This is a genomic window from Pseudomonas eutrophicaquae, from assembly GCF_023544715.1.
Classification (GTDB): domain Bacteria; phylum Pseudomonadota; class Gammaproteobacteria; order Pseudomonadales; family Pseudomonadaceae; genus Geopseudomonas.
This window is the reverse complement of the sequence record NZ_JAMJEZ010000019.1, coordinates 1-43,559: the sequence shown is the minus strand read 5'-3', so window position 1 is coordinate 43,559 and position 43,559 is coordinate 1. Positions and strand designations below refer to the sequence as shown.

Below are 43,559 nucleotides of genomic sequence, written 5' to 3'. Positions count from 1 at the left end.
GGCTCCTGAAAATGATCGGGAGCACAGCATCGGCGGATGCGCCGGTTATTAGCAGATGGGGTTCATGGATCGGTTACCATGATCTTTAAACTCACCGCCAGAATAGCGGTTGTTCACGGATCAACATCACCATGCCTGATCTTCCTTCCCGTTCTGCATTTGGGCGCTTCCTGACATTAGCCGGTATGACTGCCCGTATTGCAGGTGGTGTGGCCGGGCAGCGTATCCTGAAAGGCCGTAGCGGTATTGACTGGCAGCCCATTGGCGATCTCTTAGGTGAAGTGCTGGGCAATATGAAAGGGCCCGTGCTCAAACTGGGTCAGATGAGCTCGCAGTGGCAGGGCATATTGCCAGAGCCAATCCTGCAAGCACTGCAGCGCTTACAGAATCAGGTACCTGCCTTACCCTTCGATCACCTGCAACAGCACTTACGCGCCTGCTATGGCTCAAACTTGAGCGATTATTTTCGTCATATCGACGAGGAGCCGTTCGCTGCCGCCTCATTGGCACAAGTGCATCGTGCCATCACCGTCGATGGTCAGCCGGTCATCCTCAAGGTGCAGTATCCCGGGATGGCGGCTATCTGTAAGGCCGATCTTCAGCAATTGCGCCGCCTACTGCCACTGGCACGCCTGCTTAAGGTGCCATCCGCTCAGCTTGAAGCGGTATATCAGGAGCTGGAGCGCAGCATCACTACAGAGCTGGATTACGTCCTCGAACTGCATCATCTGCAGCGTTTTCATCAGCATTTCGCGGACTGGCCAAACCTGCGCATGCCGATTCCCCGTGAGGATTTGTGCCGCCCGGGTATCCTGGTGTTGAGTGAGGTTCAGGGGCTGCCCATGGCTCAGGTGCATGAAGCCAGCGCCATCGTCCGTCAGCGTCTGGCGAATACACTGTTGAGCTGGCTGACAGAGCAAGCCTTTGAACTGAAGCTGCTACACGCCGACCCCCATGCAGGCAACTTTGCCTATACGCCCGAGGGGGCGTTGGTCATCTATGATTTTGGCTGCATCCAGCCACTCACGATGCAGACGCTCAGTGCGTATACCTCGACCTATCGAGCTTTGCAGCAAGGCCGGCCCGAGGCGCTGGAGCAGGCCTTTCAGCACATGGGATCAAGGCAACCGGCTTCAGCTCCTCCTTGGGAACTCTACCGACGCCTGATTACATTGCTGCAGCCTGTCTTGCAACCTGACGCGCAGTGGGATTTTGCCACCAGCCTTCTGCATCAAGAAGCCATTGCGCTATCGAGCCAGGTCACCAGCATGCTGAGCAGCCTACAGCCCTCGCCCAGTGTGCTGATGCTCAACCGCACCCTGGAAGGGCACTACTGGAACTTCCTGCGCCTGGGTGTGCCGATCCCCTTGGCGGATCGTTTGGAGCAGGCCTTGCTCGCCCAATCCGCATGAGTCGATAGTGCTCAGTTTTCCTGCAGGTAGACGCAGTTGCCGCCCAGTTGGCGGGCTTGTTCTAGTGCCTGTTCGGTACGCGCCAGCGAGTGCTCGAGATGTTCCCCTTGATCAACCATGCAGGCGCCGATGCTGAGGGTCAAAGGCAGCGACATTGACGACATGATGGCGTGGTGCAGGCGTTCAGCGATCTTGCCAAGGTCTGCATGCTCGCAAGCGGCGATTACGAGCAGGAACTCTCCCGCCGCCCAGTAACCCACCATATCGTAAGGGCGTACATTGCGCCGCAGTTGATGGGCCATCTCGATCTGCAACCGCGCGTGCCCCAATCCCGACTGCGGCAGTGCTTGAAAATCGTCGATAGCCAGCCAGAGCAGACCAAAGCGCGTGCCCTGTCGGTTACTCCGCGCATATTCCTCAACCATGCGTTCATGCAGGCCGATGCGGTTATGCAATTCGGTCAGCGGGTCGATACGTGCCAGTCGCTGCAGGGTCTCCGTACGCTGCTCAACCATGTTCTCCAGCTGGCGGGTATTGTCCTGTACGGCGTGCGCCATGTGTTCGAAGTGCTGGATCAGGCTGCCGATTTCATTCTGCCGGGCCGGCAGGCTTCCCGCCAAAGGCTCGCCATTACGCACACGATACATCGCCGCATCGAGGGTATGCAGCGGGTGGAAGATAAGGCGCTGCAACGTCTGCTGCATCAGCCACAGGGTCAACAGCAGCACGATGCCCAGTGCGAGCATCAATGGCCTAAAACTATCTGCCGGGATCAATTCCCCGGTATTGATCAGGGTGATTTCAAACCAGTCGATGCTGGGCAGGTAGGTGATCCCGGCCAAATGGCGCTGTTCGTCAAACTGTACGCGGGCACTGAGCACCTTGGTGGCATCACTCGAGGGCTTGACCAGGGTATTCATCATCTGCCGGATGCGCTGGCGATCGTCTGCATCGGTGAACAGCAAGTCCAGGGTATGCTGCATGCCTTCGTGGCGCACCACGCTCGCATAATCGATGATATCCGGATCGCGATGCAGCTGAATCGCACCCTCCCGGTTGACGAACAGCGTGGTGACCGCCGGATGATCCGTATCGACGATGTCGCGTAGCAGCTTTTGCAGCTCCAGTCCGGTTCCAACGACGCCGGCGATACCCTGTTCAGTGCGGACCAGTGCATTGATCCACAGCTTGGTTGTGCCCACGGTTTCATCAAAATTGACCCCGACCCGCAGTTCCTGCTGCTGCTGGATCTGCGAGTAGAACCAGGCATCGCGTTGCGTATCAGCAACCAGATGATAGCGCAGCGTTTCTTGGGCAGAGTCCGCGCTGTCGTAGTAGTACGCACCGTCGTCGAGACGGGCCACAAAGTAGCTGCCATCGCGGAAGTTGCGCCGATAGCGCTCCAGCTCCTCGAGCATCTGCGCTTCCAGCGCTTCGCGTTGTGTCGAGTTCATCCACTGCTGCATCAGTGGCGAGTCCGCTAGCTGACGGGCCAGTGCCATTTCACGCTCTACCAACTGCAGCAGGCGGGCACTGTCATGGCGTACCTGAAGCTCGGCCATGCGCTGCGCCCAGTTCTCTGCAATACGCCCGGTAATCTGTGGTAATACGGCCCAGCTGGCCAGTGAGGCGGTGGTCACGATGGCGGCAGCAATCAGCAGGAAGCGGGTCTTAAGGCTCATGCACGGTCTCGTGGGGGGGCGGGTACCGAGGGAATCAGCCGAACATGATGTGCAGCCACTCCTTACACATCCAGCCATTGATATCAGCTGGCCGGCATTTTGTGATGAACTTCACTGCCGATCAATCAAGGTTTATCCGTATTGCGACATGGGTCAGGCTCCCTGCATCGCGTACGCCCTGCAACCATACGCCACACAGCGCTGTGCGGGCGGTGTGGCATAGGGTTGTGGTGGGCGGATCAGGCGATGCTTTCGACGATGCCACCTTCAACGCGCAGCGCTGCACCGGCCCGCGTGGTGCGCAGCCCTGCCAGTGCGGCATCGACGTGTGCCTGCTGGCGACCGCTGATGATGACGGTCGCGCCGGCCTCGGCCAGCCCTCGGACAATGGCCAGTCCGATGCCGCTGGTGGATCCGGTCACAAGGGCCGTCTTGCCGGAAAGATCGATGATCATGCGTAAGCGCTCCTGAAGGGTCGACCAAAACGAAAGACTCACAGGGTGGGCTCCATCACCGCGGGCGGTCAAGAGGCACGCCGGCGTCCCTACTTGCTGCCCCTGATCCTGCCTTTTGTACACATCAATACCTTCTACAGCATTGCTGAGATCTGTGGACGCAACCACCGGTTTTGGATAATTTATTACGTTATAACAAGTTTTTAATGGGCTCGCGTGAGGTGCGCCGATGAACTATTTTGACTCACGGGGCGCTGGAGCCCGCGGCAAAGGGCATGGCCGCGGCATGTGCCGCCCCACCGGGTTGGCAAGCCGGGACAGATTGCTGGCAGAGGAGGGCGTTTGATGCGGGCTTTGAAACTCATGGCGCCACCGCGTCAGGTCTGCGGGGACTCGCCAGAGGTGCTCACTGAAGTGCTGCACGATGGCGTCAACCTAGCGGTCTGGCAGCGCACCCTCTCACAGGAGGTATCTGAATTTACCGCCGCGCTGGTGGCGTGTGGCCGGCCGCTGGCGGACTCCCTGAGCCTCGAGATCACCGATGCCGAGCCGGAACTCCATCACTTGGCGAGTGAGTTCTCGAATCTGCCGGGTTATGCCGCCTTTATCGCGGACGTGAGCTGGCTTCTACAGGCCTATGCCTGCCTGCTGGATGCGCGGCGCGTTGGCCTGCGCCTGCGTTTGCTTGACAAGGCCATGTGTCCGCGCTTCCATGTCGACCGCGTACCGCTACGTCTGGTGACCACCTACGTTGGGGCGGGCAGTCAGTGGTTGGCAGACACGCCCCTGGCACGCCTGCAGCTGAGTAATCTGGCTCTTGAAGTGGCTGAAGATATGATCCACTCGATGCGTACCGGGGATGTAGCCTTGCTCAAGGGGGAACGGTGGGAGGGCAACGAGCACGGCGCCATCATCCACCGCTCACCCCCCGTCAGTGACGACGAACGACGCTTGCTGCTGACGCTCGACTGGCTGGAGTGAGGCGACTTTTTTGCAACTGCTCGGTACATGACAGGGATGTTCCTGCGCCACCCACATCGCGCCCTGCTGGCCAGCCTGCTCTGTATGAGTGTGCTGCTGACGCTGTTGGCCTGCCCTCAGCACCGCCTGGCCATGCTGTTGAGTGACGTGCTGCTGGATGCCGCCTGGTGTGCCGGTGAGGACGGTCGCGTTGCCTCGCTCGGCACCCTGCCCGGTGATGATCCCTCGCTCAACCTGCTCGACTGTCCGGTCTGCAGTGCCCTGGTCCTGATACCGGGGCTGCTCCTGCTGGTCTGCTGGTGGCCACGTCGTCCAGTCCGGGCGCTACCCTGGCGTCAGCCCTGCAACAAATCACCCCCGCGCCGAAGCCGGCCCGCCCTCAATCCCCGCGCCCCATGAACCAGCGTGCCCGCTGCACGTTCGTTTGTTCGCCTGCCATCGCCCGTGGCAGGTGTCTTCGTTTCTGGTTCCTCTGGATGTTTGCGCATGGAAAAACTGGCTCGTCTGCCTGCTAAACGGCCGGCTATACAACCCTTCCCCGATTACCCCGGCAATGCTCATTCCTTTGTACAGCTCGACGCCCGGCTGATGCCCTACTGGCATGCCCTGTTCGATATCTGTCCCAGTCTGCTCAAGCTCGATGCCTGCGAGGGCATCGAGCTATTTCGCCATTTCATGCGCTGGGCCTATCGCCAGCGCGTCCCGCTGAACTGGACCTTTCACCTTCAGGCCTGCCGCTGGTTGCTGGCCTCGGAATACCGCGATCGCCTGACGGAGGAGCAGGTCGAAGCGCTGATGATTGCCTCTGCCGCCCGCTGGGCCGTCAGTGACGACACCCAGGCGCTGGGCGTTGTGCTGTCTTGTCGCGACAGCGGTGTCCGGGTCTTTGAATGGAAGGAGCATGTGGCATCCCGCCTGCCACTGGCGGTCGAACAGGAAGAGCTGCCCCCGACCCCCTGGGATATCGCCTGGTGCCCGCTGGCTTCGCGGGGTAGCACAGGATTTCGTCGCTGGTTGCCGCTCTGAGTCTGCGACAGGCTGCCACACCCTGACGCAGGCCTTGTGCCCCGGCGGTCTGTGGCAAGCTTGGGGCGGATTGTCGCAGTTGAGCGCAGGGCGCCGCCTGCGGAGACTGCGCCGGCCTCGAACCGGAGCTTAGGGGTTCCACAACGGGTTCGAGGTTCTCCGCTCGCTGCAGGGACTGCAGATTGGCACTGTCCCCCCTGGAAACAGGGGGGCTTTTTTTGCCGGCCCTCAGCGCATGCACCGTCCTTCGACCGGATAAGAACAGGAAAACTGCATGTCCTTCCGCCTGCAATGGCTCCACCTCCGGAGTCAGGCCCTGCGCACGCCCATCACATGGTTACTGGCGAGCACCGTCCCCTCACTGTACGCCGCAGAGCCGGTGCAGCTTGAGAGCCTGACCGTCACGGGCTCGACGATTTCGGATCGCTTTGCCGCCGACAGCCGAGTCGTCTCCAGCACAACGGTGATCGAGCATGAGGAAATCAGCGAGCGGCATGCCACGAACCTGATCGAGGTCCTGCGGGCTGTCCCGGGGGTGACTGCGGATCTGTCTGGCGAAGGTGACAGCATCAAGATCAAGCTGCGGGGGATCGAGAACCAGCGCTACATGGGCGAAAAGCCGGGCGTGGCCATCGTCATCGACGGCGTGCCGGTGTTCGAGCGGACCGGCAAGGTCAGCGTGGATCTCGACAATATCCAGTCGATTCGTGTCGTCAAGGGCGGGGCCTCGTACCTGTTTGGTGAGGACGCGCTGGCCGGCGCCGTCATCATCACCACCAAGCGCGGCGCCGGTCACGAGGGCGTGGCGATCGAGCACGATCGCGGCTCCTTTGGCTATCAGCGTGACAGCCTGCGCGGCGGCTTTGCCAGCGAACACTTGGCAGGACACCTGCAATGGGTCTCGCGTCGCAGCGATGGCTATTACGAGCTGTCGGAGCGCGACACTACCAGCCTCTCCGGCAACCTGCAGTATTTTCTCGATGATGTCAGCGATCTGACATTCGGTTTCGAGGTGAGCGAGCGCTTTCGGGATCGCGAGGGCTCGGTATCGGGCGCCACGATGGCGAAATACGACCCGCGCGGCGTGAGCGAGGGGCGTGGCTACACCCGCCAGTTCGATGTGGAGCTGTCTCGCTACAATCTCACCTACTCGCGGGATTTTTCCGCGACCGGCACGCTGCAGCTGCTGGGCTATCAATACACCGATGACACCCGCTACTGGTCGGCCCCCATCCGCTACGACGCCCAGGGGCGTCCGGTCAGCGATAATCAGGTCGATCAGTACCAGAACGACAATGACTATGCCCAGGTGCAGCAGGGGCTCAAATTCGAGATCCGGGAAACCTTCGGTCGCCTCGGGCTGATGGGCGGAGCCGAGGTGCGCCGTAATACCTTCGATGAGCAAGCCACCGCCAAAGAAAGCTACGCAACCACGATCCGCCCCCGCCTGATCGTCGTCGAGCAGGGCACGCTCAAGTCGGACTACCTGACCGAGGAGCGCACCCGAGCCCTCTACAGCGAGGCGCAGCTGTCGCTGGATAAGGGGCTGACGCTGGTGGCCAACTACCGTTTCGACAGTACCGATCTGGATGGTCTGGATCGCCTGGCCGGCGGGCTGCACACCGGTGACAGGTACCAGAACCACTCCTGGCGCCTGGGCTTCAACAAGGCGCTGAGTGCGGATCTGTCGCTGTACGGTGCGGTTTCCACCGGGTTCCGCAATCCCACCGTCAGTCAGTATGCCGATAACCCGGATCTGGACCCGGAGACCGCCTACACCTACGAAATCGGCCTGCACCAGGACAGCCAGTGGCTGGGCTGGCCGACCCGCCTCAACGCCTCGCTGTTCTACATTGACCGGCGCGATTTCATCACCAGCAACGTCGGTCAGTACGTCAATGACAAGGCGGCCAGTGCTGCAGCCGATATCGAGGAGCCGCGCCCGGAAAACATCGGCGGGGTGACCAGTCGTGGCTTTGAGCTGGCGCTGAGTACCGAGGTGCGCCACCGCCTGTCCTTCGATCTGGCCTACACCTTCCTGCAGAGCCGCTTCAAGGATTACGACAACTACTTCCTGGCCCTGGGCAACCCCTATGGCGCCCTGGTCAGTGATCCGGCCCAGTTCAGCAACCCGGCCAGTCAGGTGCTGTTCCTGCGCTATGACAACAGCGGCAACAGCGTGCCGCGCACACCGCGCCATCTGCTCAACCTGCGGGTGAACTGGTTCCCGGTCGAGCACTGGAAGCTGAGTGGCGAGATGGACTATCGGGGCACCAGCTATGCCGATGAGCTGAACCAGGAAACGCTGCCCTCGCGCACGTTGTTCAATCTGGCGCTGTCCCATCAGCGGCGTTTCATGGCGCCCGGTGACATCCCGCTGCAGTTCACCGCCTTCCTCAAAGTCGACAACCTGCTGGATGAGCGCTTCTATTCCAGCGCGCGCGGGTTCTACGACTCCGACGCCAATGGCGTCTACAACCGCGAAGATCTGTCGATTGTCGTGGATCCCGGCCGCGTCTGGCAGGCCGGTGTAGCGCTGCGGTTCTGAGGGAGAAGTGATGAAACGACTGTTGAGCATCCTGCTGATCGCCTGGTGCGGATCGGCCGGTCTGTTGCAGGCCGCGCCCAAGGTGGCGCTGCTGTCCACGGGGTTTGTGATGTCCCACAAGTTCACCCTGATGGAGGCGGCCGCCCGCGAGCAGGGGGTGGAGCTGGCCTGGGTGCAGGTTGATGCCGCACCTGCCGAGCAACTGCAGGCGGCATTGCAGGGGGCCGAGCGCATCCTGATCGATACGCCGCGCCCGGATGATCAGGCCAAGGTCGAGGCCGCGGCTGGCGCCTTTCTGCGTGAAACCCGCGTCCCGATCGTGCAGATCAACCGCATGACGCCGCAGGCCCGTCTGGTGGCCATCAACGCGCCGCAGGAAGTCGCGCAGCGGATTGCCGAGTATTACCTGAACGGCATGCCGGTCAACCGGCAGCGGCTGTTCACGTATCTGCGGGCATGGATGGAGGCGCGTGACCTCAACGCCGTGGCGGCCGCCCAGCCGCTGCCCGCCGGGGCGATTTACCACCCGGCGGCGCCACAGCAGCTGTTCACTGCGCTACCGGCTTATCTCGACTGGTGGCGCAGCCGTCAGGGCGTCGATCCGCTGCAGCAGCCGGTGGTGGCGATGGAAACCACCTCCAGCTACCTGGCCGACGGGCAGGAGCGGCATCTGGATGAGGTCATTCAGGCGCTGGAAACCGCCGGCGCGGTCCCCGTGGTGTTCTACCGCGAGGCGTCGCGTGAGCGGCGCGAGTGGGTCGCGCCTGCGGGTGCGCGGCCGGCAGCGGTTGAGCCTGCGGCGAGCAGTCCATTCCCCAATCCGCAGGCGGTGCAGCGCGCGGTGTCATCCGAGCCGCTGCTGACCCTGGAAGGGCGGCCGCTGGCGAATGTGCTGCTGGTCAACACCTTCCTCGGCGGGGATGTCGAGGGACGCAAGGCGCGTTATCAGGCCTTGGGGATTCCGGTGCTCAACGTGCTGCATTACACCCAGGGCGATGCCGCCGCCTATCGTGAGGATCTGGCCGGTGTGGATGCCTTCCGTTTGCCGTTCACCCTGACCAATGCGGAATACATCGGGATTCAGGACCCGGTGATCCTCACGGTCAATGCACAGGGCGAAAAGCGCAGCCTGCCCGAGCAGTTGGATCTGCTGGTTGGCAAGGCACTCGCCCTGGCCCGTCTGCAGCGCCTGCCCAATGCCCAGAAACGGGTGGCGCTGTTCTTCTGGAATTCGCCACCGGGCGAAAACAACCAGGGGGCGTCGAACATGAATGTGCCGCGCTCGCTGGCGCGCCTGACCCGTGATCTGCAGGCCGAAGGTTACGCGTTGAGTCCGGTCGCCGAGCAGCAGATGATCGATGCGGTGGCGCAGATGCTGCGCCCGGCCTACCGGCCCGAAGCGCTGAGTGAATTGATGCGCGGCGATCTCTGGGATTTTCTGCCGCTCAGCACCTATAAAGGCTGGCTGAAAACCCTGCCACCCGCCGTTGCCCAGGAGATGGACGCGCACTGGGGACGTGCCGAGGACAGTCCGCAACGGGTCACCCATAACGGCGTGGATGGCTTCGTGATTCCGCGCCTGGCGCTGGGCAATCTGGTCATCCTGCCGCAGCCGGCTCGGGGTGGCAGCAGTGCCGAGCAGGAGAAGGATCTGCTCCACGACACCAAGAAGGTCATGAATCACTACTACGCCGCGGTGTATCTCTGGGCGCGTGAGCAGTTTGCCAGTGATGCCATCATCCACTTCGGCACCCACGGCTCCCAGGAGTGGCATCCGGGCAAGGAGCGTGGCTTGTGGGCGTTCGATGCACCGAACCTGGCCGTCGGGAATGTGCCGGTACTGTATCCCTACATCGTCGACAACATCGGCGAGGCGCTGCACGTCAAGCGCCGGGGGCGCGGGGTGGTCATCAGCCATCAGACCCCGGCGTTCTCGCCGGCGGGATTGTCCGATGACTTCGTGGCCCTCAATGAGCAGATCCGCGAATACCACGCCCTGGATGAGGGGCTGGTGCGGGCCAACACCCGCCGCGCGATCCTCGAGCAGGTCACGGCGATGCAGGTGCTCAAGGATCTGGACCGCGAGACGCTGCCCACTGATGCCGAGTTCCCGGCCTTCCTGCGGGGGGTCGAGGATTACCTGGAGGATCTGGGGGCGGCCATGCAGCCCTTGGGGCTGCACACCTTCGGTGAGACGGCGCCGGATGAGCATCTGGCCCTGAATCTGATGCTGATCCTGGGGGATGAGTTGTTGCAGGTGCTGGGCAGTGACGCCGCCAACGATTTGCGGCGCGCCGACTATCGGCAGATCCGTGACAGTGAGCCCTATCGTTTCGTGCTGCGGCATCTGGTGCAGGGCACACCGCTCGACGCCCCCAGCGCGGCCCAGCAGGCGGTGCTGGAAAAGGGGCGGCGTCACCTGGAAAACCTCAAGGCTGCCCGTGAATCGCAGGCCCTGATCGATGGCCTCAGTGCGCGCTGGATTGATCCATCCTACGGCGGTGATCCGATCCGCAACCCCGACGCGCTGCCGACCGGGCGCAATATGTACGGCTTTGATCCGTCACGGGTACCCACTCGGGCCGCGCACGCTGCCGGCGTCGAGGCTCTCGAGGGCCTGCTGGAGAGCCATCGCGCCACACAGGGGCAGGCGCCGCGCAGGTTAGCCTTCAGCATGTGGAGCACGGAAACCCTGCGTCATCTGGGCATGCTCGAGGCGCAGATCTTCCATGCCCTGGGCGTGCAGCCACGCTGGGACAGCGGCGGGCGGGTGATTGGACTGGAGGTGATTCCGCTGGAGCGTCTGGGCCGTCCGCGGGTCGATGTGGTGATTTCCCTCACCGGCTTGTACCGCGATCAGTTCCCTAACGTCATGGAGCGCTTCAACGAGGCGATTGCGCTGGTGGCTGCGCTGGATGAGCCGCCTGAGCAGAACCCGGTGAGGGCCAATACGCTGCGTATCGAGCAGCAGTTGCTGGCAGACGGAATGCCTGCGCAGGACGCCCGCAACTTTGCGCTGACCCGGGTCTTTGGCACGGAAAGTGGTGATTACGGCACCCAGCTGCCGGATGCCACGCTGGCGTCGGATAAGTGGGACGAGAAGGACGGCAAACTGGCCGAGCTGTATCTGTCGCGGATGTCCTGGGCCTATGGACCGGACACGACGCAGTGGAGCCGCAAGCCTGCGGGGGCTAATGGTCGCGCCCTGAACGTCTATGCCGAGCAGCTTAAAGGCACGGATGCGGCGATGTTCTCGCGCTCCTCGAACCTGCGCGGGCTGCTCGATACCGACCATCCCTTTGAATACCTCGGGGGCATTTCCCTGGCCTTGCAGCATCTGGAGGGCAAGGCGCCGCAGCTGTACATCGCCAATTTGCGCAACCCCGACAAGGCGCGCCTGCAGAGCGCCGAGCGCTTCATGGCCACCGAGCTGCGTGCGGTCTACCAGCATCCCAACTGGATCAAGGAAATGCAGCAGGAGGGATATGCCGGCACGCTGGAGCTGCTCAGTGCGATCAACAATTTCTGGGGCTGGCAGGTGATGGATCGCAATGTGGTGCGCGATGACCAGTGGGAGGAATTTCATCAGGTCTATATGGCCGATAAATATGCGCTGGGGACGCGCGAGTGGTTCGAGCAGCACAACGCCGATGCCATGGGGCAGATTGCCGAGCGGATGCTGGAGGCGATCCGCAAGGGGTACTGGCAGGCCAGCGAAGAAACCCAGCGCCAGCTGGTACAGCTCTACCAGGAGCTGGCGGCCAAGCATGATCTGCACACGCGCAACGAGGCGTTCAAGCGCTATGTCGCCGAGCTTTCGGCCGGCTATGGCCTGACTGGCCCGGCGCCACAGCAGGCGGCGCTCTCTGCCGCGTCAAAGCCCGCCGCCATGCCGGAAACTCCCGCGGCCGAAGCCAGTCAGGACCTGCCAGTCGTGCAGGGACAACTGATGCAGGAGGTCCAGCCACCGGCACCACAGCCCCGTACCTGGTACTGGCTCGGCCTGCTGCTGCTCGGGCTGTGCGGCCTGCTCTATCAGGCCTGGTATACCCGGCGCACCCTTCATCCCTGAACGAGAGATCCTTATGAATGCACTGGAACAACTGATGTCCGAAGTGGCCGGCCTGTTTCTCAGCCCGGTCCTGCTGATGCTGGCGGCGATGTTCGTCTATGCGCTGTTCGAGTGGGGGCGCTTCATGCTGGAGCTGGTGCAGGGCGCGCGCCGTGCCCGGCCACTGGCGGCCTTTCACCGCCGCCATCCGCAGGCCGATGCGCAAGACATTGAGCTGCATCTGCTCAGGCGTCTGGAACCGCTTCGACTGGTCAGCCGGGTCGCGCCCATGCTCGGCCTGGTCGCCACCATGATTCCCATGGGGCCGGCGCTGATGTCGGTGGCCAATGGCGATTTTGCGGCGGTGGCCGACTCGCTGACCGTGGCGTTTGCTGCGGTGATCATTGCCCTGATGGCGGCCTCGATGGCGTTCTGGATGCTTTCGGTGCGCCGCCGCTGGCTGCTTGAGGAGCTCAAGCAGTTGCTGCATCAGGGGGCGGTGGCATGAAGCGCATCGGCCTGAACATCCTGGAAGACGAGGACGATGACCCGATCATCAGCGTGGTCAATCTGGTCGATCTGTTTCTGGTGATCATCGCGGTGCTGCTGATCATCGTGATGTCCAACCCCCTGAACCCGTTCACACAGGCCGAGGAGGTCATCGTGATCAAGAATCCGGGGCAGCCGAACATGGAGATGCTGGTACAGGAGGGCAAGGAGCTCAAGCAGTTCAAATCGACCGGCAGCATGGGCGAAGGGCAGGGCAGCAAGGCCGGGACGGCCTATCGCCTGGATGACGGCAGTATGATCTATGTACCGGAGGACGCCGCTCTGCAGTAATGTGCGTCCGCACAGTTGTGGATCAAGGATGTAGAGAAATGGGCACTCTGCAGCGCGTCACCCTCGAATACGTCGGTCTTGAAGATCGCATCCGTCTGACCGGCGAGCTGGCCAGCGGCGACACCGTGGTGCTGTGGCTCACCCAGCGGCTGGTGAATCGGTTGGTGCCACACCTCACCGCCTGGCTGGAGCGGCAGGTGGCGCCGGCCTCGAGCCGTCCCTCGATACAGGCCGCCCATCAGGAGCTGGTCCAGGGCTTTGCCCAGCAAGCGGCCCGTGCTCGGCTGGGGGCCGAGCCACCGGTGCGGGCCGCTGACTCAGACCCTGGATGGCGCGTGGACTCGATCGAGATCACCCCGCGCGAGGAGGGGGTAGTGCTCACCTTCAAGGGCGCCGCCGAGGCCCGTGTGACGCTACCCCTCGCTGCACAGCCGCTGCGCCAGTGGCTGGGGATCGTGTACGAGCAGTGCCTGCGTGGCGAATGGCCGACCAGCGTGTGGCCGGCATGGATGACACCCGCTGAGGCGGCACCGGAACCCCATCGTAGCCTGCTGCACTGAGTGGTGGGCACCCTCAGCGCCTGGTGCCCGGTACTACAGAGGCCCGCAGGGCGAGAACTGATCGGGTAGGTGGTGGCAAAATACGTCAAGCGCAACGCCCGCCCCGAGGAGCCCAAAGCAATGACTCACAAGACCCTGGACGATCTGGCCGCCACTTCATCCCACTTTGCTGTGGCACTGGAGTACCTGCGCGGTCAACGTGAACCCGACTATGACGCGCTGGAAATTCCACAGCCTGAACGCCCTGCGTTACTGACCCAGCAACGTGACTGGGCAGCCAACCGGCTGGTGGCCTGGGTCGACGCCCTCGAGTCGGTCGGGCACCTGGAAACCGATAACGCTGATGACCTGCAACATGAAATCGTGACGTTGTGGGAGGCGCGGTGATTGAGCCGCCCCAGGAACTCCGGAATTCCCGGAGTGGTTCACCGCTACCTTGGTAGCGTGTCAGACGCTACTTGAGCAGGATTGCCTGGTGCCACTCTGGCACGCAGGCTAGAGCGTGTTTCCAGCACACGGTGATCGGTATGGGCTGCGAGTTTCCCTCCCTGGCGCAGCGTACCTTGCACTTAGAAAACGGCGTGCAGGTTGCGCTGCTCCACGACCCGCAGACGACGCGCATCGCTTTAGCCGCCAGTCTGGCGGCGGGTAGTTTCCATGAGCCTGCGAGCTGGCCGGGCTTGGCGCATTTCATCGAGCATGCACTGTTTCTCGGCAGCCACGGATGTCCCGGGACGAGCGACTTCGCCGACTATGTGCATGCCCACGGTGGGCGCTACAACGCCCGCACGCTGGCCCTGCAGACCCTGTACTTGCTGGAAATGCCCGCCCGCCAGTGGCCGGCGGCGCTCGCTGCGCTGGATGATCTGCTGTTCCGTCCGCTGTTCTGCCGCGAACGCCTGCTGCGCGAGCGTGCGGTCCTGCACGCCGAGTATCTGGCGCGTTGCGTCGATGGCGCGCAGCAGGTGCAGGCTGCCATCGCTGAGCAGCTGCATCCCGGGCATCCGCTGTCGCGCTTTCATGCCGGCGCGCAGGACACTTTGCAGCCGCAGAGTACGCAGTTCATGATCGACCTGTGCGACTGGCATGCCCGTCACTATCGGGCGTCGAATCTGTGCCTGCTGATCAGCGGCCCCCAGCCGCTCGATGTATTGGAACGTCAAGTGCGCGAGCGTTTGAGCGCACTGTCGGCCGATCCGCCCGAGCCCATACCCGACTGGCCCGACTGTTGGCCGACCGAGCAGCCGGCGCGTGAACTGATCTTGCAGCAACCTGAAGCGGTTCGGCGCATGAGTCTGTGGTGGCCGATGGTGTTGGAGCCGGAGCTGCAAGAGTCCTTACAGACCCTGTTGGATCGTTCACTGCAACGTGCCGACGCTGGCAGCCTGGTAGGCGAGCTGCGCGCACGGGGCTGGGCACAGCGACTCGCGGTACAGGTGCAGCCAGCGGATGCCGGCAGCGTTCTTCTGATCCTGCATATCGACCTGCTGGATGCCGGCGCGAACCAGGAGCGGGCCATCGCCGCGCTCTGCTGCGACTGGCTCGAAAGCTGCGCCGCGAATCCTCGACTGCTGGCAGACGAGCCGGTCTGGCAGGCCATTTGCCGCGAGCAGGCTTGGCAGGAGTACGAACTGCCAGCCTTCGAGCGCGCCGCTCTGTGGGCCGAGCGCTGGCGCCGGCAGGGCGTTGGCGAATGGCGACCTTGGGCACCGGTGATGCTGAAAACCTTGGCGGCGTGTCTGGCTCGGCTAGAGCGGCGACGGATGATCGTGCAGTACGCCCGGCCCCATCTGCCCTGCGCAGTAACCACGCACTGGTTCCCCGTCCGTTGGCAGGCTCGCCCGCTGGCCGGCTTGCCGGCCCTTCAGTCGCTGAGTTGGCAGGCACCGCCGCCTAACCCCTTCCTGCCGTTCAGCCCCCCTCCAGCATCGGTGCTGCCGGGCAGCTCGTCCTCAATACGCCCGGGATATGCGGCGGTGCTGCTGTGCTGGCGTGGCGAAGATGCGCAGGGTGTGGTCCTGCCGGGTGCGCCGCTGGCGGAGGCGGCGCTGACGCAGCACTGGCGTGAGGCACTGGCGGATGCGCGACAGGCGGGTTGTGATTGGTGGTCGCTGGCGCATCCCAGCCAGCTGCGCTTCTGTCTGAGCGGTCCGGTGCAGTTGCTGGCGCCGGTCCTGTCGATGCTGCTGGCGGCACTGAACTGCCGCGACGGTGGGGCCTGGCGAGCGGCGTTGCGGCGTCAGGAGGCTGAGGATGCACAGCAGATGCTGTTGCGGCGGATGCTGAACCATCCGGCGGCACAATGTCGGCCAAGCGACGAGGCGTTGTCCGCTGCCGTACTGGCGCAGATTGATGACGAGGCTCTGCCAGCGTTACTGCGCGGCTTCCTGCGCGACTCGGCGCTGCATCGCCTGGATTTTGGTGCGGTGCCGGAGGAGGTCGGACAGGTGCTGCAGGGTTGGGGGAGGCTTGCGCCGGCGCCGCCGCCCGCATCCGCGCATCCCAAGCCTGGCGTGCACCGCCGCCATCTTGGCCTGGGTGGCGACGAGCAGGCGGTTCTGCTGCGACTGCTGGCACCGCGCATCGCGCCGCGCGAGGAAGCTGCCTGGCGCTTGCTGGCGGTATTGCGCCAGGGCGCGTTTTATCAGGCATTGCGGGTCGAGCAGGGGCTGGGGTACGCCTTGTTCAGCCGCTTCCAGGCGGGGGAGGCGGGGATCGAGCTGCAGTTCGGCGTGCAGTCTCCCCACGCCTCCGCCGAGCAACTGCAGGAGGCTATCCGCCGTTTTGTCGCAGTGGGCGCAGCGGCACTGGCGACGCTGCCCGAGGAGCGCCTGCAGCAAGCGCGTCAGGCCGTGCTTGACAGTCTGGCTGAGGCAGACGGGCAGCGCGCCCGCCGCCTGCGCGCTTGCCAGGCTTGGCTGAACGCTGAGCCTGCTGGCTGGACCGCTGCCGTACGTACGGCGCTGGCGGAACTATCGCAGGCCGAATTGTGCCAGGCAGCCACGGCGCTGCACGGGCCTGAGACGAGCTGGTACTGGCTGTTCGGCCACTGAGGCTCTACCCGGCTGCGGCGGCGGCTCATTCTCCCACTCGCTCATTCGCCCGGCGACCGTCTGCGCTGGGCGCAGCGGTGTACCTGAGTGTTCCATGGTGGCAGGGGATGAGCGCCTTTGGTATTGGGCCCTGTGGTCTTCCGAAAGTACGAGCGATCCGGGTCCTGCGCAGAATACGTAGCGTGCCGGCCGGCTCCCGATAATCGCTGCGACTGTTGGATCAGGCAGTCGTCCTGACGTAAGCGGAGACCAATATGAACAAGAACAAAGCCTGCTACTCCCTTCTGGCGGCTGCAACCGCCTTGGCATTCAGTTTGCCGGCTGCTGCCGAAATCGTTCTATACGACAAGGATGGCACCACTTTCTCTACCGATGGCTACTTTAATGCCTTCTATGTCAGCAGCGACGTGGATCGTGCCGGCGAGCAGTTCGATCGCAAGCAGTCGCGGGTCAAGATGGGCTTTTTGCCCAACTACATTGGCTTTAACTTCGGCAAGCAGGTCGATGATCTCAAGCTCGGCGGCCGCTCCTCGTTCTGGGTGACCATCAACGACAGCGAGCAGAACGGCACCGGTACCGCCATCGACGTGCGTCAGTTCTACGCCACCGCCAGCAACGACCAGTGGGGCGAGGTGCTGTTCGGCAAGGACTTCGGTTTGTTCGCCCGCTCCAACATCCTGCTCGACGAGCTGCTGGCCGGCTATGGCCAGGTCAGCGACACCCTGGGCCTGGTCGATGGCGGCGGCGTGTCCTTCGGCAACATCGGCAGCGGCTACCCGTACCCGTTCCCGACCTCGCAGATCACCTATCGCTCGCCGAACATGGGCGGCCTGCGCATCGCCGCCGGCATCATGGACCCGGTGGACACCAACGACAGCAGCGCGACCGGCAAGGCCTACCAGGAAAACCCGCGCTTCGAGACCGAGATCACCTACCAGTTCGACCTCGCCGGCGCGCAGATTTACTCTTGGATCAACGGAATGCAGCAGAACTCGGAGAACACCGACCGCAGCGTCGAGGACGTAACCTCCAAAGGTCTCGGCTACGGCGTGCAGGCCAAGATGGGCGGCCTGACCCTGACCGCCTCGGGCTTCCAGGCCGAGGGCATCAACCCGTTCTTCACCAACAACCTGACCGAGCCGACCCTGCGTGAAGTCGACAGCGACGGCTACCTGCTGCAGGGCTCCTACCGCTTCGGCAAGAACCGCGTGGCGCTGTCCTACGGCAAGACCAAGGATGACGGCAACGGCCTGGGCAGTGCGGCCGACTACGAAACCCGTGGTGTCGCCTACTTCCGCGATATCAACGACAACCTCAAGCTGGTCGCCGAGCTGAACCAGTTCGAGATCGACGGCAAGAATAACCCCGCCCTCGATGAGGACACCCGCACCTTCGCCGTGGGTGCGGTGCTGGCCTTCTGAGATCGTGCGCGGGCCGGAGCCCGACTCCGCCCGCGCCAGCCTGAACTCCCGTCGACTACCGAAGAGGAAAGCCGTAAGGCTTTCCTCTTCGTACGTGTGGGTGCGTGCTCGGCTGGCGGGGCGGGATCGCCGCGACCAAAGAAGGGGCGCGGCCAGTACCCAAGTAGCATTAGCCCGCCGTCTGCGCCTTTCTAGAATGCGCCTGTCTGTCTGTTCTACCGGCCCGGAGGCGACGTGGAAGAAGATCTGAACGACGTCGTCCGCATGGCCCTGTCCGAATCCAGCGATGCGGAAAGCGTGGCCCAGGACCTGGCCCGCCAGCTGATGCACCCGCACCTGGGCTGCGTGCTGTTCTTCTGCAGCGCCGAATACGACCTGCCGGCGCTGGCCGCCGCGCTGGAGCAGTACTTCGGTGGCGTGCGCCTGGTCGGCTGCACCACCGCCGGCGAGATCACCCCGCAGGGCTACGGGCGCGGCTGCGTCAGCGCGGTGGGCTTCGATCACCGCAGTTTCTCCATCGCCGCCGCGCGCATCGATGCGCTGGACAGCTTCAGCTTGCTCGACGCCCAACAGGTGGTCGCCCAGCTAACCGAGGAATGCCGCGGCAGCCGCCGCGAGCCGATCACCGGGCACAGCTTCGCGCTGACCCTGCTCGACGGCCTGTCCAGCCGCGAGGAGCTGGTGCTCTCCGCGCTGAACGCCGCCTTTGGCCGCATTCCGCACTTCGGCGGCTCGGCCGGCGACGACAACCATCTGACCCGCACCCACGTCTACCACGACGGCCGCTTCCACACCGGCGCCGCGGTGGTGGTGCTGGTGCACACCGCGCTGGACTTCGAGGTATTCACCACCCACCACATCCAGCCGCGCGAGGAGAAGCTGGTGGTCACCGCCGCCGACCCGGCCAGCCGCACGGTGTTCGAGTTGAACGCCGAGCCGGCGGCGCTGGAGTACGCGCGCCTGCTCGGCCTCGACCCGCAGCAGCTCGACCTCAAGACCTTCGCCCTGCACCCGCTGGCGGTGCGTCTCGGCGGGCAGTACTACATGCGCTCGATCCAGCGGGTCAACGCCGACCTGAGCCTGACCTTCTACTGCGCGGTGGAGAACGGCATCGTCCTCACCGCCATGCAGCCGGGGCCGCTGCTGCCCAACCTGCGCGGCCTGTTCGAGCGGCTCGAACGGCGCCTCGGTCCGCTGCTGCTGACCATCGGCTGCGACTGTTTCCTGCGCCGCATGGAGGTGGAAGCGCGCGGCCTGGTGGCCGACACCGCCGGCTTGCTGGTCGACCAGCGGGTGATCGGCTTCAACACCTACGGGGAGCAGTTCAATGGCATGCACATCAACCAGACCTTCACCGGCGTCGCCATCGGCCGATCCGGACGGGGCCTGTGCCGCTGAGCTGCGCGCGCGGCTCGCCGAACTGGAGGCGCGCAACGCCAAGCTGGAGCGGATCAACGCCGCGCTGATCGAACGGGTCGAGGCTGCCGGTCCCCAGGGGGCCGAGGCCTATGCGGCCTTCCAGCACTCGGCGGTGCTCGCCGAGCAGGTGCGCGAGCGCACCGATGCACTGAACCGGGCGATGACCGAGCTGCAGACCAGCAATGCGCTGCTGATCGAGGCACGCGGCCGCGCCGAGACCGCCCACCAGCACCTGATCGATGCCATCGAGAGCATCTCCGACGCCTTCGTGCTGTTCGACGCCGGGCAGCGCCTGCTGCTGTGCAACCGCCGCTTCCTCGCGCTGTGGGGCGATCTGCAGCATCGCGTGCGGCGTGGTATGCCGCTGGCCGAAGTGAAGCGGCTGGCGCGCAGTTCGCGGCTGCTGGTCGGGGAGCAGGGCGGCAGCGACCAGGAGCGTACTCTCTACCGCCTGCACGACGACCGCTGGGTGCAAGTCAGCGAGCGGCCGACCCGCGAGGGTGGGCTGGTGATCCTCTATACCGACATCACCGAGGTGAAGAATCACGAGATGGCGCGCCGCGAGCAGGCGGTGGCGCAGAAGTCGCGCCTGCTGCAGCGCACCATGGACAACCTGTCGCAGGGCGTGGCGGTGATCAATGCCGCCGGCGAGCTGGAGCTGTGGAACGGTCGCTTCCTCGAACTCACCGGGCTGGCGCCGATGGAGCCGCACCTGCCGTTCGCCGAGGTGATGGCGACCAGCGAGGTGGCCCTGCTCACCCCGACCAGCCGCGACGCCGGCGGCCGCCCGCTGCACGAGCGTGAGCAGCGCCTGGGCGACGGCCGGGTGCTGGAGATCCGCACCCACCCGATGCCCGCCGGCGGCTTCGTCAACACCTACAGCGACATCACCGAGCGCTACCGCTACGCCGAAACCCTGCGCGAGAGCGAGCGCTGGGTGCGGCTGATCACCGACCAGGTGCCTGCACTGATCGCCTACATCAGCCGCGAGCTGGCCTACGAGTTCACCAACAAGGTCTACGACGAGTGGTACGGCTGGCCACGCGGCGCCATGCTCGGGCGCAGCATCCAGGTGGTGCACAGCACGGAGCACTATCGCCTGCTCGAGCCCTATATCGAACGTGCCTTTGCCGGCGAGAGTGTCACCTTCGAGGTGGCCGAGCGCAGCCTCGGCGGCCAGGAGCGCTACATGCTGCGTTCCTATGTGCCGAATCGCGGGCCGGGCGGCGAGGTGCTGGGCATCTTCGTGCTGATCCGTGACATCACCGAGCGCCGGCGCACCGCCGAGGCGCTGCACCAGGCCTACCAGAATCTGGAAAAGCGCGTGCGCGAGCGCACTGCCGAGCTGACTGCGGTGAACAGCCAGCTGCGTGAGGAGATCGCCGAACGCGCCCGCGCTGAGGCGCGTCTGCGCGAGGCCAAGCGCGAGGCCGAGCAGGCCAACCTGTCGAAGACCAAGTTCCTCGCCGCGGTTAGCCACGATCTGCTGCAGCCGCTCAACGCCGCACGCCTGTTCACCAGTGCGCTGCTCGAACAGGCGGTGCCAGCCCCCGGCGCCAGCCTGATCCGCAACGTCAGCAACTCGCTGGAGGATGTGGAGAGCCTACTCGGCACCCTGGTCGATGTGTCCAAGCTCGACGCCGGGGTGATCAAGCCGGATGTCGGCGCCTTCGCGGTCGCCGACCTGCTCGACAACCTCGCCGCCGAGTACCGGCAGATCGCCGCCAGTGAGGGCCTGACTCTTGACTTCGTGCCCTGCTCGGCGCTGGTCAAGAGCGACACCCAATTGCTGGCGCGGGTGCTGCGCAACTTCCTCAGCAACGCGATCCGCTACACCGCCAGCGGCCGCGTGCTGCTCGGCTGCCGGCGGCGGCCGGGCGGGCTGTCCATCGAGGTGTGGGATACCGGCGCGGGGATCGCCGAAAGCCGCCGCGAGGAGATCTTCCAGGAGTTCAAGCGCGGCGCCCCGGTGCGCAGCACCCAGGATCGCGGCCTGGGTCTGGGGCTGGCCATCGTCGAGAAGATCGTGCGCATGCTCGGCCACCGCATCCGCGTGCACTCGCGCGAGGGCTTCGGCTCCTGCTTCGCCGTCGAGGTGCCCTACGCGCGCAGCGTGTCGCGGGTGCGCGAGCAGAGCGAGCTGCCGCCGCCGCCCGGCGAGCACCTGCGGGGTGCGCGGGTCTGGGTGGTCGACAATGACGCGGCGATCTGCGCCGGCATGCGCACCCTGCTCGAAGGCTGGGGCTGCAACGTGGTCACCGCGCTGTCCGGCGACGACCTGGCGCGCCAGGTCGACACCGTGCAGGGCGAGGCGGACATCCTGGTCGTCGACTACCACCTGGACAACGGCCACACCGGCGCCGAGCTGGTGCGCGAACTCAACGCCCGGCGCAGCGCGCCGCTGCCGGTGCTGATGATCACCGCCAACTACAGCAACGACCTCAAGCTGCAGATGCGTGAGCTGGGCCAGGTGCTGATGCATAAGCCGGTGCGGCCGATGAAGCTGAAGACGGCGATGAGCCATCTGCTGGAGCGCAGTCGCTGCTGAGGCGGCGGGCTGGATAAGCGCGCAGCCGCCTATTCACCCTGGCGTGGCGGCGCTGCGGCTCGACAGCAGGCATTTCCCGAGAGCGAGACGAGGAGTCGAGCGATGCAAGGCAAGGCAATCCATGTTCAGGTGGGCGGCGGTTACGAGCGGGTGCTGGTCGGCCAGTCGCAGGCCGCCGCGCCGCGGGCGGGCGAGATCAGCGTGCGGCTGCACGCCAGTTCGCTCAACTATCACGACTTCGCGGTGGTCAGCGGCATGTGGGGGCCGAGCGAGCCGCGCATCCCGATGGCCGACGGCGCCGGCGAGGTGATCGCGGTGGGCGAGGGCGTCGAGGAGTTCGCCGTCGGCGATGCGGTGGTCAGTACCTTCTTCCCCACCTGGCTGGCCGGCGAGCCGCCGGTCGAGGGCTTCGCCACGGTGCCGGGCGATGGCGTCGACGGTTATGCCCGCGAGTTCGTCACCGCGGCGGCGAGCGCCTTCACCCGTGCGCCGCGCGGCTGGAGCCATGCCGAGGCGGCGACCCTGACCACCGCAGGGCTTACCGCCTGGCGCGCGCTGATGGCTGACGGCGGCCTGAAGCCGGGCGACAGCGTGCTGGTGCAGGGCAGCGGTGGGGTCTCGGTGTTCGCCCTACAGTTCGCCCACCTGGCCGGTGCCACGGTGATCGCCACCTCGTCCTGCGACGCCAAGCTGGAGCGCCTGCGGGCGTTGGGTGCCAGCGCTACCATCAATTACCGCCGCACGCCGGAGTGGGGCGCGCGGGTGCGCGAGCTGAGCGGCGGGCGCGGCGTCGATCATGTCATCGAAGTTGGTGGGCCGGGCACCCTGGCGCAGTCGATGGAGGCGGTACGGGTCGGCGGGCACATTTCGCTGATCGGCATTCTCACCGGCCTGGGCGGCGAGCTGCCGATCATCCCGGCACTGCTCAAGCAGATCCGCCTGCAGGGTGTGCTGGTCGGCAGCCGTGTGCAGCAGCAGGACATGATTCGCGCCATCGAGGCCAGCGGTCTGCGTCCGCAGATCGACCGCCGCTTCGCGCTGGAAGAGATCGTCGCGGCTTTCCGCTATCAGGAAAGCAACCGCCACTTCGGCAAGATCTGCCTGGAGTTCTGAGGCGGTGCGGCCCGTTGCGACGGGTCGCACCGCACTGTGGACTCAGCGGCGCAGATAGGCGCTGAAGTCGATGTCGCCGGCGCTGAGGATTGCCTGCACACGGTTGTGCACGCCGAGCTTGCGCAGGATGGCGGAGACGTGGGCCTTGACCGTGGTCTCGGCGATGTTGAGGATATAGGCAATCTGCTTATTGGACTCGCCTTTGGTCATACGCTCCAATACCAGCAGCTGCTTGCGAGTCAGCGCCTGCAGCAGTTCCGGCGGGATGCCCGACTCGTCATGGCCGGTCCGTCGGGCGCTGGGCTTGCTGGAGCGGATAATCTCCGAGGGCAGGTAGACGTTGCCGTTGAGGATCTGCTCGATGGCCTCGGTCATCTGCGCGCGCGGCGAAGACTTGGTGATGAAACCGACCGCGCCGTAGGTAATGGCCTGCAGGACGATCTGCTTGTCTTCCTCGGCGGAGACGATCACCACCGGAATGGTCGGCGCCTCGTTGCGCAGGGTCATCAGACCGTTGAGACCGTGCATGCCGGGCATATTCAGATCGAGGAGGATCAGGTCGAGGTCGTCGTGCTCCTGGGTCAGAGCTAGCGCGCTGTCGAGGTCGGAGGTTTCCATCACCTCGCAGCCCTCGAAGCCGTCGCTGATGACGTTGTGGATGGCTTCGCGGAACAGCGGGTGGTCGTCGGCAATCAGGATCTTGTACATGGCCTTCACCAGATTCTTGTCGTTATCGATGGGGTGCGGCATTCAAGGCAGCGGTGCGGGGGTGGCGCCCTGCAGCGGCAGTCCGGCCTGCTGCCAGGCATCGACGCCGTCACGGTACCAGTACAGCCGGGTATAGCCCAGCGCGGCGGCGCGCTTGCTGGCGTTCCACGACAGCCAGCAGTCGGACTTGCAGTAGAACACCAGCGCGCGGCTACGGTCACCGCCGCTGGCCTGCTTGAGGTAGTGGACGAAGTAGTTCGACCAGCGAGATTCCAGACGGCCCTCGCCGACGTTGGCCAGCCACAGGCTGCCGGGGATGTTCTGGTGCGGCTCGTCGCTGGCGAACTGGCCGTGCAGCCAGGGGCGGCGGAACACGTCGATCAGCACCGGTTGTTCGGTGCCGTCCAATAGGCGCTGCAGGGTAGCGGTATCGACGGTCCGCGCACCGTCCACCGTGGCCGGGGTGGGGCTGCGGTAGCGGTCCAGGCGATAGCCGTCGGTGGAGAACAGCGCATCCTCTCCGGCCTGGGCGGAGAGCAGGCCGCACAGCAGCGGCAGGCAGAGCACGGCAGCGAGCAGTCGCGACATGGCAGGGGTTTCCCTTGTTGTTTGCGACTATTTATCGGCCAGGCGCAGTGCTTTGGGAATTCTACGATGGAGGCGAAAGGCGGCACCAAAGTAGTAATTTCGCGAAAAGTCCGTCATCCATGGCGCGCCCTAGGCATTGCGCCTGAGCGCGGCGTGCTGCGGGTTGAAGGTCAGCACGGCGAGCAGGCTGCACAGCGCGGTGACGCCCAGGCAGACCAGCAGGGCGGTGACGCTCAGGCGCTGGTAGAGGGCGAAGCGTACCAGCTCCACCGCGTGGCTGAACGGGTTGAGGGCGCACAGCCAGTACAGCCATTCGCTGGCCTCGCGCATCTTCCACAGCGGGTAGAGCGCCGAGGACAGGAAGAACAGCGGGAAGATCACGAAGTTCATCACCCCGGCGAAGTTCTCCAGCTGGCGGATGCCGTTGGACAGCAGCAGCCCCAGCGCCGCCAGCATCAGCGCGGCGAGCAGCAGCGCCGGCAACGCGCAGAGCAGGCCCCAGGCCGGCGGCTGCACGCCGTACAGCCAGGCGATGGCGAGGAAGGCGTAGACCTGCAGCAGCGACAGCAGGCTGGTGGCCAGCAGCTTGGCGGCGAGCAGGAACGGCCGCGGCAGCGGGCTCATCAACAGCACGCGCATGCTGCCCATCTCGCGGTCGTAGACCATCGACAGCGAGCCCTGCATGCCGTTAAACAGCAGGATCATGCAGGCCAGACCGGGGACGATGTAGGTCTCGTAGGTGATGTAGGTGTCGTAGGGCTCGATGATCGATATGCCCAGTGCGGCGCGGAAGCCGGCGGCGAACACCAGCAGCCACAGCAGCGGGCGCACCAGCGCGCTGAGAAAGCGCGAGCGCTGCTGGACGAAGCGCAGCCATTCGCGCAGCACGATGCCGCGCAGGCATTCCAGGTAGGCGGTCATGCGGCAACCTCCGTCAGGCGGGCGAAGCTGGCGGACAGGTCCTCGCCGCCTTCGGCGAGGCTGGCCGCCGTGCCGCGCGCGACCAGCCGGCCACGATGCAGGATCAGCAGCGGGTCGTCGGCCTGCACCTCGTCGAACAGGTGGGTGGTCCACAGCACGGTCAGGCCGTCCTCAGCGCACAGCTGGCGCACGTGCTTGTTGAGCGCCTGGCGGCTGGCCGGGTCTAGGCCGGCGCTGGCCTCGTCGAGCAGCAGCAGCTGCGGCCGGTGCAACAGGGCGCGGGCGATCTCCACCCGGCGGCGGTGGCCGCCGTTGAGCGCGCGTACTGGCTCGCGGCGGCGCTCGGCGAGCTGCTGGCGGCCCAGTTCCAGCTCGATACGCTCCTTGGCAAGAGCGCGCGGCAGGCCATGCAGGGCGGCGTGGTAGCGCAGGTTCTGCTCCACCGAGAGGTCGAGATCGAGAGTGCTCTGCTGGAACACCACGCCGATCTGCGCCAGCGCGCGGCGCGGCTGCTGGCGGATCGAGCAGTCGCCGATGCGGATGTCGCCCTCCTGCAGCTCGTAGAGGCGGGTGAGCAGGGCGATCAGGGTCGACTTGCCGGCGCCGTTGGGGCCGAGCAGGGCGTTGAAGCGCCCGGGCGCCAGGCTGAAGTTCAGCCCGCTGAGGGCCTGGCGCGCGCCGTAGGCGAAGCCGAGCCCGGAGGCTTCGAGGCCGCTCATGGCGTCACCACCACGCCCCACGGGTAGCGGCCGACCTTGATCGACTTGGTGACCTTGAGGCTGGCGAGGTCAATCACCGAGACATCGCCGCTGACCCCGTTGGTGGTCAGCAGCTGCTTCTCGCCGGGGGTTAAGGCCATGTGCCAGACGCGGCGGCCGACCAGCAGGTAGTCGAGCACCTCGTAGGTCTTGGCATCGACCACCGCCACGTGGTTGGCCGGGCCGAGGGCGACGAAGGCGTACTTGCCGTCGGCGGTCAGCTTGACCCCGACCGGCTGCACCTTGTCCGGGTGCACGCCCTTGATCGCGAAGTTGAGCACCTTGACCGGCTGGCGGGTGGCCACGTCGATCACCGTCACCGTGCCGCCGATTTCCGCCGAGGCCCACAGCAGCTTGCCGTCGTGGCTGAACTCGACGTGGCGCGGGCGCTGGTCGACCTGGGTGTTGTCGACCAACTCGTGGCTGGCGGTGTCGATCCAGTGCAGCATGCTGGTGGTCTCGCTGGTGTTCACCGCCCACTTGCCGTCCGGGCTGACCGCCATGCCTTCGGGCTCGACGCCGACGTCGATCTGCGCCAGCACCTGCTCGCTGTCGACGTCGACCACGGTGACCAGCGCGTCGTCCTCGTTGGAGATGTACAGCCACTTGTCGTTGGGGTGCAGGGCGAACTGCTCGGGGTCGGCGCCGGAGGGCAGCTCCTTGACGATCTTGCGGGTGGCCAGGTCCATCACCTGCACGCGGTCGGAGTCGCTGGCGCAGATGTACAGCAGCTTGTGGTCGCTGGACAGGGTCAGGCCGCGCGGGCGCATGCCGACCTCCAGCGTTTCCACCGTTTCCAGCTTGTCGAGGTCGATCACGCTGAGGGTGTTGTCCTTCTCGTTGGACACGTAGGCTGTGGCGGCCAGCAGCGGGCCGGCGGCGCCCAGCAGCGGCGCGGCGATCAGGGTGGCGAGCAGGGTCTTGTGCATGGTGGGCCTCTTGTTGTGGTTGTCGGGCGGTTCATGGGTGCGCGCGGCGCACCCTGCAAGGCCGCAGTCGCAGGGTATGGGCTGGCTTCAGCCGCCGTTGGCGGCCAGGTTGCAGCGGCTTTCCGGGCGGTCGAAGCCCAGGCTGTCGAGGTCGGTGAGCGGGTGCAGGAAGCCGTCCTGCGGCGAGGTGGTGACCAGCGCACGCGGGTGCACCACGGGGATCGGCTGGCGCAGCTGGCCGTTCCAGTCGCGGTAGCTGAGCTTGCGACCCTTGAAGCCGTCCAGCGGCAGTTCGCCGGACAGCGCCAGCTGGCGGATCGCTGCCGGATCGCTGCTCTTCAGCTTGCCGACTGCGGCTGCGACGCTGCGCACGGCGATCCAGGCGGCGAAGTCGCGGTCGTTCATCCAGCGCTTGGCGTGCTCCTCGAAGCGCTTCTGCAGCTGGGCGGCGCCGTAGGTTTCCACGGTCTTGTGCCAGCCGGTCGGGGTCAGGCCCTGGGTGCCGGCCACCGGGCGCGGGTACCAGGTGTGGTAGGGCACGTACTCGCCGAAGTCGCCGCGCTCGTCGGCGACCAGCACCACGTCGTACTCGGCGGTCTGGGTGAACAGCGGCATCTCGGCCTGGGCGCTGCGGCGCTGGTCGTTGTCGAAGGTCCACGGCTTCTCGGCGACGATCTTCACCCCGAAGCGCTTGGCGGCGCGGCGCAGGGCGTCGGCGTAGGCCTGGTCGTCGGCGGTCGGGCCGGGAATCAGCAGGGCGCGGTTCCACTTGCGCACGGCGAGGAACTGGCCGAGGGCGTCGGCGAGCATGGCGCGGCTGGGCAGGGTGTGCAGCACGTTGCTCGCGCAGGCGTCGGTGCGCAGGCCATCGTCGGCGCTGCCGGCGTTGAACAGCAGGCTGTCGGGCAGCGCCGCGCTCAGTTCGCGCAGGCTGTCGGCCGGGGCGTTGACCACGAACAGGCGCAGGCCGGCCGCGTGCAGAGCGCGCGCCCGCTCCAGCAGCGCTGCGGGGCTGTTGGCCTCGGCGCTCTCCAGCCGGTAGCTGTGCTTGAGGAAGCGCCCGGTGCTGTTGCTGTCGGCGATGGCCAGTTCGGCGCCGCGCAGGCCGGCGTCCTCCGGCTCGGGAATGACGTTGGAGAGCACAGGGCCGCGCTCGGGCGTGTGCTCCAGGTAGCCGATGCGGATGTCCAGCGCGGCTTGGGCGACGCCGGCCGCCAGCAGGCCGAGGGTGGTGATCAGGCAGGGCAGCAGTGTGCGCATGGACAGCCTCCTTGGGGATGCTGCCAGCTTAGGAAGGGCGGGAGGCTGGGCAAATATGCAGAAAGTAGCGCCGGACCGGTACCAAGGTACTGGTCCGGCGGCGGGATGCGGCTTTTAGGATGGGCCTACAACGACAATAAGGAACCCCGCCATGTCTTCGCTCAGAACCCTGTGCCTGCCCGTCCTGCTGATTCTCGGCATGGTCGGTTTCGACACCAGCCACGCCGCCGGCGACCTGACCCGCCGCACCGAGGCGCTACCCGATCTGGTGATGGGCTCGGAAGCCAGCGACTACAGCCTGTCGCAGACCGAGTACCAGTTGGAGACCGGCAAGGCCTACCAGCTGAAGATCGTTTCCACCGGGCGCAAGGAGTACGCCTTCCAGGCGCCGGAATTCGCCACCGCCATCTACCTGCGCAAGGTCGAGGCCGGCGGCGTGGAGATCAAGGCGGTGACCCTCACCGAACTGGAGTTCGAGGATGTCGGCGAGGCGGAGATCTACTTCGTGCCGATCAAGCCCGGCAAGTTCCGCTTCTACAACAAGGGGCTGGAAGGCAAGGGCATGCAGGGCACCTTCGTGGTGCGCTGAGAACCCGACTGTCGAGGCCTGAGCCATGGCCGCGCCGCTTTCCGCCCTGGGTCGCGCCAGCCTGCTGGTCAGCGCCCTGTTCCTCGCCGTGCTGCTGGTCTGTCTGGCGCTGGTGCTGCGCCAGGCCGAGCTGGACATCCGCCGCGAACTGCAGGCCGCCGACAGCGTGGCGCGCTTCCTCGCCCTGCGCGCGGCGGACGATCCGGCGCTGCTCGACGCCAGCCTGACCGCCAACCTGCGCCATCTGGAGCTGGACTGGGGCGACGGAGTCCGCGCTGGCGCCGTGGACAATCCCCTGGCGCACTGGCTGGCCGGGCGCTTTGCTGACCTGCCGGTATATCGGGTGGCGCTGAGCGACGGGCGCAGCCTGAGCATCCGCGTCAGCCCGCTCGACGAGCTGGACGAGGTGTGGGAGTCGCTGCTGCAGCTCTTGGTGCTGTTTCTGGTTGCCTGGCTGCTGTGCCTGGGCGCCAGCGCCTGGCTGGTGGGGCGCGGCCTCGGCCTGCTCACTGAGGTGCTGCGCGCCCTGCAGGCGATTGCCGGCGGCGCGCTGGACACCCGCCTGCCCGAGTACGCGCAGCCCGAGGCGCGGCGCCTGGCCGGGCAGGTCAACGCCATGGCCCAGGCCCTGCAGCAGGCCGGCGCCGACAACCAGGCGCTGACCGCCGCCCTGCTGGACACCCAGGAGCGCGAGCGCACCCGCCTGGCCCAGGCGCTGCACGACGATGTCGGACAGATCCTCGCCGGCATGCGCGCCCAGCTCTACCTGCTCGGCCATTGCCACGACCAGCCGCAGCAGGTCGCAGCGATCAGCCGGCGCCTGCAGGACACCAGCGAGCAGATGCAGCAGAGTTTCCGCCGTCTGGTGCGCGATCTCTATCCGGTGATGCTGGAGCACCTCGGCCTCGGCGAGGCGGTGCGCCAGCACGTCGAGCAGTGGCAGGCGCAGCAGGGGCTGCCCTGCGCGCTGGAGCTGGACGAGGCGCTGCCGCGCCTGCGCGACGAGGCGCGCGCGCACGTGTTCCGCCTGCTGCAGGAGGCGCTGACCAATGTCGCCCGGCATGCCGGCGCGCAGCGCGCCGAGGTGCGCCTGACCTGTCGCGGCGCCGACCTGCGCCTGGAGGTGTGCGACGACGGGCATGGCCTGCCGACGCCGCTGCGCGAGGGCGTCGGCCTGCGCTCGATGCGCGAGAGGGCGCGCTGCCTCGGCGCCGCCTTGCAACTGCACGACGCCGCGCCGCGCGGCCTGCGTCTGTGCGTGGAGATTCCTTGGCGGGAGTGGACTGCATGAACATCCTGATCGTCGACGACCATGCGGTGGTGCGCCAGGGCTATGCCAGCCTGCTGGCGACCCTGCTCGATGATGTCGTGGTGAGCGAGGCGGACAACGGCGAGGACGTGCTGCAGCGGGTCGCCCGCGAGTGCCCGGACCTGCTGATCCTCGACGTCGGCCTGCCCGGCATCAGCGGCCTGGAAACCGCCCGGCGCCTGCTGGCCCGCGAGCCGCAGCTGCGCGTGCTGTTCTTCAGCATGCACGACGAGCTGCCGGTGGTGCGCAAGGCGCTGGAGACCGGCGCGCGGGGCTATCTGACCAAGAGTGCGCCGCCGCAGGTGCTGCTGGAGGCGGTGCGCAAGGTGCTGGCCGGGCATACCTACATCGAACACGGTCTGGCCACCGCGCTGGCCTGCGCCGGCCAGGAAGGCCAGGACCCGCGCCTGCGCGGCATGACCCAGCGCGAACTGGAGATCTTCGTGCTGCTGGCCCGCGGCGTCGCCCTGCGGCAGATCGCCGAAAAGCTGTGCATCAGCGCCAAGACGGTGTCCAACTACCAGACCCTGTTGAAGAACAAGCTGCAGGTCGGCAGTCAGAGCGAGCTGGTGCATCTGGCCATCGACACCGGGCTGCTGCGGGTGGGGCAGGTGGGTGCGTAGGGACGCAGTATCGCAGGGTAGAAAACCCGCGCAGCAATTTTCCACCGCCCCTGCGGTAGGCAATTGCTGTGCGAGTTGCCAATCCTGTACATTTTTTTCAGTTTTCCCAGTCTTGCGGGCAGGCACTGCAGCCTTCCATGTTGGTGCCTTGGAAGGTGGCGTAGTGCCGACGTGCGCCTGCAAGGTTGACGGCCTCCAGGTTGGCGTCGTTGATCTTGGCTTCCTGCAGGTTGGCGTCGCGCAGGGTCGCGCCCTTGAAGTCGGCCTTGTTCAGCCAGGCCATTTCCAGGTTGGCGGCGGTGAGGTTGGCGTCGTGCAGGCGCGCCGCGGACAGGCGGGCGAACTCCAGGTTGGCACCGGTCAGGTCGGCGCCGGTGAAGCGGGTGGCCTGGCCGTGCGCGGCCCAGCCGTTGATCGCCACCAGCCGCGCGGCGGAAAAGTCGGCCAGGCGCAGGTTGGCCTGCTGCAGGCTGGCGCGGGTCAGGTCGGCCTGGTGCAGCTTGGCCTTTTCCAGGTTGGCCAGGTCGAGGTTGGCGTGGCGCAGGTCGGCGCCGGAGAGGTCAGCGCCGGCCAGGTTGATGCGGCGCAGGTCCAGGTGACGCAGGTCGGCGCCGCGCAGGTCGGCGCCGGGGCACTGGCTTTCCGCTTCCAGGCGGCAGCCGTTGATGACGGTGACGCCGTCGTCGGCGACCGCCTGGGCGAGGGGGGCGAGCAGCAGGGCGAGAGGCAGGAGTCGTTTCATGGCGGCATTCCTGTAGGGTGCGCCGTGCGCACCGAGGGGGAATGGGTGCGCATGGCGCACCCGGCGGGCGGTGGGCGACAAGGAACGGGGGCGCAGCGCGCCCCCGTCGGCCCCGGGCGGCGGAGAGACGTCCGGGGCCGTTGCTCAGCGCTGGGCGGTCTTGCTATCCCAGCTCGGCAGCTTGAACACCCAGAACGAGCCGCCCTGGGCGACCGGCTTGGTCAGCTCGGCCATGTCGCCACCCCACAGCGGCACCGCGCCGCCGTAGCCGGCGGTCACGCCGATGTACTGCTCGCCGTCCTGCTCCCAGGTGACCGGCGGGGAGATGATTCCGGTGCCGACGTTGAATTTCCACAGCTCCTTGCCGGTCTTGGCGTCGAAGGCCTTGAAGTAGCCGTCGCCGGTGCCGGTGAACACCAGGTTGCCCTTGGTGGCCAGTACGCCGGCCCACAGCGGCAGCTTCTCCTTGTGCTCCCAGGCGACCTTGCCGGTGGTCGGGTTCATCGCGCGCAGGATGCCGACGTGGTCGTCGTACATGCGCTTGATACGGAAGCCCTGGCCGAGGTAGGCGGAGCCTTTCTTGTAGGTGACCTCCTCGGTCCAGTAGTCCTCCTTCCAGTGGTTGGCCGGCACGTAGAACAGTCCGGTGTCCTGGCTGTAGGCCATCGGGTTCCAGTTCTTGCCGCCGAGGAACGGCGGGGAGACTTCGATGGACTTGCCGTGCTTCTGGCCGGGCTCGGGCAGCGGCGGACGCTGGCCTTCGACTTCCACCGGGCGGCCGGTCTTGAGGTCGATGTGGCTGGCCCAGGTGATGCCGTCGACGAACGGGAAGGCGTTCTGCAGCTTGCCGTTGGCGCGGTCGACCACATAGAAGAAGCCGTTGCGGTCGGCGTGGGCGGTGGCCTTGACGGTCTTGCCGGACTTGTCCTTGTAGTCGAACAGCACCAGCTCGTTGTTGCCGGAGAAGTCCCAGGCGTCGTTGGGGGTGTGCTGGTAGAACCACTTCACCTCGCCGGTGGTCGGGTCGACGCCGACCTGGCCGGAGGTGTACAGGCTGTCGTAGTCCTTGGGATCGCCGCCGTCGGCGGTGCGCGCCCAGCCGTTCCAGGGCGCCGGGTTGCCGGCGCCGATGATGATGGTGTTGGTTTCGGCATCGAAGCTGGCGCTCTGCCACGGCGCGCCGCCGCCCTGGCTCCAGGCTTCCTTCTTGCCGGTCGGGTGGTTGGGATCGTCCGGCCAGGAGGGCGCCTTGATGTCGCCGGTCGGGGTGCTTTCCTTGCCGTTGAGGCGGCCCATGTGGCCCTCGACGAACGGGCGCATCCAGACTTCCTCGCCGGTTTCCGGATCGCGGGCGAACAGTTGGCCGACCACGCCGAATTCGTCGCCGGAGCTGCCGTGGATCAGCAGCACCTTGCCGCTCTTGCCGTCCTTCACGATGGTCGGCGCGCCGGTCATGGTGTAGCCGGCGCCGTGGTCGCCGAACTTCTTGTTCCACACCACCTTGCCGGTATCCTTGTTCAGCGCCACGACGCGCGCGTCCAGGGTGCCGAAGTAGACCTTGTCGCCGTAGATGGCCACGCCGCGGTTGACCACGTCGCAGCACGGGCGGATGTCGTCGGGCAGGCGGTGGCTGTAGCTCCACAGGCGCTTGCCGGTCTTGGCGTCGAGGGCGAACACCCGCGAGTAGGAGCCGGTGACATAGATCACTCCGTCATGGACCACGGCCTGGGACTCCTGGCCGCGCTGCTTCTCGTCGCCGAAGGAGAACGACCAGGCCGGAGTCAGCTTGAACACGTTATCCGCGTTGATCTGGGCCAGTGGGCTGTAGCGCTGGGCATGGGTGCCCATGCCGTACTGCAGCACATTCTGAGTACTGACGTGGTCGTTGGCGATGTCTTCCCAGGTCACCGGCTTGGCCATGGCCGGCACGCTGAGGCCGAGGCCGGCGGCCAGAACCAGGCAATGGATGGTGCGGCCCAGCAGGTGCGGGGTGGATGGCAGGAACGTTGTTGTTGTCATGGGGCGGTATCCCTGATCGGTGGTGGAAGGCTGCCGCGAAGCAGCCGCTCACCCCGATGGTGGCTGCGCACCGATTCCCGGGATAGGGAAGCCTTCCCGCGCTCTCCGGGAAAAAATCCCTTTCTAAACAATGAATTGCTCTGCTACCAAGGGCCTTGTCCGAAGGCACTGCAACACTGCTTCGAAAGTCTTGTACCAAGGGAGTAGGGCGCGGACACCAAAGCAGGATACTGGCGGTGGCCGGGGCCTCCCTAAGATGCGGCCAACACACTCCCGTCCCGGAGTGCATCGCCTTGCACCGCATCTGAAACGAGGTCCCGTCATGAATAACAAGAAACTGCTGAGCGCCCTGCTGACTTCCCTGGCCCTGGGAGCTGCCACCCAGGCCCTGGCCCACGGCGACGTCACCCCGCAGGTGGTGAACACCGCCGGCCTCGAACAGCTGGGTGAGGAATGGCGCGACGAGAACCCGTACCGCAAGCCCCACGCCGATCATGATAAGGCCGTGGAGATTGGCTCCTCGGCCTATAACCAGAACTGCGCCCGCTGCCATGGTCTGGAAGCCATCTCCGGCGGCATCGCCCCTGACCTGCGCGAGCTGGAGGCCAGCATCGATGGCGACGAGTGGTATAAGGAGCGGGTAATCAATGGTGCAGTACGCGATGGTGCGGTGTACATGCCACGCATGGCCGATCACCTCAGCCAGGAAGCGCTGTGGGCGATCCGCACCTACATCGAAAGCCGCGCCGAAGCGGCGCAGTAAGCCATGATGGCGCGCCTGTTCCTGCTGTTGCTGTGCCTGGTCGGGCTGGGAACGGCCCAAGCACAGGTACGTGCCTTCGACGACATCGTCGCCTCGGGCGTGCTCAAGGTGGCGGTGTACGAAGACTTCCCCCCCTACAGCTTCCGCGCCGACGGCCAGGCGCGGGGCGTCGACGTCGAGCTGGCGCAGAAGCTGGCCGACAGCCAGGGCCTGGCCCTCGAACTGCTGTGGGTCGCGCCGGGCGAGAAGCTCGAAGACGACCTGCGCAATTTCGTCTGGAAGGGCCACTACCTGCGCCCGGACGTGCTGGCCGACGTGATGCTGCGGGTGCCCTACGACCGCGAGTTTTCCTACAAGCGCAACGAGCTGGGCGAGCTGGTCAACGAACTGGTGGTGATGTTCGGCCCCTACCAGCGCGAGCGCTGGCAGGTCGCCCACGACACCCGCCGGCTTGCGGAGGTGCCCAGCGTCGCGGTGTTCGGCTACCACCCGATCGGCGTCGAGCTGGAGAGCGTGCCGTCGTTCTACATGAGTTCGGTGTTCGGCGGACGGATGAGCCGCAACACCCGCCACTTCGCCAGCCCGCCGCTGGCCTTCGCCGCGATGCGCGAGGGGCAGGTGGATGCGGTGATGGCCATGCGCGGCGAGATCGACTGGCTGCTCCACGAGGCCGGCGATCCTCAGCTCAAGGCCGCCGACAACGCCTATCCGGAGATGGGTCGCCAGCAGTGGGACATCGGCATGGCGGTGCACGAGAGCAACCGCCAGCTGGCCTACGCCCTGGAGGGCGGGCTGGTCGAGCTGATCGGCGCCGGCGAACTGGCGAAGATCTACGCCCGCTACGGGCTGCGCTACGAGGTGCCGGAACTGTACGAGGGCGAGGTGCAGGCGCAGACCCGCGGCGACTGAGCGATCGCTCCCACGCTCCGCGTCCCTGTTTGCGAGCGCCGGAGCGCTATCGGTGCGCACGGCGCACCCTACACGGGAAGGAGGCAGGGAATGACGATCCGAAGCATGGGTCTGGCGCTGGGCTGGCTGCTGTTGAGCGGCCCCTTGTGGGCCGGCGAGAGCGATCCGCTGCAGTCGCCGATGTGGAGCTTCCACCAGACGCGCTTTCTCGGCGCGGCGCCCTACGAGTTCGACGAGCGGGTGCGCCTGAGTGCGCCGCCGTTCGCCGAGGATGCCCGCCAGGTGCCGATCAGCATCGATGCTACGGCGCTGGGCAGCGAGGTGGTGCGCATCCTCGCCTGGGCCGAACTCAATCCGATTCCGCAGATCTTCAGCTTCGTCCCTACGGGGCCGGTGGCGCCGCGTATCGCTCTGAATATCCGCGTCGAGCAGTCCACGCCGATCCGCGCTGCGGTGCTGACCCGCGACGGCGTCTGGCATATCGGTTCGACCCGTATCGATGCCGCCGGCGGCGGCTGTACTGCGCCCAGTGCGGTACGCGCCCAGGGCGGCTGGGAAGACCACCTCGGCGAGGTGTTCGGCGCACGCTTCCCGATGGGCGAGGGCAGCCGCCTGCGGCTGCGGGTGTCACACCCGATGGACAACGGCCTGTCCAGTGGCATCCCCGAGTTCTTCGTTGAGCGTGCCGAGCTGCGCAGCGAGGCCGGCGAGGTGCTGGCCAGCCTGGAGCTGCACCCCTCGGTGAGCGAGAACCCGACCCTGACCCTACAGCTGGGCGACCGCGAGGCCGGCCAGCGCCTGTGGCTGCGCGACAACAACGGCAACGAATTCGAAGCGGCGTTCTGAGCTTCGCCATCCGGCGCCGCGCCGCTGCGCGCGGCGCTTCCCTGCGGTTCGCCCCGCCCGATCCGGACGTTCGGCGCGGTGGGTCTCCCGGGCGCGGTGCGCGGGCGCCGGGCGGGCCGCGCTCCCCCATCCCGCAAAGGAGACACCATGCGTCTGTTCAGCCTGTTTGTGGCGCTCTTCCTCAGCCTGCCGCTGGCGGCGGCCGAGCTGGTCTACGCTCTCGAACCGCGCCGGATCGCCGAAAACACCTGGCTGCTGGAAGGCAGCACCGAGAACTTCGCCATGAGCAACGGTGGCGACATCGTCAACGTGGCGTTCATCGTCACCGAGGCCGGGGTGGTGCTGATCGACACCGGCATCTCCAGGCGCTACGGCGAGGCGCTGCGCGCCGCCATCGGCCGGGTCACCGAGCGGCCGATCGTCCTGGTGATCAACACCCACCATCACCCCGACCATGTGTTCGGCAATCAGGCCTTCAGTGATCTGCCCATCGCCTCGCTGGCGCGCACCCGCGAGCTGCTCGCCGAGCAGGGGCCAGCGTTCGCCGACAACCTGTATCGCCTGCTCGGCGACTGGATGCGCGGCACCGAGGTGCTGCTGCCGGGCGAGACGCTGGAACCCGGCGTGCGCGAAATTGGTGGTCATCGCCTGCGCATGCTGGCCTTCAGCGGGCATACCGGTGCCGATCTGGCGATCCTCGACGAGACCACTGGGGTGTTGTTCGCCGCCGATCTGGTGTTCTACCAGCGCGCCCTGACCACCCCGCAGGCGCTGGGGCTGCAGGTCTGGCTGGACGATCTGGCTGCGCTGGAGAAGCTGCCCTATGCGCTGCTGGTGCCCGGCCATGGCCCGGTGGCCAGCGGGCGCGAGCCTTTTGCGCAGATGCGCGACTACCTCGGCTGGCTCGACGGCCTGCTGCGCGACTCGGCCGCCGCTGGCCTTGACATGAACGAGGTGATGAACACGCCGATTCCCGAGCGCTTTGCAGCCATCAGCCAGAGTCGTTTCGAGCTGACCCGCACGGTCACTCACCTGTACCCGAAGTACGAGGCGCAGGTGTTCCGGCAGGTCAACAGCGACTGATTTGCGACTTTCCGGTCGGATGCCTTATCCCTATGGCTAAAGTCGCATTGCAATTATCGTACCGTATTCAAATCAAGGCGTTGCCGGCCTGTTCGAGAGCTTTGCACAATGCTCCGGCCGCAACGCCCGGCCTTCTCCGGCCCTGCGGCACGCCCCCCGGGAACTATGAAATTGTCTAGGGAGACTTGCCCGTGCAGATAGGTATACCCCGCGAAACCCACGATGGCGAAACCCGCGTGGCCGCCACCCCGGAGACGGTCCGGAAATTTGTCGCCCAAGGCCATCAGGTCGTCGTTGAGGCCGGCGCCGGGCGCGCCGCCTGCATTACCGACGGTGATTATGAGGCTGCCGGCGCCCGCCTGGCCGATGCCGGCGCCGCCCTCAGTGCCGAGCTGGTGCTCAAGGTCGCCGCCCCCAGTACCACCGAGCTGACGCAGATGCGTCCGGGTGCGGTACTGGTTGGCATGCTCAACCCCTTCGACGGCGCGCAGATCGAGCGCATGGCCGCGCAGGGCATCACTGCCTTCGCCCTGGAGGCGGCGCCGCGCACCTCGCGGGCGCAGAGCCTCGACGTGCTGTCCTCGCAGGCCAATGTTGCTGGTTACAAGGCGGTGATGCTCGCCGTCGACCACTACCCGCGCTTCATGCCGATGCTGATGACCGCCGCCGGTACGGTGAAGGCCGCCCGCGTGCTGGTGCTCGGTGCCGGCGTCGCCGGGCTGCAGGCGATTGCCACCGCGCGGCGCCTCGGCGCAGTGATCGAGGCCTCGGACGTGCGTCCAGCGGTCAGGGAACAGGTGGAGTCGCTCGGCGCCAAGTTCATCGACGTGCCCTGCGAGACCGACGAGGAGCGCGAATGCGCCGAAGGCGTCGGCGGCTACGCGCGGCCGATGCCGGCCTCGTGGATGGCGCGCCAGGCCCAGGCGGTGCACGAGCGCGCCCGGCAGGCCGACATCGTCATCACCACCGCACTGATCCCCGGACGCCAGGCGCCGACCCTGCTGCACGAGGCCACCGTGGCCGAGATGAAGCCCGGCTCGGTGATCATCGACCTGGCCGCCGCCCAGGGCGGCAACTGCCCGCTGAGCGTGCCCGGCGAGGTGGTGGTGCGCCACGGCGTGACCCTGGTCGGCCACACCAACCTGCCGGCGCTGCTGCCGGCCGACGCCTCGGCCCTCTACGCGCGCAACCTGCTGGACTTCCTCAAGCTGGTGCTCGACGGCGAAGGCCGCTTCCACCTCGACCGCGACGACGACATCGTCGCCGCCTGCCTGATGTGCGAAGGCGGCCAGGTGCTGCGCCGCAACGCCGCCTGAGCCCGCCCGTCAGCCCCCTTCGCGGACCTCCTACAAGGACAACAACCATGGATCCGATCTCCGACGGTCTCTACAACCTGATCATCTTCGTGCTGGCGATCTACGTCGGCTACCACGTGGTGTGGAACGTCACCCCCGCACTGCACACCCCGCTGATGGCGGTCACCAACGCCATCTCCGCCATCGTCATCGTCGGCGCCATGCTGGCCGCGGCGCTGACCGAAACCGGCCTGGGCAAGACCATGGGCACCCTGGCCGTGGCGCTGGCCGCGGTCAACGTGTTCGGCGGCTTCCTGGTCACCCGGCGGATGCTCGACATGTTCAAGAAAAAGGCGCCGAAAGCCCCGGCGGAGGGTCGTTGAGATGAGCATGAACCTGATCACCAGCTGCTACCTGGTTGCCTCCATATGTTTCATTCAGGCCCTCAAGGGCCTCTCCCACCCGACCAGCTCGCGCCGCGGCAACCTGTTCGGCATGGTCGGCATGGCCATCGCCGTGCTCACCACCGTCGGCCTGATCTACAAGCTCGGCGCGCTCTCCCTACAAGAAGGGGGGACCACCGCCGGCCTCGGCTACGTGATTTTCGGCCTGCTGCTCGGCGGCACGGCCGGCACGCTCATGGCCAAGCGCGTCGAGATGACCAAGATGCCCGAGCTGGTTGCCTTCATGCACAGCATGATCGGCCTGGCCGCGGTGTTCATCGCCATCGCCGCGGTGGTCGAGCCGCAGTCGCTGGGCATCGTCGCGCAACTGGGCGAGCCGATCCCCGCCGGCAACCGCCTGGAACTGTTCCTCGGCGCGGCCATCGGCGCCATCACCTTCTCCGGCTCGGTGATCGCCTTCGGCAAGCTGTCGGGCAAATACAGGCTCCGCCTGTTCCAGGGCGCCCCGGTGACCTTCGCCGGCCAGCACTGGCTGAACCTGGCCATGGGCCTGGCCATCCTCGGCCTCGGTCTGGCCTTCACCTTCAGCGGTGACCTGACCGCCTTCGCCGTGCTGGTGGCGCTGGCCTTCGTGATCGGCGTGCTGATCATCATCCCGATCGGCGGCGCCGACATGCCGGTGGTGGTGTCGATGCTCAACAGCTACTCGGGCTGGGCGGCGGCCGGTATCGGCTTCTCGCTGAACAACGCGATGCTGATCGTCGCCGGCAGCCTGGTCGGTTCGAGCGGCGCGATCCTCTCCTACATCATGTGCAAGGCGATGAACCGCTCGTTCTTCAACGTGATCCTCGGCGGCTTCGGCGCCGAAGCCGGCGCCGGCGTTCAGGACGGCAGCCAGGAACAGCGCCCGGTGAAGAGCGGCTCGGCGGACGACGCCGCCTTCCTGCTGGGCAACGCCGACAGCGTGATCATCGTCCCCGGCTATGGTCTCGCGGTGGCCCGCGCCCAGCACGCGCTGATGGAACTGGCGGAGAAACTGGCGCACCGCGGGATCAGCGTGAAATACGCCATCCACCCGGTGGCCGGACGGATGCCGGGACACATGAACGTGCTGCTGGCCGAGGCCGAGGTGCCCTACGAGCAGGTGTTCGAGATGGACGACATCAACCCCGAGTTCGGCCAGACCGACGTGGTGCTGGTGCTGGGCGCCAACGACGTGGTCAACCCGGCGGCGAAGACCGATCCGCACTCGCCGATTGCCGGGATGCCGATCCTCGACGCGTACAAGGCCAGAACCGTGATCGTCAACAAGCGCTCGATGGCCAGCGGCTATGCGGGCCTGGATAACGAGCTGTTCTACATGGACAAGTCGATGATGGTGTTCGGCGACGCCAAGAAGGTGCTCGAAGACATGGTCAAGGCGGTCGGCTGACCCCCGGCCTCGGCCGCCCCGGACCCTCGGCGCCGCAACCGCCACCGTGCCCCGGTGGCGGTTGCGGCGTCTTGCCGTTGGCGCGGCGCCTGCCGCCTGGCGGGCGGGTATTGCTACCAAGGAAGCAGGTCTTTGCTCCCCGCGATCAATTGTTGCGCCACCCCCTGCGGCGAAGAATTCGTCACAGACCGGGAAAAATTCCCGGCAATAACAATGAACCCGCAGAGGTAGCCGCAATGAAGCACTCCGGTCTCACCCATTCCTTCGCCAGGACCACGCTGGGCCTCGCGCTGGCGCTGTCCGGGCTGTCCGCCTGGGCCGTCACCGACGAGGACATCCTCAAGGACGCGCAGACCCCCGGCGAGGTGGTCACCAACGGCCTCGGCCTGCAGGGTCAGCGCTACAGCACCCTGGATACCCTCAACGCCAACAACGTCACCCAGCTGCGGCCGGTATGGGCGTTCTCCTTCGGCGGCGAGAAGCAGCGCGGCCAGCAGGCCCAGCCGCTGATCAAGAATGGCGTGATGTACATGACCGCCTCCTACTCGCGGGTGTTCGCGGTGGATGCGCGCACCGGCAAGGAACTGTGGCAGTACGACGCGCGCCTGCCCGACGGCATCATGCCGTGCTGCGACGTGATCAACCGCGGCGTCGCCCTGTACGGCGACCTGGTGATCTTCGGCACCCTCGACGCCAAGCTGGTCGCCCTGAACAAGGACACCGGCAAGGTGGTGTGGAAGAAGACCGTGGCCGACTACAAGGCCGGCTACTCGATCACCGCCGCGCCGCTGGTGGTCAACGGCAAGCTGATCACCGGCGTGTCCGGCGGCGAGTTCGGCGTGGTCGGCAAGATCGAGGCCTACAACCCGAAGAACGGCGAGCTGCTGTGGACCCGTCCGACCGTGGAAGGCCACATGGGCTACGTCTGGAAGGACGGCAAGAAGGTCGAGAACGGCATCACCGGTGGCGAGGCCGGCAAGTCCTGGCCGGGTGACCTGTGGAAGACCGGCGGCGCGGCGCCGTGGCTGGGCGGCTACTATGACCCGGAAACCAACCAGCTGCTGTTCGGTACCGGCAACCCGGCGCCGTGGAACTCGCACCTGCGCCCCGGCGACAACCTCTACTCGTCCTCGCGCCTGGCGCTGAACCCGGACGACGGCACCATCAAGTGGCACTTCCAGACCACCCCACACGACGGCTGGGACTACGACGGCGTCAACGAACTGGTGTCGTTCAACTACCAGGACGGCGGCAAGACCGTGAAGGCGGCGGCCACCGCCGACCGCAACGGCTTCTTCTACGTGCTCGACCGCACCAACGGCAAGTTCATCCGCGGCTTCCCGTTCGTCGACAAGATCACCTGGGCCAAGGGCCTGGACAAGAACGGCCGGCCGATCTACGACGACGCCAACCGTCCGGGCTCGCCCAGTGACGCCGGCGCGCAGGGCAAGACCGTCACCGTGGCGCCGTCGTTCCTCGGCGGCAAGAACTGGATGCCGATGGCCTACAGCCAGGACACCGGGCTGTTCTACGTGCCGTCCAACGAGTGGAGCATGGACATCTGGAACGAGGGCACCGCCTACAAGAAGGGCGCGGCCTACCTGGGTGCCGGCTTCACCATCCACCCGCTCAACGAGGACTACATCGGCGTGCTGCGCGCCATCGATCCGAAGACCGGCAAGGAAGTCTGGCGCTACAAGAACTACGCGCCGCTGTGGGGCGGCGTGCTGGCCACCAAGGGCAACCTGGTGTTCACCGGCAATCCGGAAGGCTACCTGATGGCCTTCGACGCCAAGACCGGCAAGAAACTCTACGAGTTCAACACCGGCTCGGGCGTGATCGGCTCGCCGGTCACCTGGGAGATGGACGGCGAGCAGTACGTCTCGGTGCTGTCCGGCTGGGGCGGCGCGGTGCCGCTGTGGGGCGGCGAGGTGGCCAAGCGCATCAAGGACTTCAACCAGGGCGGCATGGTGTGGACCTTTAAGCTGCCCAAGGAAGTGGCGGCGGTGGCCAAGCGCTGACCGGGCACTCGGCGATGCTTGGCTGAATCTGGACTACCCGATGGAGGCGGAGCGATGGCTCCGCTTCCGTCGTTTCAGGCTGTTTGCAGCGGCCATTTTCAACAACTTCATTGGCCAATGGTGACGACTTACTACCAAATAACAAGTTTCGCTGTGCCATTGGTGCATACCGGGCCGCTGAGCGGACTGCCAACATCCACTCACAGTCCACGCAAGCATCAGGTCGGACAGCGACAATAAAAGAGAGGCTACGAGCATGATCTACGCACAACCGGGTACCGCAGGCGCCATCCTTTCTCTCAAGCCGCGCTATGGCAACTACATTGGTGGCGAGTTCGTCGCACCGGTCAAGGGTCAGTATTTCACTAACACCTCGCCGGTCACCGGCGAGGTGATCGCCGAGTTCCCGCGATCCACTGCTGAGGACATCGAGCTGGCGCTGGATGCCGCACATGCTGCCGCTGACGCCTGGGGTCGCACATCGGTGCAGGACCGCTCCAACATTCTGCTTAAGATCGCCGATCGGATCGAACAGAATCTGGAAGTGCTCGCCGTCGCCGAGACGTGGGATAACGGCAAAGCTGTGCGCGAGACCCTCAACGCTGACGTACCGCTGGCCGTTGATCACTTCCGTTACTACGCAGGCTGTATCCGCGCGCAGGAAGGCTCTGCCGCCGAGCTCAACGACAATACTGCTGCCTACCACTTCCACGAGCCGTTAGGCGTGGTCGGGCAGATCATCCCCTGGAACTTCCCGCTGCTGATGGCCGCCTGGAAGCTGGCGCCGGCGCTCGCAGCGGGCAACGCCATTGTCCTCAAGCCGGCCGAGCAGACCCCGCTGTCGATCACTGTGCTGATGGAGCTGATCGGCGACCTGCTGCCGCCGGGCGTGCTCAACGTGGTACAGGGCTTCGGCCGTGAGGCCGGTGAGGCACTGGCCACCAGCAAGCGCATCGCCAAGATCGCCTTTACCGGCTCGACCCCGGTCGGCTCGCACATCCTCAAGTGCGCCGCCGAGAACATCATCCCCAGCACCGTCGAGCTGGGCGGCAAGAGCCCGAACATCTTCTTCGAAGACATCATGCAGGCCGAGCCTGCGTTCATCGAGAAGGCCGCCGAAGGCCTGGTGCTGGCGTTCTTCAACCAGGGTGAGGTGTGCACCTGCCCGTCGCGCGCGCTGATTCAGGAGTCGATCTACGACGCCTTCATGGCCGAGGTGATGAAGAAGATCGCCCAGATCAAGCGCGGCAA

The 43,559-nt window shown here is 66.0% G+C and carries 37 protein-coding genes; 27 read left to right on the top strand and 10 right to left on the bottom strand.

From position 1 onward, the window contains the following. Nucleotides 1–131: 131 nt before the first annotated feature. Nucleotides 132–1,412 (top strand): ABC1 kinase family protein, encoded by a 1,281-nt coding sequence (locus tag MXC11_RS09435; RefSeq protein ID WP_250009529.1) that lies wholly within the window; start codon nt 132–134, stop codon nt 1,410–1,412. Nucleotides 1,413–1,423: 11 nt separating this feature from the next. On the opposite strand, the gene MXC11_RS09430 is transcribed toward MXC11_RS09435, so the two are convergent. Continuing rightward, a complete protein-coding gene (locus MXC11_RS09430; protein ID WP_250009513.1) occupies nt 1,424–3,094 on the bottom strand; it encodes a GGDEF domain-containing protein in 1,671 nt (556 codons plus the stop codon). Nucleotides 3,095–3,333: 239 nt separating this feature from the next. Further along, nucleotides 3,334–3,549: an SDR family NAD(P)-dependent oxidoreductase gene (locus tag MXC11_RS09425; RefSeq protein WP_462938118.1), complete on the bottom strand. Its 216-nt coding sequence runs from the start codon at nt 3,547–3,549 to the stop codon at nt 3,334–3,336. Nucleotides 3,550–3,894: 345 nt separating this feature from the next. Between MXC11_RS09425 and MXC11_RS09420 the strand changes: the two genes are divergently transcribed. The 14 genes from MXC11_RS09420 (at nt 3,895) to MXC11_RS09355 (ending at nt 23,109) form a co-directional block, all read left to right on the top strand. Further along, on the top strand, nt 3,895–4,530 hold the full coding sequence (locus MXC11_RS09420; protein ID WP_250009499.1) for a DUF1826 domain-containing protein: 636 nt from the start codon (nt 3,895–3,897) through the stop codon (nt 4,528–4,530). Between the two features lie 27 nt (nt 4,531–4,557). After that, nucleotides 4,558–4,929: a hypothetical protein gene (locus MXC11_RS09415; protein WP_250009491.1), complete on the top strand. Its 372-nt coding sequence runs from the start codon at nt 4,558–4,560 to the stop codon at nt 4,927–4,929. 87 nt (nt 4,930–5,016) lie between these two features. Further along, complete coding sequence (locus tag MXC11_RS09410; protein ID WP_250009480.1) at nt 5,017–5,556, top strand: putative natural product biosynthesis protein; 540 nt, start codon at nt 5,017–5,019, stop codon at nt 5,554–5,556. 274 nt (nt 5,557–5,830) lie between these two features. Then, nucleotides 5,831–8,104: a TonB-dependent receptor gene (locus MXC11_RS09405; RefSeq protein WP_250009469.1), complete on the top strand. Its 2,274-nt coding sequence runs from the start codon at nt 5,831–5,833 to the stop codon at nt 8,102–8,104. Between the two features lie 10 nt (nt 8,105–8,114). Next, nucleotides 8,115–12,176, top strand: a complete 4,062-nt coding sequence (gene cobN, locus MXC11_RS09400) for a cobaltochelatase subunit CobN (RefSeq protein ID WP_250009465.1) — start codon at nt 8,115–8,117, stop codon at nt 12,174–12,176. A gap of 13 nt (nt 12,177–12,189) precedes the next feature. Continuing rightward, nucleotides 12,190–12,663, top strand: coding sequence for a MotA/TolQ/ExbB proton channel family protein (locus MXC11_RS09395; RefSeq protein ID WP_250009454.1), 474 nt, complete (start codon nt 12,190–12,192; stop codon nt 12,661–12,663). An 11-nt stretch (nt 12,664–12,674) separates the two neighbouring features. Beyond that, entirely contained in the window at nt 12,675–12,995 is a 321-nt protein-coding gene (locus MXC11_RS09390; RefSeq protein WP_250009555.1) for a DUF2149 domain-containing protein, read from the top strand. A gap of 38 nt (nt 12,996–13,033) precedes the next feature. Continuing rightward, the gene (locus tag MXC11_RS09385; RefSeq protein ID WP_250009447.1) at nt 13,034–13,555 is read left to right on the top strand and encodes a hypothetical protein; all 522 of its coding nucleotides are present in this window, start codon (nt 13,034–13,036) and stop codon (nt 13,553–13,555) included. A 120-nt stretch (nt 13,556–13,675) separates the two neighbouring features. Beyond that, a complete protein-coding gene (locus MXC11_RS09380; RefSeq protein ID WP_250009439.1) occupies nt 13,676–13,942 on the top strand; it encodes a hypothetical protein in 267 nt (88 codons plus the stop codon). Between the two features lie 140 nt (nt 13,943–14,082). Further along, nucleotides 14,083–16,608 (top strand): insulinase family protein, encoded by a 2,526-nt coding sequence (locus tag MXC11_RS09375; RefSeq protein ID WP_250009431.1) that lies wholly within the window; start codon nt 14,083–14,085, stop codon nt 16,606–16,608. Between the two features lie 254 nt (nt 16,609–16,862). Beyond that, nucleotides 16,863–18,029: a porin gene (locus MXC11_RS09370; protein WP_250009421.1), complete on the top strand. Its 1,167-nt coding sequence runs from the start codon at nt 16,863–16,865 to the stop codon at nt 18,027–18,029. A gap of 234 nt (nt 18,030–18,263) precedes the next feature. Further along, nucleotides 18,264–19,427: a nitric oxide-sensing protein NosP gene (gene nosP / locus MXC11_RS09365; RefSeq protein WP_349665512.1), complete on the top strand. Its 1,164-nt coding sequence runs from the start codon at nt 18,264–18,266 to the stop codon at nt 19,425–19,427. After that, a complete protein-coding gene (gene nahK / locus MXC11_RS09360) occupies nt 19,357–21,996 on the top strand; it encodes a hybrid sensor histidine kinase/response regulator NahK/ErcS' (RefSeq protein WP_250009409.1) in 2,640 nt (879 codons plus the stop codon). Before nosP ends, nahK begins: the two co-directional genes overlap by 71 nt. Nucleotides 21,997–22,098: 102 nt before the next feature. Further along, nucleotides 22,099–23,109: a zinc-dependent alcohol dehydrogenase family protein gene (locus tag MXC11_RS09355; RefSeq protein ID WP_250009384.1), complete on the top strand. Its 1,011-nt coding sequence runs from the start codon at nt 22,099–22,101 to the stop codon at nt 23,107–23,109. A gap of 42 nt (nt 23,110–23,151) precedes the next feature. Here the strand turns inward: MXC11_RS09355 and MXC11_RS09350 are convergent, their stop codons facing one another. From MXC11_RS09350 to MXC11_RS09325, 6 genes are all read right to left on the bottom strand, one after another. After that, complete coding sequence (locus MXC11_RS09350; RefSeq protein ID WP_250009548.1) at nt 23,152–23,817, bottom strand: response regulator transcription factor; 666 nt, start codon at nt 23,815–23,817, stop codon at nt 23,152–23,154. Nucleotides 23,818–23,859: 42 nt separating this feature from the next. Further along, nucleotides 23,860–24,405, bottom strand: coding sequence for a PQQ-dependent catabolism-associated CXXCW motif protein (locus MXC11_RS09345; protein WP_250009374.1), 546 nt, complete (start codon nt 24,403–24,405; stop codon nt 23,860–23,862). Between the two features lie 129 nt (nt 24,406–24,534). Further along, on the bottom strand, nt 24,535–25,326 hold the full coding sequence (locus tag MXC11_RS09340; protein ID WP_250009368.1) for an ABC transporter permease: 792 nt from the start codon (nt 25,324–25,326) through the stop codon (nt 24,535–24,537). Next, a complete protein-coding gene (locus MXC11_RS09335; protein ID WP_250009359.1) occupies nt 25,323–26,045 on the bottom strand; it encodes an ABC transporter ATP-binding protein in 723 nt (240 codons plus the stop codon). The genes MXC11_RS09340 and MXC11_RS09335 overlap by 4 nt, the downstream gene beginning before the upstream one ends. After that, nucleotides 26,042–27,013, bottom strand: coding sequence for a YVTN family beta-propeller repeat protein (locus MXC11_RS09330; protein WP_250009348.1), 972 nt, complete (start codon nt 27,011–27,013; stop codon nt 26,042–26,044). The genes MXC11_RS09335 and MXC11_RS09330 overlap by 4 nt, the downstream gene beginning before the upstream one ends. An 87-nt stretch (nt 27,014–27,100) precedes the next feature. Further along, nucleotides 27,101–28,273, bottom strand: coding sequence for an ABC transporter substrate-binding protein (locus MXC11_RS09325; protein WP_250009336.1), 1,173 nt, complete (start codon nt 28,271–28,273; stop codon nt 27,101–27,103). 151 nt (nt 28,274–28,424) lie between these two features. Here MXC11_RS09325 and MXC11_RS09320 point away from each other — a divergent pair, with 151 nt between their 5' ends. The 3 genes from MXC11_RS09320 to MXC11_RS09310 are packed head-to-tail and all read left to right on the top strand — an operon-like array spanning nt 28,425 to nt 30,794. Next, complete coding sequence (locus tag MXC11_RS09320; protein ID WP_090214660.1) at nt 28,425–28,862, top strand: cupredoxin domain-containing protein; 438 nt, start codon at nt 28,425–28,427, stop codon at nt 28,860–28,862. 25 nt (nt 28,863–28,887) lie between these two features. Beyond that, nucleotides 28,888–30,153, top strand: coding sequence for a HAMP domain-containing sensor histidine kinase (locus MXC11_RS09315; protein WP_250009327.1), 1,266 nt, complete (start codon nt 28,888–28,890; stop codon nt 30,151–30,153). Then, complete coding sequence (locus tag MXC11_RS09310) at nt 30,150–30,794, top strand: response regulator (RefSeq protein WP_250009319.1); 645 nt, start codon at nt 30,150–30,152, stop codon at nt 30,792–30,794. The genes MXC11_RS09315 and MXC11_RS09310 overlap by 4 nt, the downstream gene beginning before the upstream one ends. A gap of 97 nt (nt 30,795–30,891) precedes the next feature. On the opposite strand, the gene MXC11_RS09305 is transcribed toward MXC11_RS09310, so the two are convergent. Both MXC11_RS09305 and exaA read right to left on the bottom strand, forming a co-directional pair. Further along, nucleotides 30,892–31,536, bottom strand: a complete 645-nt coding sequence (locus MXC11_RS09305) for a pentapeptide repeat-containing protein (RefSeq protein WP_250009312.1) — start codon at nt 31,534–31,536, stop codon at nt 30,892–30,894. A 144-nt stretch (nt 31,537–31,680) separates the two neighbouring features. Beyond that, nucleotides 31,681–33,555 carry a quinoprotein ethanol dehydrogenase gene (gene exaA / locus MXC11_RS09300; protein ID WP_250009306.1) on the bottom strand — a complete coding sequence of 625 codons (1,875 nt, stop codon included), beginning with the start codon at nt 33,553–33,555 and terminating at the stop codon, nt 31,681–31,683. Between the two features lie 322 nt (nt 33,556–33,877). On the opposite strand from exaA, the gene pedF reads away from it, so the two are divergent. The 9 genes from pedF to MXC11_RS09255 all read left to right on the top strand — a co-directional run. Continuing rightward, on the top strand, nt 33,878–34,318 hold the full coding sequence (pedF, locus tag MXC11_RS09295) for a cytochrome c-550 PedF (RefSeq protein ID WP_250009305.1): 441 nt from the start codon (nt 33,878–33,880) through the stop codon (nt 34,316–34,318). Between the two features lie 6 nt (nt 34,319–34,324). Next, nucleotides 34,325–35,227, top strand: a complete 903-nt coding sequence (locus MXC11_RS09290) for a substrate-binding periplasmic protein (RefSeq protein ID WP_250009541.1) — start codon at nt 34,325–34,327, stop codon at nt 35,225–35,227. A 90-nt stretch (nt 35,228–35,317) separates the two neighbouring features. Further along, nucleotides 35,318–36,073, top strand: coding sequence for a quinoprotein dehydrogenase-associated SoxYZ-like carrier (locus tag MXC11_RS09285; protein WP_462938117.1), 756 nt, complete (start codon nt 35,318–35,320; stop codon nt 36,071–36,073). Between the two features lie 147 nt (nt 36,074–36,220). After that, the gene (locus MXC11_RS09280) at nt 36,221–37,156 is read left to right on the top strand and encodes a quinoprotein relay system zinc metallohydrolase 1 (protein WP_250009291.1); all 936 of its coding nucleotides are present in this window, start codon (nt 36,221–36,223) and stop codon (nt 37,154–37,156) included. Between the two features lie 191 nt (nt 37,157–37,347). Continuing rightward, nucleotides 37,348–38,472: a Re/Si-specific NAD(P)(+) transhydrogenase subunit alpha gene (locus MXC11_RS09275; protein ID WP_250009286.1), complete on the top strand. Its 1,125-nt coding sequence runs from the start codon at nt 37,348–37,350 to the stop codon at nt 38,470–38,472. Between the two features lie 47 nt (nt 38,473–38,519). Beyond that, the gene (locus MXC11_RS09270; RefSeq protein WP_090214687.1) at nt 38,520–38,834 is read left to right on the top strand and encodes an NAD(P) transhydrogenase subunit alpha part 2; all 315 of its coding nucleotides are present in this window, start codon (nt 38,520–38,522) and stop codon (nt 38,832–38,834) included. 1 nt (nt 38,835) lies between these two features. Beyond that, nucleotides 38,836–40,287 (top strand): NAD(P)(+) transhydrogenase (Re/Si-specific) subunit beta, encoded by a 1,452-nt coding sequence (locus MXC11_RS09265; RefSeq protein ID WP_250009268.1) that lies wholly within the window; start codon nt 38,836–38,838, stop codon nt 40,285–40,287. Nucleotides 40,288–40,523: 236 nt separating this feature from the next. After that, nucleotides 40,524–42,308, top strand: a complete 1,785-nt coding sequence (locus tag MXC11_RS09260; RefSeq protein WP_250009260.1) for a PQQ-dependent methanol/ethanol family dehydrogenase — start codon at nt 40,524–40,526, stop codon at nt 42,306–42,308. Nucleotides 42,309–42,564: 256 nt separating this feature from the next. Further along, nucleotides 42,565–43,559 (top strand): aldehyde dehydrogenase family protein (locus MXC11_RS09255; protein WP_250009254.1); only part of this gene is annotated, 995 nt, incomplete at its 3' end.

Coding starts and splice junctions, on each gene's coding strand:
- MXC11_RS09435 (WP_250009529.1), top strand. CDS start 132: ATGCCTGATCTTCCTTCCCGTTCTGCATTTGGGCGCTTCCTGACATTA.
- MXC11_RS09430 (WP_250009513.1), bottom strand. CDS start 3,094: ATGAGCCTTAAGACCCGCTTCCTGCTGATTGCTGCCGCCATCGTGACC.
- MXC11_RS09425 (WP_462938118.1), bottom strand. CDS start 3,549: ATGATCATCGATCTTTCCGGCAAGACGGCCCTTGTGACCGGATCCACC.
- MXC11_RS09420 (WP_250009499.1), top strand. CDS start 3,895: ATGCGGGCTTTGAAACTCATGGCGCCACCGCGTCAGGTCTGCGGGGAC.
- MXC11_RS09415 (WP_250009491.1), top strand. CDS start 4,558: ATGACAGGGATGTTCCTGCGCCACCCACATCGCGCCCTGCTGGCCAGC.
- MXC11_RS09410 (WP_250009480.1), top strand. CDS start 5,017: ATGGAAAAACTGGCTCGTCTGCCTGCTAAACGGCCGGCTATACAACCC.
- MXC11_RS09405 (WP_250009469.1), top strand. CDS start 5,831: ATGTCCTTCCGCCTGCAATGGCTCCACCTCCGGAGTCAGGCCCTGCGC.
- cobN (WP_250009465.1), top strand. CDS start 8,115: ATGAAACGACTGTTGAGCATCCTGCTGATCGCCTGGTGCGGATCGGCC.
- MXC11_RS09395 (WP_250009454.1), top strand. CDS start 12,190: ATGAATGCACTGGAACAACTGATGTCCGAAGTGGCCGGCCTGTTTCTC.
- MXC11_RS09385 (WP_250009447.1), top strand. CDS start 13,034: ATGGGCACTCTGCAGCGCGTCACCCTCGAATACGTCGGTCTTGAAGAT.
- MXC11_RS09380 (WP_250009439.1), top strand. CDS start 13,676: ATGACTCACAAGACCCTGGACGATCTGGCCGCCACTTCATCCCACTTT.
- MXC11_RS09375 (WP_250009431.1), top strand. CDS start 14,083: ATGGGCTGCGAGTTTCCCTCCCTGGCGCAGCGTACCTTGCACTTAGAA.
- MXC11_RS09370 (WP_250009421.1), top strand. CDS start 16,863: ATGAACAAGAACAAAGCCTGCTACTCCCTTCTGGCGGCTGCAACCGCC.
- nahK (WP_250009409.1), top strand. CDS start 19,357: ATGGCATGCACATCAACCAGACCTTCACCGGCGTCGCCATCGGCCGAT.
- MXC11_RS09355 (WP_250009384.1), top strand. CDS start 22,099: ATGCAAGGCAAGGCAATCCATGTTCAGGTGGGCGGCGGTTACGAGCGG.
- MXC11_RS09350 (WP_250009548.1), bottom strand. CDS start 23,817: ATGTACAAGATCCTGATTGCCGACGACCACCCGCTGTTCCGCGAAGCC.
- MXC11_RS09345 (WP_250009374.1), bottom strand. CDS start 24,405: ATGTCGCGACTGCTCGCTGCCGTGCTCTGCCTGCCGCTGCTGTGCGGC.
- MXC11_RS09340 (WP_250009368.1), bottom strand. CDS start 25,326: ATGACCGCCTACCTGGAATGCCTGCGCGGCATCGTGCTGCGCGAATGG.
- MXC11_RS09335 (WP_250009359.1), bottom strand. CDS start 26,045: ATGAGCGGCCTCGAAGCCTCCGGGCTCGGCTTCGCCTACGGCGCGCGC.
- MXC11_RS09330 (WP_250009348.1), bottom strand. CDS start 27,013: ATGCACAAGACCCTGCTCGCCACCCTGATCGCCGCGCCGCTGCTGGGC.
- MXC11_RS09325 (WP_250009336.1), bottom strand. CDS start 28,273: ATGCGCACACTGCTGCCCTGCCTGATCACCACCCTCGGCCTGCTGGCG.
- MXC11_RS09320 (WP_090214660.1), top strand. CDS start 28,425: ATGTCTTCGCTCAGAACCCTGTGCCTGCCCGTCCTGCTGATTCTCGGC.
- MXC11_RS09315 (WP_250009327.1), top strand. CDS start 28,888: ATGGCCGCGCCGCTTTCCGCCCTGGGTCGCGCCAGCCTGCTGGTCAGC.
- MXC11_RS09310 (WP_250009319.1), top strand. CDS start 30,150: ATGAACATCCTGATCGTCGACGACCATGCGGTGGTGCGCCAGGGCTAT.
- MXC11_RS09305 (WP_250009312.1), bottom strand. CDS start 31,536: ATGAAACGACTCCTGCCTCTCGCCCTGCTGCTCGCCCCCCTCGCCCAG.
- exaA (WP_250009306.1), bottom strand. CDS start 33,555: ATGACAACAACAACGTTCCTGCCATCCACCCCGCACCTGCTGGGCCGC.
- pedF (WP_250009305.1), top strand. CDS start 33,878: ATGAATAACAAGAAACTGCTGAGCGCCCTGCTGACTTCCCTGGCCCTG.
- MXC11_RS09290 (WP_250009541.1), top strand. CDS start 34,325: ATGGCGCGCCTGTTCCTGCTGTTGCTGTGCCTGGTCGGGCTGGGAACG.
- MXC11_RS09285 (WP_462938117.1), top strand. CDS start 35,318: ATGACGATCCGAAGCATGGGTCTGGCGCTGGGCTGGCTGCTGTTGAGC.
- MXC11_RS09280 (WP_250009291.1), top strand. CDS start 36,221: ATGCGTCTGTTCAGCCTGTTTGTGGCGCTCTTCCTCAGCCTGCCGCTG.
- MXC11_RS09270 (WP_090214687.1), top strand. CDS start 38,520: ATGGATCCGATCTCCGACGGTCTCTACAACCTGATCATCTTCGTGCTG.
- MXC11_RS09265 (WP_250009268.1), top strand. CDS start 38,836: ATGAGCATGAACCTGATCACCAGCTGCTACCTGGTTGCCTCCATATGT.
- MXC11_RS09260 (WP_250009260.1), top strand. CDS start 40,524: ATGAAGCACTCCGGTCTCACCCATTCCTTCGCCAGGACCACGCTGGGC.